The sequence below is a fragment of the Anoxynatronum buryatiense genome (assembly GCF_900182905.1).
In the GTDB taxonomy this organism is placed as follows: Bacteria; Bacillota; Clostridia; order Peptostreptococcales; family Tindalliaceae; genus Anoxynatronum; species Anoxynatronum buryatiense.
The window spans coordinates 1-57,671 of sequence record NZ_FXUF01000003.1; the positions used below are offsets into that span (position 1 = coordinate 1).

Consider the following 57,671-nt stretch of genomic DNA (forward strand, 5'->3'; position numbering starts at 1 on the left):
AAAAAGAATAAAAATTTGACAAAAAAAGTAGCCGCAAGGCTTACTTTCAAAGGATCTTATGGATTCAACTTTTCGGTTTTGCTGTCAAACTCACGAGTGGCTGTTTGCAGGTAAATTGAAGCGTATGTGCTTTTGTCGGGAAGCGAAAGTGTATCGATACGATGCATAGGAATTATCACTATAATCTTTACACTCAAGCATTTATGGTGGTAAACTAAAGGTGACAGAATACGATACACGATCGATACAATTGGAGGGGTTGGCAATGAACACGCAGACAAAAGATATCACCCTTACCGGTTTACTGATAGCGTTGGTGGCCGCTGCAACCATGCTGATCACTATCCCGGTCCCCGCGACCGAAGGTTTTATTCATGCAGGAGATGGCGTTATTTTCTTTGTAAGTGTCTATTTTGGCAGGCGAAAAGGAGCTTTGGCGGCAGGCATTGGCAGTGCCATGGCTGACTTGTTACTTGGATATACCATGTGGATTATTCCCACGTTATTGGTTAAATCGCTGATGGGGTACCTGGTGGGCGCCGTCGCAGAAAAAGGCACACGAAACCACTTGGGAATGGTTGATATGATTGGTGTATCCCTGGGTGCAGTCTGGATGGCATGCGGTTATTTAGTCGCTGGCATATTCATAAAGGGCAGCCTGCAAGTTGCATTGACAGGCTTGCCATGGGACCTGGTGCAAGGATTTGGCGGCGTGATCTTATTTGTCCCTGTCGCTCTGGCGATTAACAAAACCCGATTTTTTAATCAGCAACTTCATTAATCGGACAACTTGTTGAAATATGATTAGTGCCCGGCGATGCCGGGCACTTTTAGGCTGTGGTGTTACACTCACTATGGGACAGTTCAGTGATTGACATCGCCAAATGATTGGGATAAGATTGTGAGAGTTCGTTCCAATTTAACCAAGGCAGACACGATTAAGGTGTAGGCGTGATCACAGATAGTTGAAACAGTAAAGGGGTCATTTATGAAAACGGTTAATCAAGCATTCCAAGATGAAGTTCGACGACGTAGAACCTTCGCTATCATCTCCCACCCTGATGCAGGAAAAACAACTTTGACAGAAAAACTGCTTCTTTATGGAGGTGCTATTCGTCTCGCCGGTTCGGTGAAATCACGCCGGGCCCAACGACATGCGGTATCTGACTGGATGGAAATTGAAAAACAACGGGGCATTTCGGTGACATCAAGTGTCCTCCAATTTGAATATATGGGACATATGGTGAATCTGCTGGATACACCCGGACATCAGGATTTCAGCGAAGATACTTACAGAACACTTATGGCAGCAGATAATGCTGTAATGGTCATCGACTGTGCCAAAGGTGTTGAAGCGCAAACCAAGAAGCTATTCCAGGTATGCCGGTTGAGGGGTATACCCATTTTCACATTCATTAACAAAATGGACCGTGCAGGAAAAGACCCTTTTGAATTGCTGGAAGAAATTGAGCAGGTGCTGGGTATTGAATCGTACCCCATGAACTGGCCGGTGGGAACCGATGGCCAGTTCAAAGGGGTGTACAATCGTGTGAAAGCGCAAATGGAAATTTTTGAAGGTGGTCATCACGGACAATCGCAGGTTTCTGCCATCACCGGAGATATTGACAGTCCTGTGTTCCATGATTTACTCGGAGAAACACTTCACAAACAATTAATGGGCGAGATTGAACTGCTTGATGAAGCAGGTAATCAATTCGATCTGAAACGGGTGTTGAAGGGAGAATTAACACCGGTATTCTTTGGCAGTGCCATGACAAACTTTGGGGTGCAGACCTTTTTGGAATCTTTTCTTGAACTAACCTTACCCCCGGCACCGCGCTTCAGTCAGGGAGAAGAAGTGGATCCGGAAAGACCTGATTTTTCAGCCTTTATCTTTAAGATTCAGGCGAATATGAACCCGGCACATCGTGATCGTATTGCTTTTTTACGTATTTGCTCGGGCAGATTTTCCAAAGGTATGACCGCGACACTTTCTCGAAATAACAAAAAAATAAAACTGGCTCAACCACAGCAATTTTTTGCGCAAGACAGATCGTCGGTTGAAGAAGCTTACCCAGGCGATATCATTGGCATACACGATCCGGGCATATTCCGCATAGGCGATACGCTGTTTGAAAATGATGTTCTCATTCAATATGATGATATTCCTGTATTTGCACCGGAACATTTTGCGAAAATTCACGCCAAAGATTCCATGAAGCGAAAACAGTTCATTAAAGGAATACAGCAGTTGTCTGAAGAAGGCGCGATTCAGGTTTTCAGACCAATTAACAGCGGGATTGAAGAAATAATTGTGGGTGTCGTTGGAATATTGCAGTTTGAAGTGCTGGAGTATCGGCTTCTGAATGAGTATAATGTTGAAATACGCATGCAGCAGTTGCCTTATCGTCAAGTTAGGTGGATTGAATCGGAAGGATTTGATTCGGATGCCTTTAACTTGACAATGGATGCCATTATCGCACTTGATCAAGACGATCATCCCGTGTTGATGTATCAAAATGAATGGTCTGAAGAACGAATTGTGGAACGCAATAAAGGTGTTGTTCTGCAACCCATCGCACGAAGAACTTACCGTTAGTTCACTCAATTGATAAACTCATTGGTCTGCAAAGAATCCAGCACTGAAAAGATGCCTGATTCCCGATTTATTGCCTACTCATGCAAGCGGCAGTGATTTCATGTTATAATGGAAACGACATCAGATAGGGCCGCACTCTTGCAGATAAGGTGTGGATGATCGATAAAACGATGATTCGTATGAATCATAAAGTCAAAAGGATGATTCCCGTGAATAGCGAAAAAAATGTCATGGTATGTGTGACACAGCAAAAAACCTGTGAGCGTCTGATTCGAAAAGGTGCGGCAATCAGAGATGCTCAGGGAGGCAGGCTCCTGGTGGTGCATGTCACCCCAACTTCATTGAAAATTCTGGGGAATTACAGCCAACCGGAAGCGTTGGACTATCTTTACGAAATCTCTAAGTCGATGGATGCTGAAATGACAGTCATTCGTTCAACTGAAACAGTGAAAACACTGGTGGACTTCTGCCGTGACCATGAGGTTGTGACGGTGGTAATGGGAGAATCGCTTCGCCCATCCAGAGAAAATACCATTATTGACGAGTTAAGCCAAAAACTTGGTAAGCAAACAGCCATTAAAATAGTTCCGGTGTGATAACCATGAAAAATGAACTTCGTTATCGTAGCTATGCAGCCCATTTACGTGAACGTTATGGGAAAAAAGTGTATAAAATACCATTGAATCTGCCCGCCGGCTGTCCAAATCGTGATGGCAGCCTCGGGAGTGGCGGATGTGATTTCTGTGCCCCTGAAGGGGCGGGTTTTGAGCTGCTGCCCGAACGGTTATCCGTTGATGAACAGCTGAAAACGAATATGGACTATATCGGCAGCCGTTATGGTGTCGATACTTTTATTGCATATTTTCAGAATTACAGCAACACCTACCTTTCCATTGTCAGTTTTGAACAAGCCATTCGTGCCGCAGTTCATCCCAATGTGGTGGAAATGGCCATTTCAACACGGCCTGACTGTGTTGACGAACGCCATCTGACCTTATTAAAGGAAATACAACAAGAAACCGGTATACGCATAACATTTGAACTGGGTCTTCAGACAGCCAATTACAGAACCCTGTATCAGATCAACAGGGGCCATGGATTGGCTTCGTTTATTGACGCGGTTTTAAGAGTGCACCGCTATGAATTTGAAGTATGTGCCCACGTCATCCTAAATCTGCCTGGCGATGATAACCTTGATGCTGTCGAAACAGCCAGGATTTTATCGGCACTGAAAGTGGAACAGGTGAAAGTCCACGCTTTGTACCTGATGAAAAACACAAAAATGGGAGAAGCTTATGAACAGGGAGCTTTTCAAATGATCTCACTGGAGGATTATCAGGAGCGGGCTATTTTGTTTTTAGAACATGTGGCCCCCGAGATGGTGGTACAGCGCCTGATTGGCAGAGCACCGGAAAAAAACAGTATTTTTGTGAACTGGGGAACCAGTTGGTGGAAAATAAGAGATGAGATTCATCAAAAAATGGAAAGAGAAAATCGGCGCCAGGGCACAAAATATCAGCGCTTTGAAGGATTCTCTGAAAATGTGACAAAGTCAGAAAAAATATAAAATTATATAAAAGGCAGCAGGAGTTTGGCTGGAGGTGTCGAATATAATAAAATAGCAAGAGGTTTATCATCATGAAACCGTTTGCTATATCAGATTATGGGAATGTATGCAGTATAGAAGGATAACATATAATGGAGGGATGCCACATGATAAAGTTAATTGTCGGGAAAAAAGGCAGTGGTAAAACAAAAAAACTTGTGCACATGGCAAATGAATCTGTCAAAAGGGCCAAAGGACATGTTGTGTTTATTGACACAGATCACAGCAAAATGTTTCAAGTTGATTATCGCGCCCGGTTCATGCATCTCAGTGAATATCAACTGGCTGATGAAATGGAGTTTTTTGGATTTTTATGTGGTGTGATAGCCTCCAATTACGATATTGAGCACGTGTATGTGGACGGCCTCATGAAGCTGAGTCGTGATGGCCTTGAAAGTCTGGAACCTTTTTTTAATCGATTAAATCAGATAGAAATGAAGTATAACATTTCTTTTGTGTTTGGAATCAGCTGGGACCAGCAGGATGTTCCTGATTATTTTAAAAGCTTTCAGATTGAATATCTTACTTAATGTATCTAATGAATTAGAAAGCTCGCACGGTGCACTGTGATAAGTTCTTGAGACCATTATCTTTCACGGAAGGGTACGACGTTGACACCACAGAAAGATACACTTTTCGCGTCATTGGGACACGAAATGATTACGGGGGGATAAATTTTATCCCTTGAAACAGGATCATTTTAAAGGAGGGTTTTCATGAAAGCGAGAGTAGGGATTAACGGTTTCGGGCGAATTGGCAAAGTTGCATTGAGAGTGTGGCTTGAAAATGAGCGTGATATTGAAATTATCGCTATTAACAGCACCAGCGGCCCGGCGAAGCATGCTCACATATTGAAATACGACAGTATGTATGGCACTCTTCCCCAGGACGTATCAGCAACTGATGATGAACTTCACATTGGCGACAAAGTCATCAAGTTTACTGCTTATAAAGACCCCGCTGATATTCCATGGAAAGAAATGGGAGTCGATATTGTTCTTGAATGTTCTGGGAAGTTTAATACAGAAGAAAGTGCTATGAAACATGTTCAGGCGGGTGCCAAAAAAGTCATTCTTTCAGCACCTCCTAAAAGTGATCATATCCCACAGGTGGTCATGGGCGTCAACGAAGAGATATATGATTCAGCCAAGCACCATGTTCTCTCCAATGCCTCCTGCACCACCAATTGCATGGCTCCCTTTGCCAAAGTTATCAACGATGAGTTCGGTATTGAAAACGGCTTGATGACAACTGTTCATGCCTATACCAACGATCAGCAGCTCCTTGACAAGCCTCACTCAGATCCGCGTCGAGCCCGCGCGGCTGCGCAGTCCATTATTCCCACCACAACCGGTGCGGCAAAAGCTGTCACGAAAGTAATCCCCGAACTGAAAGGCAAATTGAATGGTTTTGCAATGCGCGTACCAACACCTGTTGTGTCAGTGGTTGATTTGGTGATGCAACTGAAGAAAGATACAACAGTTGAAGAAGTGAACCAAAAGCTGAAAGAAGCTTCAGAAGGCAAATTAAAAGGTATTATGGGTTTCAGTGAAGAACCGCTGGTTTCCATTGACTACAAAAAAGACAGCAGGTCCAGTATCATTGACGGTCTTTCAACCATGATGGTTGGTCCTCGTTTTTTAAAAGTGGTTGCCTGGTATGATAATGAATGGGGTTTTTCCGAACGTTTGGTTGATTTCCTGGCGTATGTGGCTTCAAAGGGATATTAACTGACATTTATGTGCACCTAGAAAGTTTACCACTGGGTTGGACCCATTAAGACCGTTGTCACAGATGATGACGGTCTTTTGCTGTTTGTGTACTTCAAGAGTGCTTATTTTTACTGGCATCAGTGGTTGAGGTTGTGTATAATGAAATGGGTTTGCATTGAAATTATCAAGGGAGTGGAGAAGATGGAGAATATTGAATGGAAAAAATTTCTCATCCCCTATGAACATGCTGTTGAAGAATTGAAGGTGAAATTTCGCAGCATCAGGAGTGAGCTTTTAATGGTGGGTGCCTACTCACCTATTGAATTTGTGGTGGGACGCGTCAAACGTGTGTCCAGCATACTTGAAAAAGCCAAACTTTTAAACCTTGAATTGGATGAAATTGAAGAAGGTATTGAAGATATAGCAGGTATTCGCATTATGTGTCAGTTTGTGGAAGATATTTATACAGTGGTTGATTTCATACGTGAACGAGAAGGAAAAGATATGGAAATTGTCAATATAAAAGACTATATTACCAACCAGAAAGACAGTGGCTATCGGAGTTATCATGTGGTGGTGAGATATCCAATTCAAACAGCTTTCGGGCACAAGAAGATCCTTGCAGAAATTCAAATTCGAACATTGGCAATGAATTTCTGGGCGACTATTGAACATTCCCTGAATTATAAATATAAGCAGCAAATTCCAGAGCATGTGACTGATCGATTAAAAAAAGCGGCAGATGCTGCCATGGTGCTGGATCAGGAAATGTCGGAAATTCGCTATGAAATCAGAGAAGCGCAGAAATTATTTGAAACCAAATCAAATGTGGTGTCTGCTATTCTTGGACATATACAGCAACTGCGGGTAAGAGGGTTTCATCAGGAAGCCGAACAATATCATCAAGAGTTTGAAAATATATGGATATTAAGTGATTTGCAGGAGCTAAAAAAACTGGCCAGAAAACTGCGCGAGCAAGTTGATGATTATGACACCTACGGAACCGATAAAAATCGATTTTCAACTGACTAAACAGGAGGTCAATATGATCTATACCATAGGGGATCTTCATCTGGGAAGCCAGGTTGAAAAGCCCATGTCTGTCTTTGGCAGTCACTGGAAAGACCACCATCTAAAAATAGGGGAAAGCTGGATAAAGCAAGTGAAAGCCCATGATGCAGTGCTTATTCCCGGCGATATCTCATGGGCCATGACCCTGGAGGAAGCGCTGCCCGATCTTCGGTGGATTGACAGCCTGCCGGGACGCAAGTACTTGATCAGAGGCAACCATGATTACTGGTGGCGAAGCATCCAACGACTCAATGAGATATCAGAAACCATGTTTTTTATTCAAAATCAATTTTTCGCTTATCAAAATGTTGCCATTTGCGGCACCAGAGGCTGGATGTGCCCAGGAACACCTGGGTATACACTGCAAGATGATAAAATTTATCAGCGGGAAGCGCAGCGGCTGAAGCTCTCGCTTGAAGCAGCAAAATCAGCGGGACATGACCATATTATCGGTATGATTCACTATCCGCCGGCAAATGAAAAAAAAGAACCTTCCCTGTTTACCCAACTGTTTGAACAGTACAACGTTGCTCGCGTTGTTTATGGGCATCTTCATGGGGAAGATTCTCATTCATTAGGATCACTGGGATGCATCAATCAAATAAACTACCAGCTGGCATCTTGTGATTACCTGGATTTTCAGGTGGTTGCGCTACACCAGGCCACTGGAACCTAACACATTTCGAATTTTATGCTTTACCATTTCGCGAATAGCGTCACGACCAGGGCCAAGATATTTTCGGGGATCAAAGTTGGTTGGATCCTCTGCAAATTCTTTACGAATAGCAGCAGTCATTGCCAGACGCAGGTCGGTATCGATGTTAACCTTGCATACACCATGGCGGGCGGCTTCTCGAATCATGGCTTCAGGTACACCCTGAGCTCCGGGAATCTGTCCGCCATATTGGTTGCAAATTTTAACAAACTCAGGCAACACAGTCGATGCACCATGAAGAACCATGGGAGTGCCGGGGATCTTTGCTGCGATGGCTTTGAGCCTCGCAAAATCAAGGTTAGGTTCACCCTTGAACTTATAGGCACCATGGCTTGTACCGATGGCAACAGCAAGGGCATCAACACCCGTTTTTTCTACAAATTCTTGTGCCTGGTCAGGATCTGTGTAGGTAGCATCGGCAGCACTGACGTTAACGGCGTCCTCCACACCAGCCAGCCGCCCAAGTTCAGCTTCCACCACGACGCCATGAGCATGAGCATACTCAACAACTTTTTTTGTGATGGCAATGTTTTCTTCAAAAGGATGATGAGAGGCATCGATCATAACAGAAGTGAAACCGTCATCCACACATTGCTTGCAAATCTCAAAGCTCTCTCCATGATCAAGGTGTAGGACGATGGGGAGTCCGGAGTCTTCTACGGCTGCTTCCACCAGTTTTTTCAAATAAATGGGATTGGCATATTTTCGGGCTCCGGCAGAAACCTGCAAAATTAAAGGGGAACGCTCCTCTTTTGCTGCATCCACGATCCCTTGTATGATCTCCATGTTGTTGACATTGAAGGCACCGATTGCATAGTCTTTTTCATAAGCCTTTTCAAACAGCGACTGACTTGTAATTAATGGCACGGGCACCACTCCTTTTTGTTTTATTTTACCATATCAAATGAGCGGATGCAATCGAAAACGTTGGAATTTTAAGGATTCAAGCGATTTGGGAAAAGGTTTTCCTGGTCTTTTTTTGTCCCGGGCTTTGTTTTTTAATGCAAATAGGGTAAAATAGTAATAGCCATAGAGCTGGTCCATCTCTTAATCAACGTTTTAAGAACGACCTGAATCCATAGCAGGTAAGTAGTGCAGAGATGACGGAAAACAGGCCGATGGACATGATAGAAAGAGGTGTGAAGAATGAGGGTAAAAGCGCAGCTTCCAAATATGCTCACATATTTGAACTTGACGCTTGGTTTGCTGGCAATCGTCTGTATTGTCAGTGAACAGTATGTAATTTCAGCATTATTGATTATCTTGGCAGCGCTGATGGATCGTCTTGATGGAAAACTGGCCAGAAAACTGGATGTTGAAAGCGAGTTTGGAAAAGAATTGGATTCACTTTGTGATTTGATTTCATTCGGAGTGGCACCGGCCATTCTTATGTGGAGCTTTCACATGGCTGATATTGGCGTGCTTGGTTTCTTTGTGGTGGCCTTATTTGCCATAAGCGGTGCCTATCGATTGGCTTTTTTCAATATCACAGATTTCGACGGATTCTACATGGGAATTCCCATCACCCTCTGTGGGGGGATTGTAGCGTTAATGGCAATTTATTCGGCAAATTATGCCACCAATATCTATGTACTGGGATTCATCATGCTTTTGCTGTCTTATGCCATGGTCAGTAAAAGGATCCGCCTTAAGAAGAGGTAGCTCCTGGTTAAAGAGCTGCAGAAGGATTCTGCCCAACATTTTTTACAATCACTGACAGAGTCCATCCAAAGAAGCATGCGAAGTGAAAACTGGAGGATGTGTGCAGATGCGGTACGTAGCCGGCAGAAACCTGTTTAAGGAATATGCCGATATACGCGAGAGTCTTATTTTTCAGTATAAAAAAGGTGATTTAAGCAAAAAAGAGTATATCCGGGAGAGTTATGACCTGTTGCTTCGCTACGAAGCCAGTCCCTTTCAGAATGTGGATAGTTTTGATAAGGCTGTTTTTAACTACCACTACTACAACACAATGGCAAAGTATATCAAAATGAAAGCCGATGAGCTTCGACAAAAGGAGAAGCACCAAGACCTTTATCGGCAAATGATTCAACGAAAAGACAGGTACTATCATCAAAAGGACCGTACAAGCTGGTGTGCTGTCAAGCTCTTGGATTTTTCCGGAATTGAAGCCTATCACATTAAGGTAACTTCCCGATTTCTGAAAGAGAGCCTTCTTGAAATTATTTTTTTTGATCATCCTGAAGTGGTTTTTCACTCCCGAGGCAAATGGTTGAAAGAGCAACTGGAGAAGGAAGGTCTATTTCTTGATGGAACCAGGCGTTCGGTCATTGAACATTACGTGAACGAACGATACTGATTAGCGTCATCTTGACAAAACAATTCAATGGACAAGGAGGGATTATATGTATCAAATCCATACCGCTGACCATTATTTGTGGGAGAATCTGAACCTTGACGGAAAACTGGTGTTGGAGGGTGGCACCAGCTGGGGAAATACCACCCAACGAATCGCCGAAAAAGTGGAGGAACAAGGCTGGAAGACTCGTCTGGTTTCTGTGGATATTGACGATGATCATTTTGACCAGATCCAAGAGTTATTGCATGGGAAATTTGAAGAATTACAGCTGCGTCAAGCCGATCTGAGCCGTCTGGATTTTATGGAAAGCAATGTGATTGATGTGGTGATTTGTAACTATACCCTGTCATCCGTTAACCAGTTTCCATTGCGTGCAACAAAAGCCCTCAGTGAATTTCACCGGGTATTGAAGCCTGGAGGGCAGCTGGTGATAATGGAAGAAATGCCGATATGGTCAGTGGAAAACAGGGATTACCCCTACTGGTCACAACGACTTCGCGTCATCAAAAGCATCAGCGTGCTGAAGGCCATGGCTCACTTTAACGAAATTCATCCCATCGATTTGGAGCAGACACTGGGGATCATTGGATTCAAACAGGTCAAATACCAGGAGTTCAAAGAAATCATTGATTCAGAAATGGCAACACGCTTTCTTGACAAACGAAAACAGACACTTCTAAAAGGTGTCAATGACATCGAAAATGAAAACCTCACCAAAGGTTTTGTTGAGATTACAGAGAAATTGGTGAAGGAGTTGGAACTGGCAAAAGAGTTTTCGGCACCTGCCTATATTCTAAAAGCCATTAAGTAATCAACCAACAGTGCAACATGTGCCCGGAAGAAATCTTCCGGGTGCTTCTATGTAAAGGAGTGATTCAATGGGACTAAAGGGAATGGAAGTTGAAATTGATATAAAAAAAATGATTTTCGGCGGCAAGGCGGTTGGTCAATATGAAGGTCAGCGAGTGGTCACCAGCTATGGCATTGTTGGTCAGCGGGTACGGGCAAAAATCAAGCGAGTGAGGCAAACACACCTTGAAGCCAATACCCTGCAGGTGATTGACAAATCACCAGTTGAAAAAGAGGAAGCTTGCCCCCACACAGGAACCTGCGGAGGATGCAGCCTGCAGGGAGTTCCGTACCAATGGCAGGTTGAAACGAAAAATGAACAAGTGAAGGCGCTTTTTTCTGAGCGAAAACTCATGCCGTCTGTCTGGCATAAACCAGTTAGTAGTCCTCGAATTGAGGGCTACAGGAATAAAATGGAGTTTTCTTTTGGAAACCAGGAACGGGGCGGGCAGTTGACATTAGGCATGCATCAGCGGGGCAGACGGTATGACGTAGTGGATACTGCGCATTGCAACTTAGTAGACGAAGATTTTCGCCGTATTCGTACCGCCACAGCGACATTTTTTAGAGAGCGGCAGGTGCAACCGTATCACAAAATTTCACACGATGGCATATTAAGGCACCTTGTGGTTCGTAAAGCTGCATTCACTGGTGAAATAATGGTAAACCTGGTGACGGCCAATGCGCCAGAGCTTTCGGTAAATGAATGGAAAGAGAGTTTGTTGTCACTTGAGTTGGCGGGAAATCTGGCGAGCATCTTGTGGACAGTGAATAATCAGGTGGCAGATACGGTTCAAAACGATTACATACAATGTCTTCATGGAAAAGAATCCATTCGAGAGAGTTTGCTGGGATTGAATTTTACCATCACACCCTTTTCATTTTTTCAAACCAACAGCTATGCGGCTGAGTGCCTTTACGAAATAGCGACTTCCTTTCTGTCGGAAACCGACCAAAATGTCTATGATCTTTACTGTGGCTTGGGAACCATTACCCAGCTGATGGCCCGTCGGGCCTCGAAAGTGACGGGTATTGAACTGGTGACAGAAGCAGTGGAACAGGCAAGAAAAGACGCGCAGCTCAATGGTTTTGAAAACTGCACTTTCATAGCTGGTGATGTGAAAGAAACATTGAATCAACTGCCGGGAAGGCCAGACACACTCATTCTTGACCCGCCCCGGGCAGGGGTGCATCCCAAAGCCATGACAGATCTGCTGGCCATGAAACCTGAAAAAATGATCTATATCTCATGTAACCCCCGCTCGTTGGTGGATAACCTGGAGCAGGCAACAGCAACTGGCTGGCATATTGAATCTGCACAGTGTGTTGACCTTTTTCCCAATACGCCTCATGTCGAGTGCGTAGTACTGATGTCAAAAAAAGAAGCAAATTAAATAAATCAATAAGTGTCGTTTTTAAATAAAGAGGGGACGCAACTTGACAAAAAGAAGCGGTGAGGTTATAATGAGCTCAGGAAGGTGATCACATGGCCCGGCAGGCAAGAAGTGCAACTACCTATGGTATTTATCATATTTTTCAGCAGGGGCATGGGAAGCGACCTCTTTTCTCCAATGAAGAAGATCGGATCATCTGGTTACAAATGGTTGCCCGTGCAAGGGAAAAGTTTCGGTTTAAGCTTTACGCCTACTGTGCGGCTGATCCTCAGGAATACCATTTGGTACTGAATCTGCAAGGTGGCGATATATCGAAAGTGATGAAAAGCATTAATATTGCTTATGCAATGTACGCCAAGTGTGATGGGCAGCTCTTTAAAGATCGTTATAAAAGCACCCTTGTTGATAGCCGGAATCAGTTGCTGGATATTATGGGCCAGATTCATCGCCGATCACGGGCGCGCAAAACCACACCAGATCTTTTTAACAGTTTTTGTTGTTATCGGGGTTTGGTAAAAGACCCGTTGGTATCATTGGATCTTGACGACTTTTCGGCACTGGAAGAAATCGTTCAAAGCAGCAAAGAAGACGGCAAACCTTGTAACAGGTGTATACAAACTGTCTCAGAGGCTGAGGCTCACCTGAAGACGATTCTGTCATTGAATCAAATAACAGCAGAAGAGATGTACCGGGACAAAACCTTCCGCAACCAGTTGATCCTCCGGTTTCGCCAGGAAACGACACTGAGTCAAAAGGAAATCGGTCAGATTTTTGGTGGATTATCTGAATCGGCTGTTAGCAAAATTATCTCTGGTAATGCTGGAGAGCATCGCTCAAAGGCAAACTGAAAGGCACGCATACACTCGAAAGTTCAAAAGCACTTGATTGACCGACCGTCGGCAAGGCTTGGAACAGGTAATTTATAAGCAGAAATTCAAGTACCGTCACCTGTAATGAAAGGAATGATACAATGGAACTACATTTAAATATGGGTATTGACAGTTCGAAAGAAAAAGTGGGCGCGATCCCGGTTGATGCCGATGTGGCCATCATTGGAGGTGGCCCTGCGGGTATCAGTGCCGCCATTTATGCAAAGCGCAAGGGATTGAGAACAGTGGTCATCACTGAAACCACCGGAGGGCAGATAAACGACACAACAACTGTGGAAAATTATCCTGGATTTCCGATGATATCAGGTGAAATGCTGGCGAGAAAGTTTTATGATCAGGCACGCGAACTAAATATTCCCTTTATGAAAAGTGTCGGAGTGAAGCAAATCATATCCGGGGCAAATAATCTTAAAACACTTGTGTTGTCCGACGGAAACTCATATAACGCTAAAGCGGTCATTATCGCCACCGGCAGTCGTCATCGGAAACTGGAAGTTCCGGGTGAAGAGACATTGGCTGGAAAAGGAGTGGCTTACTGTGCGATCTGTGACGGTCCTTTGTTCAGAGATCGGAATGTGGTGGTTGTTGGAGGAGGCAACGCGGCGGTCGAAGCTGCCATTGATCTGTCAAAACTGGCAACTAAAGTGATAATGGTTCACCGCAGTCAGTTCCGGGCAGATCAGGTTTTGTTGGATCGCATGCAACGGATCAACAATATTCAGGTTCACCTGGAGACTCAAATTACTGAAATACAGGGAATCGAAAAAGTTTCCGGTATAGCAGTTAGAAACTTGACCAACCGAAAAAGGGAGGTGATTCCTGCTGACGGTGTATTTGTGGAAGTTGGATATTTGGCGAATACAGAGTTCGTCAAGGGCTTGGTAGATTTGAATGAAAGAAACGAAATTATTGTAGACCATAAGATGCAAACCAGTCTTTCGGGAATTTTTGCTGCAGGTGATGTGGCGGAAGGACCCTTCAAACAAATCGTGATTGCTGTTGGAGAAGGTGCCAAAGCGGCATTGGCTGCCAACGAATATTTAAATACCCTAACCAATGAGGAGGAAACAAACCATGAAATTGCTTAATGACGAAGTACAAGCTCAGCTAAAAACCGTGTTTGAAAACATGCAGAAAGATGTGACCATTGCGCTGTTCATCAAAGAAGATCCCTGCGAGACATGCCAGGAAACAAGTGATTTTCTCAACGAGCTGGTTGCCACCAGCCCGCACCTTCACTTAAAAATGTATGATATTGAACGTGATCATGCCATTGCAGAGCAATATAATGTGAAAATGGTTCCATCCATCGTACTGCTTGACCAAGACCAACAGTATCAGCGCATCAAGTTCAATGGAATTCCTGCCGGCCACGAAATTAATTCCTTTGTAAAGGGAATTTTGGAAGTAGCCGGCGCTGGGGCTCCGCTTTCGGGTGAAGTGATGGACAGGCTGTCAGAGGTGAAGCATCCGGTGAACATTAAGGTTTTTGTTACTTTGGGGTGCCCCCACTGCTCGGGTGCTGTTGAAAAGGCCCATAAACTGGCTTTATCGAATGAATATATCGATGCGGAAATGATAGAAGCTCAGACATTCTATGATTTATCTGATCGGTTCAATGTATCCAGCGTGCCGAAAATTGTCATCAATGATGACTTCGAGTTCGTGGGAAATCAGCCACTGGAGACATTTTTGGAAGAAATCGAAAAAATTCAGGCGGTTAACTAGAACGGCCAGCTTACAATCAAAACTGAGAGATGGTATTAAATGAAGAAAGAGTGCCAGAGGATAGTGACAGAATCCTATAGGCACTCTTTTTTGCGCCCATCATGAAAAAGGATGACCTGACGAACATGATCATTTTGATTTGGTGCGGCTTTGAAGAATGTTCGATTGATTGCCTGTTTTTTGTGGTAAAATGGGTGGGTAAATCAATGAGTAGGGAGGCAGTGTGAATGAAAAAACGACTACGAAATCATGCTGTGGAGATTGGAACACTGCCCACGGGGCCGGGAAATCGGATTACAGATGTTGCCGGAGTGCTGGTAGGACATGCTACCTGTGATGAATCGCCCCATCAAACAGGTGTCACGGTGGTGATTCCAGGGGCAAGAAATCCTTTTACAGAAAAATACACGGCTGCTGTTTACGTAATAAACGGATTTGGCAAAAGTCAGGGCCTGGTTCAAATCGAAGAACTGGGAGCCCTGGAAACGCCCATAGCTTTAACCAATACATTGAATGTGGGCCGGGTGCACGATGCCTTGGTGACATATATGCTGCAGCGTTGCGATCAAGAGGGGATTTCTCCCGTGTCTATTAACCCGGTGGTGTGTGAGTGCAACGACAGCCGTCTGAATCGAATTCAAGACAGGGTCGTCAGCGAGGCGCATGTGCAAAAAGCTATTGAGACTGCTTCGATTGATTTTGATGAAGGTTCTGTGGGTGCCGGGCGTGGAACGACGGCTTTTGGTCTTAAAGGTGGCATGGGGTCGGCTTCCAGAGTGATTCGATTTGACGAAAAGCCATATACACTGGGGGTTCTGGTACAGAGCAATCATGGCTGTCGGGAAGATTTGATGATTAATGGACAGAAAATCCCCCTCTTGTCGTCGGAAAAGGCAACTGCGGAAGTGGACCAAGGCTCCATCATTATTATTGTGGCAACTGACCTGCCGGTTTCAGATCGACAGTTAAAGCGCATCATTAAACGGGTGGGGGTGGGGTTGGCGCGCACAGGTTCTTATCTGGGTCATGGCAGCGGCGAGATTGCCGTGGGCTTCTCTACGGCCAACCCTGTTCATCACCATTCATCGTCAGATTTCATGCAAGTCACCATGATCAATGAAAATCAGATTGACCGTGTTTTTCGGGCGGTTGTGGAAGCAACTGAAGAAGCAGTTCTGAATTCGATGATTACGGCAACGCCTGTTGCGGCTGGAAAAGAAAAGCCCTTGTGCCTGTCGGAAGTGCTGGGTGAACTGAACTGGCCGGATAGCTGAATAAATGACATCAGAGTTGAGGTGAGGGTGAAATGAGAGAAGAAGATGTGAGAAAAATGCTTGAGGAAGTTCAGGCTGGAATCCTGACAGTTGATCAGGCTGCGGAACAGTTAAAAGAACTTCCTTTTTCAGATTTGGGTTTTGCAACAGTTGATCATCACCGGGAAATTCGCACTGGGTACCCGGAAGTTATTTATGGTGAAGGGAAAACAGCCGAGCAGGTGACGGGTATTGTCAAAAGCATGCTGAAACGTGAGAGCAATGTACTGATCACAAGAACGAACAGGAATGTTCATGATTCAATCAGGTCGCTGGATGATCGGGCCCGGTTCAATCCGGTTGCCAAAACCATCGCATTGTGCCGGCGGAAAATAACTTTCAGTGATGGCTATGTTGCCATTGTGGCTGCCGGCACATCCGATTTACCTGTGGCAGAAGAAGCTTTTGAAACAGCTCGGATGATGGGAAGTCGGGTGGAAATGGTGATGGATGTCGGTGTAGCGGGAATTCACAGGCTTTTTGCCAAGATGGATGTGATCCGCAAGGCGAAGGTGGTTATTGTGGTCGCGGGTATGGAAGGTGCTCTTGCCAGTGTGGTGGGAGGACTTGTGGATAAACCTGTGATTGCGGTACCCACCAGTGTGGGTTACGGCACAGGGTTCGGCGGTGTTGCTGCACTGCTGACGATGTTGAACAGCTGTGCCAGCGGCGTAACAGTGGTGAATATTGATAATGGGTTTGGGGCTGCTTACAGTGCAAGTCTGATTAATCGGATCAGCAGTGAGAAGGCTCATGGTTAGAACAGAATGGTGCTGCATGACGTCGGCATTGAGAGGAGCAGCAATAAATGACGCAACAGGAAAAACTGATCCATTTGAAAAAACTGCTACAGGATATGGAACGGGTGGTAATTGCATTTTCGGGAGGGGTCGACAGCACCTTTTTGCTTAAAATTGCCTGGGATATACTTGGTGAAGGAGTTACAGCTGTCACAGCCACTTCATCCACATACCCGGAAAGGGAGCTGGAGGAGGCTGTTCAGTTTGCCCGACAGCTGGGATGCACACATGAAATTATTCCTTCGGAAGAGTTGGAAATAGAGGGATTTGCCCAAAACCCTGCCAATCGGTGCTATTATTGCAAGCATGAGTTGTTCTCAAAACTGGGGCAGGTGGCAGAACGAACAGGGGCAGCTTATGTATTGGACGGCTCAAATCTAGATGATTTGGGTGATTTCAGACCTGGAATGCATGCGGCTAAAGAATTGGGAGTGGTCAGTCCATTGAAAGAAGCGGCTCTGACAAAAGAAGATATTCGACAGTTGTCAAAACAGCTCGGCCTGCCAACGTGGAATAAGCCGGCATTCGCCTGCCTCTCTTCCCGGTTTCCTTATGGAGAAGTGATTACTGCTGAAAAGCTTAAAATGGTGGAGGAAGCGGAGCAATTTTTGCTTGATCTTGGATTTTGTCAACTGAGGGTCAGAATACATGAAAGCATGGCGCGGATCGAGGTGGCGCCTGAAGAGCGGGTACGATTTTTCGATATGGTTTTGATGGATCAAGTGGATGATAAACTTAAAAAAATTGGCTTCAGCTATGTAACACTTGACTTGAAAGGCTATCGAACCGGGAGTATGAACGAAGTATTGGATGAATCTGTTCGAAGGATTTCCGCTGAGAAGGCAATTGACACAAAAAAGTGAAGACTTAACCCAACAAACGAAGGAAAAAGTTTCGAAATAGTCTATGCGAATTCTACTGTTTTATGATATAATTTAAAGTCTGTGAAAACTGTTATTGGAAAAGCGCTGATTTAGAAAGAAGGAATATTTTTTGCAAAGACGAGATGCGTTACGAAATGTTGCTATTATTGCCCATGTTGACCATGGAAAAACCACGCTGGTAGACCAGCTGTTGAGACAAAGCGGTACTTTTAGAACCAATGAAGTGGTTGACGAACGAGTTATGGACTCCAATGCCATCGAAAGAGAACGGGGCATTACAATTCTTTCCAAAAACACTGCCATCATATATCAAGATGTTAAAATTAACATCATTGATACCCCGGGACATGCCGATTTTGGCGGAGAAGTAGAACGGATCATGCAAATGGTTGATGGCGTATTGCTCTTGGTTGATGCAGCGGAAGGCCCGATGCCTCAGACCAGATTTGTGCTTCAAAAAGCTCTCAAGCAGGGCCTGAAGCCTGTGGTGGTTATCAATAAGGTGGACCGGCCTGAAGCGAGAGTTGAAGCGGTGATTGATGAAGTACTCGACCTCTTTATTGAGTTGGAGGCAGATGATCATCAGCTGGAGTTCCCGGTGGTGTATGCTTCTGCCAAAAACGGGTATGCTTCCCTTGATCCTGGGAATGCCGGTGAAAATATGGCGCCCCTGTTTGAAGCTATTTTAAGAGAAATTCCATGCCCGGTGGGTGACACTGAAGCAGGTTTTCAGCTGCTGATTTCCAATATTGACTATGACCGGTATATTGGCCGTATTGGCATTGGAAAAATTGCCCGTGGAACAGTCGAAAAAAACCAGCCTGCTGTGCTTGCAACAACCAATGGGAAAGAGCTGTCTGTAAAAGTCAGTAACCTTTCCACCTTTCAGGGGCTGAAACGAGTGGAAACAGAAACGGCGATGGCAGGAGATATCATCGCGGTGTCTGGCATTGAAAACATTAACATTGGAGACACGCTTTGTGATGTGGACAAGGTGGAAGCACTGCCCTTCAACAAGATTGATGAGCCAACCATTTCCATGAACTTTATGGTGAATGACAGTCCTTTTGCAGGGAAAGATGGCCAGTATATAACCAGCCGGCACCTGAAAGAACGCTTGGAGCGGGAAATGCTATCCAATGTGGCCATGCGCATGGAAGAATTGTCGACAGAATGCTTTAAAATTATGGGACGTGGCGAACTGCATATTTCCATATTAATTGAAACAATGCGCAGAGAAGGCTATGAGTTTGCTGTTTCACGACCGGAAGTGATCATGAAAGAGACGTCTGAAGGCCGTATGGAACCGGTGGAAATCCTCTATGTTGAAGTTCCCGAGAGTCATATGAGCAGCGTGATTGAAAAAATTGGCCAGCGAAAAGGCGAAATGTTGAACATGAACCCCACTGGCACAGGAACCATGAAACTGGAGTTTCGGATACCTGCTCGTGGACTGATTGGATACCGCTCTGAATTTTTAACAGACACCAAAGGATACGGGACGTTTCATCACTTGTTTGATGGCTACGAAGCCTATCGGGGTGAGATAAAAAATCGTTTAAGAGGCTCGCTGGTTGCTCATGAAACTGGTGCAGCTGTTGCATATGGCATTTTTGGAGCTCAGGAACGCGGAAAAATATTTGTTGAACCAGGCATGGAAGTTTATGAAGGCATGGTGGTGGGTGAAAGTTCTCGCCTGGAAGATATTGTGGTGAATGTCTGCCGTAAAAAGCAGATGACCAATGTGCGGGCATCAGGTTCTGATGATGCGTTGCGCTTGGTGCCGGCCACTATTTTTTCGCTTGAACAGTCACTGGAGTTCATCGGCGACGATGAACTGGTGGAAGTAACCCCCAAGCAAATTCGTTTGCGCAAAAAGATTCTTAATAAAGTGCAGCGAGAGCGTGGTCAGCGAAAAACAAACGTATCATAATGAAAATGGAGCCTTTGCGGGCTCCTTTTTTTATTCCTCGGGAGGAAGTGTGGTAAAGTGCTGGACAAGTCTGGCGTAGATATCAACGCCATTAACCAGATCATCAATGGCGATATGTTCTTCTTCGGTATGGGCCAGCGATAAATCTCCAGGACCAAAAACCACTGTGGGAATATTGGCATAGGTCTTTAGCAGGGCGGCATCTGACCATCCGATTCCCCGGGTGATGGTGGGTTCCCGATGAATGACATCCCGAATGGATTCTCTGACTGCACTGACAATGGGTTCATTGACTGAGGTAATGAGAGGTGGATGGTAAAGCTCCAGAAGACTTTCTGGCGTTACGCGTATCTCGGCTTTAAAAGTGTTGTCTTCAGCCTGTAATCGGTCGATGATTTCCTGATACTCAGCCATAACAGAATCTTTCGTTTCGCCGGGAATGTAGCGCCGGTCCAGGCGGATGATACACCGATCGGCAACGGTACTTTGTTCGGTTCCACCAGTGATGGTGCCAAAGTTCATGACAGATTCGCCGGTATACTCGTCATACTTTTCTTTCAGAATGGGATAAAGATCCTGCTTAACCCGCTGAATGAATGTCATGGCATGCTCAATGGCATTCACTCCCTTATCGGGACGCCCGCTGTGAGATGCTTTTCCGCGAATAATGACATCAAACCATTCCAGCCCGCGATGACCCACTGCATATTCGTAATCAGAGGGTTCGCCGACGACGGCAGCATCAGCCCGAATATCTGATTTAACAACGTATTCAGTGCCTTCGCTTTTTCCTTCTTCACCAATCACACCGGTAAAAATGACATCACCGCCAGGAACAAAGCCGCTTCGTCGCATCATAATCAGCGTCATCATGAAGCAGGCCAGGGCACCTTTCATATCCACCGCCCCGCGGCCAAAAATGCAACCATTTTTAATTTCGGCCGCATAAGGATCAACGGTCATGTTGTATGGCAACACGGTATCTGTGTGACCGTTAAACATCAGGGAGCGACCGGTTCCGTTTCCCATAACACGGGCAATCACATTGCTGCGCTCATCAATTACTGGATGAAGAACTGACTCAATGTGGTGTTGCTGAAGAAAGTGGTGAATAAAATGAGCAATATCACGTTCCTGGCCAGGAGTATCTTTGTGGCTGGGAATGCGAATCAGTGATTGGGTTAAATCCACCAGTTCTTCAGTGGTAAAATAGTCGCGAGGAAGAAAAAAAGGTTGCTCCATTGGATTTCACATCCTATCTTGTAATCTATCAATAGACGGCGGACAACTTGTATCATATCAGAAAAAGTCAGTGAGGAACAGGTTGACGGCATGAAATGATAAGCGTATGATGAAAGTAGGAGATAAGTAACTGGTGCGCTGTTGTGAAGGAGGGGTTTTATGTCACTCTTCAAATCCGTTCACATCCCACGCAGACATCATTCGGACAAGGCAGAAAAGCCTGAAGAAAAGCGTTCGCGAAAATCCTGGCTGATGAAATCGGGAGAGCTGGCGCCGCATTGGCGTCTTGGATGCCGTCACGGGTATGCCCGCTTTCGGTTTAAAGACGACGGGAATCATTGAGAAAAGCATACTACTGTAGAGAGAGTCAAATACTTCCGGCATGATCGCTTCATCGGCGAGTATGCCGGTTTTCTTCGGTTGACGCATCTTCAGTACTGGCGTTATACTTATGGTTGAAATACAATCGACAGGATGTTACTTAAATAAACTGATCTGCGACTCGTCCATCGATGGAAAGGAATGACAACATGGCACCTGCTAAGTTCTGGCACGACCTCTTTAATGCAAAAAATATTAACGGGCTAGTTTATCCTGCCTGCTTTGATCCTGATTTCATCGATTTTGCCGGGCGTCATCTGGGAAGAAAAAGCACAGAGACCTACCTTCCGGGAAGTGACTTTAGTCGTGTTAAATCGCTGCGCTGGAAACACTTGAAAGATGCAGACAATATTGGTGGATTGATTTATCCAGAGACATTTGATGTGACGAATGCGGATTTTGGAAATAGAGATATATCGAAAAGTGATTTCAGCCGAGTGAACAGCCTTTGCTGGGAACACATCAGCTCTTCAGCTGAAATATGGGGAATTGTTTATCCTGAGTTCTTTGAACCGAAGAAAGATGCCTGGGAAGGTCGCTACATTGCAGGCAGTGATTTTAGCCGTGTGAAGGGATTGCGATGGTGTCACCTGGAGCGTGTATGGGGACTCAGTGACCTCATATACCCTTCTGATTTTGACGCGGATAATGTGGTGTTTAATGACAAGAATATCAGTGGCAGCGATTTTTCAAGGCTGGAAAAGCTTCGATGGCGTCAAATTAATCGGGCAGAATTTATTTTTGGTATGCGCTATCCGGGTTCATTTGATATTGAAAACGCAGATTTTAATGACCAGCCTTTTGGTAAACCCAGGGATTTGACCGGAAGCGATTTCAGCCGGTGTCAGGCGCTTTCATGGGAGCAAATTCAGTATGCAGGTGATGTTTCCGGGATGATATACCCAGAACATTTTGATGCTGACAAGGCAAGCTTTACAGGGAGGGATATCAGCCGCAGTGATTTTTCCAGGGTGAAAAATCTGAACTGGATGCATATTGCCCATGCCGAAGATGCCAGCGGACTAATCTACCCGGATACATTTTGTCCTGCGAAAATGGAAGCCGCGGGAAAAAATTTCAGTGGTAATGATTTCAGTTGCGTTCGCGGACTAAGGTGGGAACATATCTGTCAGGCGCGGTACTTGGCGGGTGTGGTTTACCCTGAGGATTTTGACATTGACAACGCTGATTTTTCAGGCCTGGATCTCCGATTTTCTGATTTCAGCCGGGTTAAAAAGCTCAAGTGGGAGCACTTGCAAATGGCGGGCAAAGATCTGACTGGGATAAAGTATCCCTGGGGGTTTGATTTTGCAGAGGCTGATTTGGCCGGCCGGGAAATTGCCGGCAGTGATTTTAGCGGAGTTATCAACCTCTCCTGGGATCAGATGACGGAACAAAGTGGTTGGAAAAAATGGCTTGGGGTAAAAAAATCACTGAAGGCAATTGTGTTTCCGTCGAATATTGATGAAACTGCAAAATCCTTTGAAGGATACGATGTGAGCTTTGGTGATTTCAGCGCGATGGATAAACGACTGTAAATCTGATTGTCTTTTGATAAAGGAAGCGAGTGTTTCGATAAGTGAAGGAGGGATAAAATGCCAGTATACGAATACCGATGTGAGGAATGTGGACACATCTTCGATCAATTACGTCGCATGGATGAAATGGATGAATCCATCAACTGTCCCCAATGTGGAAGCCAACATACGAAACGAAAGATGTCGGTTTTTGGCGTGGGATCATCCGGCGGCGAAAGCGAATGTCAGGTGACGGGTGGTTCGAAACCGCCTTCTTGCGGTGGCTGAGGTTTTTAGGTTTCCTGTATGGAAACAGATGAAGATTCGGGACTGTTGCGGATAACAGTCAGGAAGTACTGAAGCATTTTTGCGGTGAGTCCCCATATCACATAATGCTGATAGTAATAGAAAACGACTCTGTAATGACCAGCTTTCCATTCATATTTATCACCGTTTGGAATCCGATGATAAGGAAACAGGGGATCCATCTTCATGTCATATTCCAGTGAAAACTCTTCTGGCTCCTGGTTCAGAAGTGTTTCAAGGGGAATGGTGAAGATGGAATCCACCTCATCTTTTGAAAAGTCGATTTCTTCAAAAACAGTGTGTTGAACGACGCCGCAAAAAGGATAGATAGTGAAATGAAAAGGTGTTGTTAATGGGGGGAGTGAGCCGATGATTTTCAATTGGTGAGGCTGCAGATTGAGCTCTTCCATGGTTTCTCGACAAGCAGTCTGAGATGGTGTCTCGCCTTTCTCCATCTTGCCGCCGGGAAAACAAATTTCGCCAGGTTGGCTCTCCAGCTCGAAAGAACGGACCTCAAACAGAACGTGCGTTTCGCCGTTCACTTCGATTAGCGGAATCATTACTGCAAACAGCTTGTTTTTTTCGTAACCTTCATGGGGGTAGCTGGCCAAAGCCTGTGAGATCAGACGGTAATCCATGGTTCGATACACTCCTGTTCATGATGGGAAGAATCGCACGGATGCGTTGATATCATCATATCACGATCAAAATGAAATGCAAACGATGCTGCACGAGAAAATAATATCAGCCCGCGTCAATACTGAAATGGAGGGATAAGATGAAAATCTACACCAAAACGGGTGACAAAGGGGAAACCAGCTTATACGACGGAAAACGAGTCAAAAAAGACGAAATTCGAGTGGAAAGTTATGGAACGGTGGATGAACTGAACAGCTGCATGGGATTTGCCAGAAACTTTATTGAAGACGCTGAAGTGGTACAAATCCTTTTTAGAATTCAGCGGGAGCTTTTTGATGTGGCAGGAGAACTGGCAACAACCGACAGAAACCTTTTCCCTGAAAAAATTGATGAAACCCATGTTCGGTTTCTTGAAGCCACCATTGACCAATATCTTGAAAAAATTGATAAAATGGATGCTTTCATTATTCCGGGCAGCAATACGGCTGCAGCCAGCCTGCATGTTGCTAGAACTGTCTGTCGTCGGGCGGAAAGAAGAATCCTGAAATTGAGCAGGGAAGAAGATGTCAGCGAGTGGTTGCTAAAATATGTGAATCGATTGTCGGATACACTGTACGCCATGGCACGCTACCTGGAAACAGAGCTCCATTATGTGGTTTTTGACAAACAAGAGAAATGATGACTTAATAATATGCTGACAGAGGTGATTTGATGGATAAGCAATTGGACGGTGTCTTATTTACTAAAGAAGAAATTCATGAAAAAGTACGGGAGTTGGCCCAGAAGATTGAAACAGATTATAAAGATGCAAATGAACTTGTACTGATTGGTGTTTTGAAAGGTGCCAATATTTTCCTGGGTGATTTGATGCGGGAAATCAAAAGACCGCTGAAAATTGATTTCATGGCAGTGAGCAGCTACGGGCATTCTACAGAGAGTTCTGGAGTCGTGAGAATACTAAAAGACCTGGATATGGAAATTGAAGACAAACATGTCATTATTGTAGAGGATATTGTGGACACAGGCCTGACGCTGAAATATCTTACAGATAACCTTAAAAGAAGAAACGCGGCTTCTCTAAAAATATGTACATTACTGGACAAACCAAGCAGGCGGAAATGTGATTTGACCGTAGACTATGTTGGGTATGAAATTCCGGATCGATTTATTGTAGGATATGGAATCGATTACGCAGAAAACTTCAGAAATCTCCCCTATATTGCAACTGTGGCAGATTAAATTTAAGGAAAAATATGTTTAACCAATATACACTCTGTATACTCCTCTGGAAAGTTAATGGCATTTGTGATGCTATTTGCTGACAAGAGGAGTTTATTTTTGATAATCTTTTACGAATTTCAAATACAGGAAGTGCGGTTTTCGCAGCTGGAGATATTTTTGTGACGTTTTCATCTAGCATTCAATAGAATAGTGCGATAACACTCAATGCAGGCTGTTAAAATGTTAAATAAATAACAATAAGCTCACTGAGATCCGATCACGCTGAATCAAGGCTGAAAACTACAGTAGCAATAAGTGTGTCAATTTTGATAATTCCGAATCAAGCTTATCGGTTTGATTTCATGCACGCATTACTCTATAATATAAGAAGAACATGTTAACGCTTTAACCAATGCAAGAAAATTAAGGAGGCTGTCAAATGAGTCAAAATAGGATTCCGATCGCGTTATCGAACCGCCATCTTCACATAAGCAGAGAGCACCTGAACAAGCTTTTTGGAGAAAACTATGAGTTGACCAAGCTGAAAGATTTGAAACAACCCGGACAGTACGCGGCTGAAGAAAAAGTTGACCTGATCGGACCAAAGGGTACCATCAAAGGAGTGCGCGTACTGGGGCCGGTACGCAATAAGACACAGGTGGAGATTTCATTTGCAGATAGCTTTGTGTTGGGCGTGAAACCACCGGTTCGAGATTCGGGTGATTTAAAGGATAGCGCAGGTGTGACCATTGTTGGTCCTCAGGGAGAAGTAGTCCTGGATGAGGGGGTCATTGCCGCCGCTCGTCATATTCACATGACGCCAGATGAAGCGATGGTTTGGGGCTTGAAAGACAAAGATGTTGTCAATGTTCGTACTGGAGGCCAGCGCAGCGTTGTTTTTGAAAATGTGTTGGTGCGGGTGAATGCTGAATATGCGCTTGAAATGCACGTTGACCTTGATGAAGGAAATGGCGCAGGTGTTAAGAACAACGATGAAGTAGAACTGATTTTAGAACAACAATAAAATAACTTAACAGAATTGCTGGGAAAGCAATCTATCTTGAGGTGGATTGCTTTTTCTGTTGGCAAACTTGAGAAGCTGAATGAAAGCGGTGTTATCATGGAAACTGTGGTAGAATTATGATGAAACCTGATACTTAATCATACGAGGAGTGACAATACAATGGACAGGATTGCGTTTACCATTTTTGGAATAGAAGTTGCCTGGTACGGGATGTTGATTGCGACGGGGATGTTGCTTGGTGTTTTACTGGCGGTGAGAAGAACAAAGGCAATCGGTGTACAGGAAGATATCATGTATGATATTGCCCTTTGGGCGATACCGGCAGGTGTCATTGGTGCGAGAATCTATTACGTTATCTTTAACTGGGCATATTATTCTCAGGATTTGATACGGGTTCTACAGTTTCGTCAAGGCGGCTTGGCTATTCATGGCGGGATCATTGCAGGGTTTGTGACGGGATACTTTCTTTGTCTTAAGCATGGGGTAAGCTTTCTGGCCATGGCTGATGTTGCTGCTCCCAGCATGATTTTAGGTCAGGCAATTGGCCGCTGGGGCAATTATTTTAACCAGGAAGCGTATGGCAGACCGACAGAACTGCCCTGGGCAATCATCATTGATGGTGTGGGAGTGCATCCCACTTTTCTATATGAATCAATCTGGAATTTTTTGGTGATGGGCTGGCTGCTTTTCTACACAGATAAAAAGAAAGTGGATGGCGAGGTATTTTTGCATTATCTGATTTTATATTCTGTCGGACGATTCTTTATTGAAGGTTTGCGCACAGATAGCCTGATGATTGGTCCCCTGCGCACAGCACAGGTTGTTTCGCTGCTTATGATCGTTGTCGGTCTTGTGGGAGTCAAGTGGCTCCGACACCAAAAGAAAAACAAACACGGTAACTCGGAGAGTTTGAACGAAAACATGATGAGTGTCAATGACGAACATCAGCAACACAAAGACAAATAATGCTGAAAGAGTCGACAACTTGAATACCGGGTATAGGAATATATGATTGTGGATCGCGTATCAAAACGTTTTGTGCCGCTCTTTTGTGAGCGGTTTTTTTATTGCCATATAACAGCAAGTATTCACGCGGGAAACCATTGAAAACATGATATATTCTGGTTGAAATGGAAGAAATAAGAATATGTGTTCGTAGGAAAATGTTCCCGATGCGTTGAAAAAACGAACATTACCATGAAAAAATATGATTTTTGACTTAAAAAAAGTTGAATATTATCAAAAAGTGGTATAAAGTGGTATAAAGTGGAGAAGATGACCATAGAAGATAGGGATGGGTGGCGCGCATGTTCATTGGTGAGTATTCTCATACAATTGATACAAAGGGCAGGCTAAGTATGCCGGCGCGTTTCCGTGAAATTTTGGGAGAATCATTTATTGCAACCAAAGGACTGGATCAGTCTTTGTTTGTGTATCCAATGGAAGAATGGCGAATTCTGGAGGATAAACTGAAACAACTGCCATTGACCAATCAAAATGCGCGCGCTTTTGTCAGGTTTTTTTTCTCAGGAGCAACTGAATGTGAGCTTGATCCTCAGGGACGAATTCGAATTCCCGCCAACCTCAGAGAACATGCCGAGCTGGAGAAAGAAATAGTGATTATTGGTGCAGGAACACGCGTTGAAATTTGGAGTCAGCATGTATGGTCAAATTATATTGATGATGAGAATCTTAGTTATGATGAGATCGCAGGTAAAATGCAAGAATTGGGCATATAAAACGAGACTGAGGAGCTGACCCGGATGGAAACACAACATGTGTCTGTGATGCTTCAAGAATGCCTGGAATCCTTGGCCATTAAGCCAACTGGTGTCTATGTGGATGGCACATTGGGAGGAGCCGGACATTCAGGTGAAATAGGTCGGCGGTTATCTGCTTCTGGCAGACTGATAGGCATTGATCGCGATGAAGTGGCGATACAGCGTGCTCAAACGCATTTGAATAATATGAATCTTCAATGCGGAGTGACAATCGTGCGGGATCACTTTTCGAATTTACGGAACATTTTGCATAATCTGCAAATAGAACATATTGAAGGGCTTTTGCTAGATCTGGGTGTATCTTCATTCCAGTTGGATGAAGCCGAACGAGGGTTTAGTTATATGCAGGACGGACCTTTGGACATGCGAATGGATCAGCGAGAGACGTTGACAGCTAAAGAAATTGTTAACACCTATTCTGAAGAAGAGTTGGCATGGTTGATTCGTGAATACGGAGAAGAGAAATGGGCAAAACGAATTGCAGCCTTCATTGTGAAGGCAAGGCAATTGGAGCCTGTCGAATCCAGCAGTCGACTGGTGGAAATTATCAAGCAGGCAATTCCTGCCAAAGCAAGAAAAGAAGGTCCGCACCCAGCGAAAAGAACTTTTCAGGCAATACGCATGGAAGTGAATCAAGAATTGCAACAAGTTGACAGAACGCTTGAAATTGCTGCGAAGTCACTGAGTCCTGGTGGTCGAATTGCGGTTATTTCATTCCACTCTCTGGAAGATCGCCTGGTCAAAAATACATTTAAGCGTTTAAGCGTAACTTGTGTGTGCCCGCCGGAATTTCCAGAATGCCGATGTCAGCATGTGCCACTTTTAAAGCTTGTGACACGAAAACCCTTGTTGCCATCATCTGAGGAAGTGGAGCATAATCCCAGGTCAAGAAGTGCCAAATTGAGAGTGGCAGAACGAATATAACCGATTGGTTTTAGCGGGTTGATGTTATTGACTGTAGCAAAGGAGGTGTCACCTAATGTATGCTGCGGAAAGAATCAGGGAAATGGATTACGATGATTATAGGCAGATGCCCAAGCGTCAGCAGACGGCATCCAAAAAGGCAAAGCCTCAAAAAAGCTATATGCCTGAGACCTGTGCACTTTTACTATGCATCGTGGCTTTTCTTGGGCTGAATCTGTTTCTAATCAATCGTTTTGCAGAAATCACTGCCACAAAGCATCAGGTGACACAGTTGGAAAAGAGCTTGGAACAATTGCAAAACCAACGGGAACAGCTCATGGTTGAAATTGAGCAATCGTCTAAACTGGAATGGATTGAACAAGAAGCGGTGAACCGGCTGGGTATGCGGTATCCTGACAAAAGCCAGTTGATTTATATCAGTGTTGACCCGGCCAGTGTGGCCTTGTTAGCGGGAGAAATACAGGAGGACCCGCTGGCGGAAAACGAAGATGGTGGTCTGCTGCCTTATTCCATTGAAAAGATTTTTCATAAATTTGCCGGCATACTTCGGATCTAAAAATGGTATACTGAATCTGAAGGGGTGGTTTGATTGAACCGCAGAATGGAAAGCAGCCGTAAACGGTTACTTTTTTTACATATGCTGGTTTCGTTATTACTGTTTGTGCTGGTCTTGCGATTGGGTTGGCTTCAGATTGTGGAGGGAGAAAAATATCAGTCCATAGCAAATCGACAGCAGACAAGCGATATAGTGGTTCCCTCCAAGAGGGGTACTATTTATGACCGGAATGGTAAAGAGTTGGCGATTACAACCGTCAAAAATAGAATATGGGCAAATCCTTATTTGATTGATGAACCGGTTGAAACTGCCAGCCAACTCTCGGAAATCTTGCACATGGATGAAGAAGACCTGCTGGAACGTCTGACCAGAGAAAATACAACGCTGGTGAGTCTGGCCAGAAGAGTTGATGACAGTGTGGTTCAGCAAATGCGCGATTTGGGAGTGCGTGGAATTTGGTTTGTGGATGATAATGAACGGATGTATCCATATGGAAATTTCGCGTCGTTTGTGCTTGGACACACCAATGTTGACGGGCAGGGGATCGCGGGAATTGAACAAAGATATGAGAAAGAGCTGGCAGGTATTGCAGGTCGGTCGATTGTCAATATCGACGGAGCAAGACGGCAGCTCCCTTTTCATGTGGAAAAACACTTTCCGCCGGTGAATGGGGCCGATCTGGTGCTGACCATTGATGAAGTCATTCAGCACTATACCGAAAGAGCTGTCAATCAAGCATGGCAAGAACATAATGCAGAACGGGTCATTGCCATTGTGATGGAAGTTAAGACTGGGGAAATTCTGTCTTTGGGCATCAAGCCAGACTACGATCCAAATCAGCCCCGTGTTCATCTTCAAGAAGCCGAACAGGAGCAGCTTGTATCGATGACTCAGGAAGAACAGATGGAGCGCTGGTTTGAAATGTGGCGAAATCCGGCGTTTCAGGAAGTCTATGAGCCGGGTTCTGTTTTCAAAGTTGTTACTGCTGCAGCGGCCCTTGAGGAAAATCTGGCGACTCCGTCGACCAAGTTCTATTCTACAGGAACAATTGATGTTGCAGGAACAACTATTCGTTCTTGGCGGTGGTATAATCCTTTCGGTGAGCAGACGTTTAAGGAAGCTGTTCAAAATTCCGACAACCCGGTTTTTGTTCAGCTGGCCCAGCAAATGGGAAAAGAATCACTTTACAGACATTTGTTCGAAGCTGGAATCACTCGGCCGACAGGCGTTGATTATCCTGGTGAAGTTAGTTCATTCATGTATTCATTGCCACAAGTTGGCCCAGTGGAACTTGCGACAATATCTTTCGGACAGGGAATATCGATCACGCCGATCCAAATGATGGTTTCAGCAGTGGCAACCATCAATGATGGAAATGTGATGCGACCACGCTTGGTGCGTGAACTGCGTAACGAAAAAGGCGAATTAATTGAGCGATTTGAACCAGAAGTAATCCGACAGGCATTTTCTGCAGAAACATCCAAACAAATGAGGGATATCCTCGAATCAGTCGTGGCTGAAGGATCCGGCAATCGTGCCGCTGTTCAAGGTTACCGAATAGGTGGCAAGACGGGGACAGCTCAAAAGGTCATGCCGGGCGGATATCAAAAGGGCAAATACATTGCATCGTTTTTTGGTTTCTTTCCAGCAGATGACCCCGAACTGGCATTGCTGGTGATCATTGATGAACCTCGGGGTGCCGCCTACTATGGTGGTGAAATTGCAGCTCCTGTGGCCGGCGAAATTTTTCGTGAAGTGATTCGCTATAAAGAGTATAAACCGGCATATCAAGAGACTGAAATGGACGCTCCTCCGGTGGTGGAAGTGATTGTTCCTGAAGTGCGGGACATGACGGTGGCAGAAGGTGAACGTCTTCTGAGGGAAAATTTACTGGTGATGCAGGTCGAGACTCAATCTTCACTTGGTGATCAGGCGATTATTGCTGATTTGTTTCCAAAGCCTGGCACGACTGTACCCGCGTATTCAAATGTGATATTATATACGGGTTATGATTCCGGAACATCATCACTTGTGATGGTACCTGACTTAAGTGGGAAGACGATACGTGAAGTTAATACCATTCTAAGTGCAAGAGACTTAAAACTTAAAATTACCGGCAGTGGATTAGCTAAAGAACAGGTTCCGGAGGCAGGTACACTTTTAGAACCGGGTTCGCTGGTAAATGTTCACTTTGCACCATAAGCTGTGCGCTGGGAAAGACAGAACTCGAACCATAAGGAGATCACTCATGAAACTTGAAGAAATAGTTCAAAATCAGACTTTCAAGCTGCTACAGGGAACACTGTCATGTGAGATAGGGTCAATTGTGTATGATTCACGCCAGGCCAGACCTGGAAGCCTTTTTGTATGTATCAAGGGGTTTCAAACTGATGGCCATTTGTATGTTCATCAGGCTGTCGAGCTGGGAGCTGTTGCTGTTTTGCTGGAAGAGGAACTGGCATTGCCTGGTCATCTGACGGTTGTTCAGTCACCAGATACAAGAAAGGCTTTGTCGGCATCGGCTTCGATCTTTAATGGGATGCCATCTCAGCACCTTGACTTAGTGGGAGTAACTGGTACCAACGGCAAAACAACAGTGACCTATTTAGTGAAAGAGATTTTAAATCATGCGGGAAAAAAAACCGGCTTAATTGGCACCATCACCAACTGGATTGGAGATCGTCAAATTCAAACCATTCGCACCACACCTGAGTCCGTCGATTTCCAACGATTACTCAAGCAAATGGTTGATGAACAGGTGACAGCCTGTGTCATGGAGGTTTCTTCTCATTCTCTTGCGTTGGAGAGGGTCAATCATACTGAGTTTCACACAGGTGTTTTTACCAATCTTACAGAAGACCATCTTGACTTCCATGCTTCGATGGAAGCCTATTACCAGGAGAAGAAGCGTTTATTCACAATGACTAAGCATAACAATCTGCTCAATATAGATGATGAATATGGGCGACGAATGGCAGAAGAACTGCGTTCGGAGGGCTATCCGATTATTACTTATGGGATGAGTGATGACAGCGATCTTCAGGCTATGGATTCGATCTTGGCACTGAACTGTGTTTCCTTTTATGCAAAAGGGCTTGAAATAGATCGGAAAGTGACGCTGCCTATTCCGGGAAAATTTAGTGTGTATAATGCGTTGGCGGCTATTGGAGCAGCCAGGTCGCTGGGTATCGATCCCGATACAATCTGTGAAGCCCTGAAGGTGGTAAACGGGGTTCCCGGAAGGTTGGAGCAAATCTCTGAATATACCGATTTTGGTGTCGTGGTGGATTACGCACACACACCCGATGCCCTGGAAAATGTTCTTAAAACCATCAGACAATTTACTGAGAATCGAATTATTACTGTGTTCGGATGCGGTGGCGATCGGGACAAAAATAAACGACCACTAATGGGGAAAATTTCTGGAGAGCTAAGTGATATAAGCATTTTAACATCTGATAACCCCCGTTCAGAAGATCCAATGGAGATCTTAAGCATGATCGAAATGGGAATTCGGGAAACGAAGGGAACGTACCAATTAATTGAAAATCGGAAAGACGCCATTAAAGAAGCGCTTTTACTTGCCAAAAGAGGCGATGTGGTATTGATTGCTGGAAAAGGTCACGAAACCACGCAAACCATTGGTCATGTGACGACCCATTTTGATGATCGGGAAGTGGCCAGATTGTTAGCAAGGGAGGCTGGCATCCATGAAGGCTGTTAGCCTGTTGCAAATTAGCCAATGGACATCGGGCGTTATCAAGAAATCAGGTCAGCAGAAAGAAATCAGCCATGTGACCATTGATTCAAGGCAGGTAAAGAAGGGCAGTCTTTTTGTTCCACTTAAAGGAGAAAGAGTTGATGGACATGCATTTTTAACACAGGCGGCTGAAAACGGTGCGGCAGTGGCGTTTGTCGAAACGGGATATACCTGCCCTGCATCAACCGGGTTGTCGATGGCAGTCATTGAAGTGGACAACACCCTGCTGGCGCTGCAACAATTAGCTGCTGCTTACAGAGATCAATTTCAGCTTCCTGTAATTGGAATTACAGGAAGCAATGGAAAGACAACAACGAAAGATTTAATTGCATCCGTGCTTTCTGTAAAATATTGCGTGCACAAAAACAAGGGAAACTATAATAATCACATCGGTTTACCTTTGACACTGCTGGAACTTGAGCCGGCTCACCAATGCGCTGTACTGGAAATGGGAATGTCTGGAATGGGTGAAATCAGTGTGCTCAGTCGCTTAGCAAAGCCATCGCACGCATTGGTCACCAATGTGGGATGGGCTCATGTGCAAAACTTGGGAAATCGCGAGAATATTGCCGAGGCAAAAATGGAAATCCTTGAAGGCCTTCAGTCTGATGGAGTGCTCATCATCAATGGAGATGATGAGTATTTACTTCAACAGATTGAACGAAAGGTGCTGAATAATTCTGTTATTCGTGTTGGATTTTCTCCGGGACTGGAAATGCAGGTGCTGGGAGTGGAAGATTTGGCTGGAGAAGGGTTTGCTTTTCGAACTAACAGGACTGGCGGTAATATCTTCCGTGTCATGCATCCGGGAATGCATCATGTTATCGGGGGTCTTTTCGCCGTTCTTATAGGTCAACTTTTCCACATGACGCCAGAAGAAATTCAGGAAGGCTTGAATAGTTTTGAACCATCTGGCATGCGCATGGAAATTATCCGTACCAATCAATGTGAGTTGATTAATGATGCGTATAATGCAAATCCCGATTCAGTTAAAGCGGCATTGAAAGTATTGAAAAGCAGGACTGGTAACCGACGCGTTGCAGTGCTTGGCAACATGTTTGAACTGGGTGAAGAGACAGAGAGACTACATCGGGAATTGGCGCATGAGCTGATGGATGCTGCAGTCGATGTACTCATAACTGTGGGTGAGATGGCTAGGTGGATTGCGTTGGAAGCGGCCACGCTGGAGATGAATTCAAAAGAGTTGATTATTTTTGAAACTGCGACACCAGAAGAAGCTGCTTTGATTTTATCCAGAGAGACTCGGGAGAAAGATGTAATCCTTGTTAAAGGGTCACGGGCCATGGCCATGGAGAAAATTGTGGTGCAATTGATGGAAGGGGACATGTAAGGTGTTGCTGCAACGCTCGCTGGTATTGGCAATTCTTTTGGGTTTTCTTTTTGCTGCTGCACTGGGGCCGGTTTTGATACCAGTTTTAAAGAAAATTAAGGCAGGGCAGAGCATCCGACAGGATGGCCCACAGAGCCATCTGGCAAAACAGGGAACACCGACAATGGGTGGACTAATGTTTATTCTCGCCTCGGTAACGGCCACATTAATGATGACACAATTGGAAGAAACTCTGTTGTTAGCATTGATGGGTTTTCTCATTTTTGGAGCGATCGGGTTTGTTGATGACTATCTCAAAGTCGTGTTGAAACGCCCCATGGGCTTAAGGGCCTATCAAAAAATGATCATGCAATTAACTGCTGCTGGCGGGTTACTGCTGTTTGCTGAAAATAGAGGCTTGGTGCCTTCTCATTTATACATTCCATTTCTGCGGGATGAACTGACGCTTGGTTGGGTGATGATACCATTTCTTATATGGGTGATAGTGGGGACTGTCAATAGCGTTAATTTAACAGATGGTCTGGATGGTTTAGCTGCAGGCACAATGGTAATTGTCAGTGGGTTTTTCAGCCTTGTGTGCTGGCATCTTTCTTTTACTGAGTTGGCATGGTTTGCTGGTACGCTTTCAGGAGCGTGTCTGGGATTTTTGATTTTTAATATTTACCCCGCGCGGGTTTTTATGGGCGACACTGGCTCTCTGGCTCTTGGAGGCGCACTGTCAGTCATTGCCCTCATGACTAATCTAACCCTGCTTTTGCCTGTGGTAGGTGGAATCTTTTTTGCCGAAACACTCTCGGTTATTTTGCAGGTAGCAAGCTTTAAGCTGACAGGAAATCGACTTTTTAAAATGAGTCCACTACATCATCATTTTGAGTTGTCGGGCTGGTCTGAAAGTCGCGTTGTGACAACTTTCTGGGGCGTCACGATCGTTTTGTGTCTAGTGGGCATTCTCGGTATTCCCTGAACAGCGAGAGACGCAAGTAAGCAGTGGTTGGTGTAATTAGCATAATAGGGAGGGTTTGACATGCATCTGAATGGACTTAAAGTACTGGTAGTAGGGATTGGCATAACAGGTGTCCCGCTGATTCAATTTTTGCATACCCAAGGCGCGCGGGTTTTTCTTAATGACATGAGAGATGCAAGTTCGTTGGCGGATACGTTGCAACCTCTGGAAAATATGATTGAGAAAGTCATTCTGGGTGGACATCCTCAGGATCTGTCACTTTATCAAGACCCTGAACTGATTATCCTATCACCAGGCGTCCCGGTGGACCTTCCCTTTTTAAGAGCATTCAAAAAACTGAACATTCCCATTATAGGGGAAATTGAACTGGCTTATCAGCACATGAGGGCTCCTGTGATAGCCATCACAGGAACCAATGGCAAAACAACAACAACAGCTCTTACAGGAGACATGTTCCGTCTGGCCGGGAAAGAGACTGAAGTTGTGGGCAACATTGGTATTCCTGGTATTTCGCGAGTTGACACACTCGACGAAAATGGCTATTATGTGATGGAAGTCAGCAGTTTTCAGCTGGAAACCATTCAACAGTTCAAGCCAAAAGCTGCTGCGTTATTGAATATTACACCGGATCACCTCAATCGCCACGGCTCGATGGATGCTTATGCAGCGCTGAAATATCGCATTTTTGAAAATCAGACAAAAGATGATGTGGCTGTTATCAATGCAGATGATGCAGCCTCCATGGCTTATAATAGCGGGTTGCGCTCGATTCCTCTCTATTTTAGCAGACAAAAGAGACTATCCAGCGGCATCTTTGTTGACAAAGATGAAATTGTTTTCCGTTGGAACGACACTGAGAAGAAAATCATTGCAGTTGATATGATCCAGATTCCCGGGACTCATAACCTTGAAAATGCGCTGGCTGCATCTGGTTTAGCTTTGGCCTGTGGTTTGCCTCCAGAAGCCGTTGCTGAGGCGCTGGTCAAGTTTCCGGGGGTAGAGCATCGCATTGAATTTGTTGCAGAAAAAAATGGGGTAATATACATTAATGATTCGAAGGCAACTAATCCTGATGCAGCGATTAAAGCAGTGGAAGCCGTCGCAGCTCCTTTGATTTTGCTTGCAGGCGGAATGGATAAGAAGAGTGACTTTACCAGTCTGCTTAACGCATTCCGTGGGAAAGTAAAGTATTTATTGGTATATGGTGAAACAGCACCTCTTTTGATGGAAGCATCAAACCGTTTGAACTTTTACGAGGTGAAACAGGTCAAAAACTTGGATGAAGCTGTAAGGGTAGCAGCAGCATTGGCTGAGTCTGGGGATTCGGTACTCTTGTCTCCAGCCTGTGCCAGTTGGGATATGTATGCAAACTTTGAAGAACGAGGGGCTCACTTTAAAGCACTGGTTGGCGAACTGGACGGCTAAACGCGTTTATTGAGACTGACGATCTGCAGGTTTTAAGCTGGCTTGCAGAGACATTGGAGTGGTACCATGGACAAGGAAAACAGGCAACGGATGGATTTGACCCTCTTACTGACAGCAATTCTATTGGTGGCAATTGGCATTATCATGGTTTTTAGTGCCAGTTATTCTTATGCGATGTCAAATATGGGAGACGGATTGTTTTTTTTGATACGCGTATTGCAGTGGGCGGCTATTGGATTAGTGCTGATGATTGTATTCAGTCAGATCAATTATCAGTTGTGGAAAAAACTGGCTAACCTATTGCTGCTGGCTTCATTGGTGTTGTTGGTACTGGTGTTAACGCCTGTTGGAACAGAGATCAATTTTGCCCAACGGTGGATCCATATTGCCGGTCTTTCATTGATGCCGACTGAAGTGGCGAAATTCAGTTTGATTATTTTTATGGCGGCCAGTCTTGAACGTAAGAAGAACCAGATGCAGACATTTGACCAAGGAGTCATTCCCTATTTGCTGCTGAGTGGCGCTGTTTTTTTTCTGGTATATAAACAGCCGGATTTCAGCACTGGGTTGGTACTGGTTTTTTTGATGATCATCATGATGTTTATTGGTGGAATACGCATTAGTCATTTTGCATTTCTTTCATTGGCAGGACTGGGTGCAGTGGGGAGCTTTCTGGCATATGTCTTTTTGTCCGGGCAAGGTTACAAAACGCGCCGTCTGGTAGCCTATCTTGATCCTTGGGCAGATCCGTCCGATGCAGGCCTTCAAACAATCCAATCACTTCTGGCAATAGGTTCGGGCGGGCTTTCAGGCAAAGGCATTGGGAGAAGCATTCAGAAGCACCTGCATTTGCCGGAGCCTCATAATGATTTTATTTTTTCGATTATTGCCGAAGAACTGGGATTTATAGGCAGTGCTTTTGTGATTGTGCTTTTTGCGTTGTTCATTTGGCGTTGCACGCGGATTGCCATGAATGCACCAGATGTTTTTGGATGCCTTATTGCCTCGGGTGTTGCCACTTTGGTAGGAATACAGGTCATTATTAACATTGGTGTGGCGACATCATTGCTGCCTGTAACAGGAATTCCACTTCCCTTTATCAGTTTTGGAGGAAATGCACTTGTTGTGTTGATGGCATTAACAGGCATACTTTTAAACATATCCAAGAGATCAGTTGGTGCAGGAGGTTAAACATGCGTTATTTAATAAGCGGAGGTGGCACAGGAGGGCACATATATCCAGCCATTGCCATTGCTGATCGAATAATGGAAGCTGAACCGGATGCTTCAATTTTATTCGTCGGAACACAAAAAGGACTTGAGGTGGAACTGGTAACGGCTGCTGGTTATGATATTAAACCTATCACCGTTTCATACCTTAAGCGAAAACTTTCATTTCATAATGTCAAAAGTTTGGGCATGCTTTTGAAAGGTTTGACTGAGGCGGGTAAAATAATCCGACAATTCAAACCCGACTGGGTGATCGGGACAGGTGGATACGTTTCAGGTCCTGTCGTCTACCTCGCCGCACAAAAAGGAATTAAGACCTTAATTCATGAACAGAATGCTTTTCCAGGGCTGACCAACCGTATTCTCTCAAGGCATGTTGATGTTGTGGCTCTCAGCTTCGAAGAAGCAGCATGCCATTTTAAAAAAAAAGATCGGCTGGTGGTGACGGGAAACCCGATTCGCAAAGAATACTATCAGCTGACGGTAGATGAGGCCCGAAAGAGTTTTCCAGAGTATGATGAGAAAAAAATGGTGTTGATCGCCGGCGGAAGTGGCGGCTCATCAAGTATTAATGCAGCTGTTCATGAAATGATTCAACACTCTGATGAGCTACCATTTAAACTATTATGGGCTACTGGAAAGAATCATTACGCACAGATGAAAAACATCATTGATGAGCAATCGTTTAAGGAATCCGGACACCAAATAGTCCCTTATATTCATCGAATGCCATATGCCCTGAAAGCTTGTGATCTTGTTGTGTGCAGTGCTGGGGCAATTACCATAGCTGAAATACAGGCTTCGGAAAAATACGCAATTCTGATACCAAAAGCGTATACAGCAGATAATCATCAGGAAAAAAATGCGCGCATGATGGAATCCTGCGGATATGCCACGGTCATTCGTGAAGAGGAGCTGAGTGGTGCGCTTTTGTATCAGCAGATACTGAATGGTCTGTTGGAAGATCATCAGGTGGTGGAACTTACAAAAGTCAGACCTGCCGTCGATCGCATCTGGGCACAATTACGGCAGGATTAACCGGTTTAACCGGAATTGTTTCGAGAAGAGAGAAGTGGTACTGTTGACCCAAAAAAAATACCGGAAAAAGAAAAAGGGAAACCCTTGGATACGTATGATTTTGACACTGGTTGTGATAGGGTTGATGGGAGGAACTGGCTATTATTTCGTTTTCAACTCACCGCTGTTCACGGTGAAGACCATTCAAATTGAAGGATTAAGCCGGCTTGATCAGGATGCGGTGGCAGCATTATCTGAAATCACGCTGGGAGATCAGTTTTATGGTGCAAGTCTGAAACAAGCAGCAGAAAAAATTGAGAGTCATCCATATATTCGCAATGCAATCCTGACCAGGAAAGGTTTCAGTACCATAAATATAGTTGTTCGAGAACGGGAAGAATATGCTATAATACCATATATGGGTTCCTATATTTACCTTGACCAGGAGCGCGTGGTTCTGAATGTGACCGATGGAATTCTTGACAGTAATCTCTGCCTGGTGACAGGCATTAAGTTCATCAGCTTTCAAACCGGAGATACGGCTCTGGTGCAGAATGAAGAATCCCTCGAGACTGCTTATCAGATTCTGGGTGCTGCACGGGAAGCTGAAATTCTTGACATGATCTCAGAAATTAATATTGATGAGACTGGTCAGGTAAAAGTTGTGACATTTAATGGAATTGAAGCTTTGTTCGGTTATATGGATAATCCGGCGTATTCTGTACTGGCGCTGAAAGAAGCTTTGATTACACTGCATACCAGAAACATGAACAGTGTCATCATTGATATGCGCTATGAAGGTCACATCACCGTGCAGGACAGAGCCCGTCAGGAGGATGAGGATGACAAGCCGTAAAGGTAAAATAGCCATTGCAGTTATCTGCGGTGTGCTTGGATTAATAATTGCTATGCAGATAAAATCAGTTCGCGAAGTGTCAGAAGGTGGGTTTTTGTCAACCCAGAAGGCACAGACGCTGGCCGCTGAACTAAGACAGCTGCGATTGGAGAAGGAGCAGTTGTATGAAGAACTGACTGACCTGGAAAACCGGCTTCGTGAATACGAACTTTCTGAAGCAGATGAGAATCTCATGATCAAGAATCTAAAAAACGATCTCGAGCGTTATCAACTGCTTGCGGGGTATCTCCCTGGTACTGGACCGGGGGTTGTCATTAGCCTTGAAGATCCGCCAAGGGCCTTCAACCAATCTGAAAGCGAAAGTTTAATTGTATATAATTATGAAATTTTACTGGAACTTATCAACACATTGAATGCGGCAGGTGCAGAAGCAATCTCAATTAATGAACAGCGCTATGTCGCAACGACAGAAATCCATTTTTCATCAAACGCACTTCATATCAATGACACGCCAGTGTCGCCTCCCTTTGAAATTAAGGCTGTGGGTAATCCGGAGACATTGGAAGCAGCACTAAATATGCGATATGGGATTGTCTGGCAGATGCGTCAGTACTATAATCTTCAGGTGACTGTTCGAAAAGAAAACGAATTGCAGGTTCCCAGGTATCAGCGAGTATTTCAGTTTGAGTATGCTGCACCAATGGAACCAGTTCAACAATGAGGCGATTAATGTGAAAAAAAATGCCCAAAAGTGGTTTCTGATTGCAGCTTTTATGCTGGTTGGTTTTTTAATCACACTTCAGTTTAAGAGTGTTGGATCAGATTACAGCTTTATCACCATTAAAACCATGAGCGATTTGCAAAATGCCGTTAAACGTGAGCAGGATGAGATAAATCAAATGATTTCGCTTATTGAAGCTCAGGAGGAGAAACTGCGAAACTATGAAGCGGCCATTGCATCAGACGGCAGCATTCAGGAAATACTGGTTCAAGACATCGAAAACATGAAAATACACAGTGGATTTTATGACTTGGAAGGCCCCGGGGTTATGGTGCTTTTGAGTGACAGTGACCGCGACTTGTACGAAGGAGAGGATCCCAACAATGTTATTGTACATGATGCTGATGTGCTGAGAATCATCAACGATCTGAAAATTGCAGGGGCAGAAGCACTCTCCATCAATGGACAACGGGTGTTGAGCACATCAGAAATTCAATGTGCCGGGGCGACAATTACCATAAATCAATTTACGTATGCACAACCTTTTGTGATCAAAGCCATTGGAAACTCTGATTTGCTCAATGCAGCGATTAAAGCACCCAACACATATGCCTGGGAACTAAAAGAAGTTTTTGGCTTGAGGGTTGAGTCTCATGTTAGTGAGCGAGTGCGTATTCCGCGTTATCATGGCCAGCGTCAGCTACAATACGTTTCAGTTAAGGAAGGTGAATGATTTAGATGATTTATGCCTTTGTTGGACTACTTTTGGGAATACTGCTTGGCGTTATCTTGCCAGTAACCTATCCTGCTGCATTTACTCTTTACATATCTGTGGCAATTTTAGCCTCCCTCGACTCGGTTTTCGGCGGCTTGAGAGCGAGCCTGGAAAATAAATTCAACACTGAAATCTTTGTGACCGGATTTTTTAGCAACGCAATTCTGGCTGCATTTCTGGCGTATATCGGCGATCGATTGGGGGTCCCCCTTTATTATGCTGCCATTTTTGCCTTTGGGAGTCGCTTGTTCCAGAATTTTGCGATTATCAGGCGCCACCTCATCAATCGCTTACATACCCATTAGTGATTAGGATATATGTTGCTCTATGAAAAATAGGGTGGTTGATGTGACAATTTACCCAAAATAAAAAAAACAAAGGAATCAGAAGATTTATGTGGAATAAATAACCATGTAAACATGAGATAAACAGGTTTTGTTCAAGATAAATTCGAAGATCGAGGAGGGGACTTCGTGTTAGAATTTGACATGGATATGGAGAATGTAGCGCAGATTAAAGTAATAGGTGTTGGTGGCGGAGGAAACAATGCAGTCAACCGAATGATTGAAACCGGAATGAAAGGTGTCGAATTTATTGCTGTCAACACTGACAAGCAAGCTCTCATGAATTCCCGTGCTGAACAGAAATTGCAGATTGGTGAAAAGCTAACAAAAGGTTTAGGTGCGGGAGCTAACCCTGAAATAGGCAAAAAGGCAGCCGAAGAAAGCAGAGACGACCTGTGTAAATTGCTTCAGGGCGCTGATATGGTATTTGTGACTTCTGGCATGGGCGGCGGCACGGGTACCGGAGCAGCGCCGGTTGTTGCCGAAATTGCCAGGGAAATGGGCATTCTCACTGTTGGTGTTGTGACAAAACCCTTCTCTTTTGAAGGAAAAAGAAGATGGCGTCATGCGGACCAAGGAATTAACCAATTGAGAGATTGCGTTGATACACTTGTTACCATACCCAACGACCGTCTTTTAGAAGTTGTTGAGAAAAAAACTTCGATTATTGAAGCATTTCGTCTGGCCGACGATATACTGCGTCAGGGGGTTCAGGGGATCTCTGACCTGATCGACGACGCAGGTCTTGTGAATTGTGATTTTGCCGATGTGAAAACAATCATGTTTGATCAAGGGTTGGCACATATGGGTATCGGACGGTCAGCCGGAGAGCATCGCGCGCAGGAGGCAGCAAAACAAGCCATCAACAGTCCGTTACTGGAAACTTCCATCAATGGTGCGCGGGGCGTGTTGATAAATATTACCGGCAGTTCGAATCTGAGCCTCTTCGAGGTGCATGAGGCAGCTCAAATGATTCAGGAAGAAGCAGATGAAGATGCCAATATTATTTTCGGAGCGGTGATCAACGAAGAGTTGAAAGACGAGATTCAGATCACAGTAATTGCAACCGGTTTTGATGGTCAACCACAACGTGTTTCTCAGAAGAAACAGTCTGAGTCAAAAGTCGCCAAAGCTCCCGAAGATAAACAGAAGGATCTTCTGGATGAACTAGCTGAAGAACCCACAAAATCTGATGAGTTGGATATTCCGGTTTTTCTTAGACGCAAAAAATAATGTCGGCATTTAATGAAAGAAAAGACGTGAGAGCAGGGGGCAGGTCTTTTCTTTTTGATTCATAGGAGATTAGTGGAAGAAAGCGGGTGAAACGGATGAATTGCCCATTTTGTGGCCAGTTCGACTCAAAAGTGATTGATTCCCGTCCAACGGATGAAGGGCAGGCGATCCGAAGAAGAAGAGAGTGTAATGCCTGTCAAAAAAGATTCACCACATATGAAAAAGTGGAAGAAATTCCGTTGATTGTCATCAAAAAATCAGGCAACCGTGAACCTTTCAACCGGAACAAAATTCTGAATGGTATGATTCGAGCCTGTGAAAAAAGACCTGTTCCATTAAAAGAAATAGAGACTTTAGTCAACCAAATCGAAAAGCATTTGCAAAACGAAATGGAAAAAGAAGTGGCGACGGATCAGATTGGCGAGATGGTTATGGATGCCCTTAAAAAGCTGGATGAAGTGGCTTATGTTCGATTTGCATCTGTTTATCGGGAATTTAAAGATCTGAACACCTTCATGGATGAACTGACAAAAATACTGCACGAAAAAAAAAGACCTGCCAATCGATGATTGTTTGAGGCGTTATGGAGTGTGTAAAATTGAAAGATATGCGGACGGATAATATCATCTCCCGGGTGGTGCCTGAGAGTATTGCTTCTGAGTTGGGCGTCAGGGCAGGCGACTGTTTGATAGCCATTAATGGATGCCCGGTGGAAGATGTGATAGATTATCGATTTTTGACAGCAGACGAAAATATTGAACTGACACTGCAAAGAGCGGATGGCAGTGAATGGGTACTTGAAATTGTCAAAGACTATGATGATGAACTGGGAATTGAATTTGAAAATCCTGTGATGGCAGAAACCCGCCAATGCCGTAATAAGTGCCTTTTTTGCTTTATTGATCAGATGCCTCCGGGGATGCGCTCAGCGCTATATGTGAAAGATGATGATTCCAGACTTTCTTTTTTGCAAGGTAACTACATTACCCTTACAAATATGAAACCAGATGAAATCGACAAAATCATACGTTACCGGATCAGTCCGCTAAACATATCCGTTCACACAACAAACCCAGAGCTAAGGGTTCAAATGCTCAACAATCGATCTGCCGGCAATCTGATGACAATACTCAAACGGTTTCATGAAAAACACATCTACATGAATCTTCAAATCGTCTTATGTCCCGGATTTAATGACAGTTCTGAACTGGATCGAACCTTAACAGACATGGAACCTCTGGCAGATAGTATCATTAGCATTGCAGTTGTTCCGGTAGGTATTACCAAATATCAGAAAAATGCAGCGCTAAAACCTGTTACAGGTTCAAAAGCGAGGCAAGTGCTGAAGCAAATACATCAGTGGCAGAATCGATGGGAGAACAAGTTGGGCAGAAAGCTGGTATATCCTGCGGATGAATTTTATCTTAAAGCAGAAGAACCATGGCCGGATGCCTCAGCATATGAGGCTTTTTATCAGCTTGAAAACGGTGTCGGAATGCTGGCGTCTTTTGAGTTGGACGCAACAGCTTTTCTGCAGAAAATGCCATTAATTCGCAAAAGACACCCATTTCATATGACCATTGCGACAGGAGAAGCTGCAGCACCTTTTATGATGTTGCTGGCTGAAAAGCTTATGCAAAAGGTTGAAGGTCTTGTTGTGAAAGTGATACCTGTGGTGAATACCTTTTTTGGTCCGTCAATCACCGTCAGTGGATTGGTTACAGGACAAGACTTGGTTACGTGCCTAAAAGGTGAGTTTTTGGGTGATTTCGTGATGATTCCAGAAAACATGCTGAAACATGGAGAACTGGTTTTTTTAGATGACCTGACTGTTTCTGATGTTTCTCAACAGCTTGGCATCAAAGTGCTTTCATGCCAGGTGGATGGAAGCCAGTGGATAAAAACAATGTTGCGTCAATCGACAAGGAATACAAAGAGCAGGAGTGAATTATAAGATGTCAAAATCAATTGTGGCCGTCATTGGAAGGCCAAATGTTGGGAAATCGACTTTTTTTAACCGGTTGGCAGGCCGCCGCATTTCCATTGTTGAAGACACCCCAGGAGTAACCCGCGACAGGATATATGCTGAGGTGGAATGGTTGAATCATACATTTTCATTGATTGATACAGGTGGCCTTGAACCTTCCTCAAGTGAGATCATTCCTTCACAAATGCGAAAGCAGGCACAGTTGGCCATGGAAATGGCCCATGTAATACTTTTTATGGTGGATGGAAGAGCAGGCATTACTGCTCAGGACCAGGAAATTGCTGAACTGTTGCGTAAAAATAATCGCCCTGTGATTTTAGTTGTAAACAAAGTGGATTCACACCAGCATTCTGAGTATTATTATGATTTTTATGAACTGGGTCTGGGAGATCCTATTGAAATCTCGGCTGAGATGGCTTACGGTATAGGGGACCTGCTGGATTTGGTAATCAGTCATTTTCCTGAATCAACTCATAGCCATGAAGATCAAGATCAAATTAAAGTATCTGTGATTGGAAAGCCAAATGTAGGCAAATCTTCACTTATTAATAAATTTCTTGGTGAAGAACGTGTTATTGTCAGTGATATAGCGGGGACGACCCGAGACGCCATTGACACGCCGTTTTCCATGGATGGGCAGGAGTATCTTTTGATAGATACAGCGGGCTTGCGTAAGAAAAGCCGCATTAATGATGATGTTGAACATTACAGTGTCCTTCGAGCGATTGCTGCTATTGAACGTTCGGATGTATGCGTGTTGATGATTGATGGCCGTGAAGGAGTGACAGAACAAGATAAGAAAGTGGCCGGCCTCAGCCATGAAAACGGTAAAGCGATGGTCATACTTGTTAACAAATGGGATTTGGTGGAAAAAGACAATAAAACAGTGAATCAGATGACGAAAGATATCAGGCGCGAACTCGGATTTTGTCAATATGCGCCGATTTTATTCGTATCTGTCTTGACAGGACAGCGGATAGATCGCATCATCCCAGCAGTTCAACATGTTTCCAATCAACATGCCATGCGCATACAAACAGGTGTTTTAAACGAAGTAATAGCAGAATCAACTCTTATGAAACAGCCTCCTTCAGATAAAGGTAAACGCCTGAAAATATTCTATGGCACACAGGTTTCTGTGAAACCGCCGACGTTTATTCTCTTCATTAACGACAAGGAATTAATGCATTTTTCTTATCAGCGATATCTCGAAAATCGGATTCGGGAAAACTTCGGATTTGAAGGTACACCCGTACGCTTTATGTTGCGAGAAAAATCGGGAGGAACCGGGGCATGAAAATTGCAGTTTTATTGATGGCAGCTTATTTTCTCGGGAATTTTTCGCCAGCTTTTTTTCTGGGAAAATTAACCGCCAATATTGATATTCGCGAACATGGCAGTGGAAACGCCGGCACAACAAATGTGATGCGCGTTCTGGGTGTGAAGCTGGCCATATTGGTTCTTATCTGTGATCTCCTGAAGGGTGTCCTGGCTGTTTGGATGGGCCGGTATTTTTCAGGTGAAACCATGGCAGGGGTATGTGGTCTGTTGGCGGTTATTGGACACAATTGGCCAGTGCTTCTGCGGTTTAAAGGCGGCAAAGGTGTGGCAACAACGATGGGAGTGGGTTTTATGATCCACCCACAGCTGGCCTGGATTTGCCTGGTTGTGGCCATTGTTATCATTATAATTACCCGCTATGTCTCATTAGCCTCTATGTCAGGTGTGTTATTATGGACAGTGCTTCTTTGGAAAACCAATGGTGAATCTGCACATATTTGGCTGGGCATCGCTTTATCGCTGCTGGTTTTTTACCGTCATCGGAGCAACATCAAACGCATTTTCAATGGAACTGAAAACCGGTTTGATGTCAAAAAAAGTTGAACAGGAGTTAATGAAATGGAACCAAAAACCATTACAGTTTTGGGAGCGGGTAGTTGGGGAACTGCTCTTGGAACAGTGTTGCACTCCAATGGACATCGTACCCGTTTGTGGATGCGCAGTGAACAACAAGCACAAGAAATGATAGAGCAGCGAACGAACCAGCGGTATCTTCCAGATGTTCAGCTGGCCCGGGAAATAGAGATGATGACTGACCCGGAACGCGCTCTTTGGAAAACAGATGCAGTTGTGTTGGCAATCCCGACTCAGCAGGTTCGTGTTGCACTGCAAACGGTGAATCCGTATCTATCACCGACCATGCTGATCATCAATGTGGCGAAAGGAATTGAAAAGAAAAGCTACTGCCGCATCTCGCAAATTGTGGAGGAAGAAGTGAAAGGAGCCTCTTTTGCGGTGCTTTCAGGGCCGTCACACGCAGAAGAAGTGGCTAGGTGTATGCCTACAACACTTGTGGCAGCAGCTCGGAGCAAGCAAATTGCCGAATACACGCAGGATTTATTCATGAATCCATATTTGCGTGTTTACACCAATCCGGATGTGGTAGGGGTTGAACTGGCGGGAGCATTGAAAAATGTCATCGCTTTTGGGGCTGGCATAGCCGATGGGATCGGCTATGGTGATAACTCGCGAGCAGCTCTGATTACAAGAGGGATAGCAGAAATCGCACGACTTGGGAAGCAGATGGGTGCCTCGCTGAACACTTTTGCCGGCTTGGCTGGTATCGGTGATTTGATTGTAACTTGTACCAGTATGCATAGCCGTAATCGGAGAGCGGGTATTCTGATTGGTCAGGGGAATAGTCTTGAAGAAACATTGGCGGCCATCGGCATGGTAGTGGAAGGTGTGTTTACAGCCGATGCAGCCTACGAGCTGGCGCTTCATCACCATGTGGAAATGCCAATTACCACAGCGATTCATAATTTACTTCATTGCCATCAACCAGTGGAGCAGGTGGTGCGTGAGCTCATGACACGTCAACGCAAGCATGAAATGGAAGAAGTGGCAGCCGGGCATATGATAGAGTGGTTAGAGAAGTAATATGGAAGCGTGTCAGATAATTCGGTTATCACCGGAAGATGAAAATAATACTTGCATGTTCCAATGGTTTCCTTTATAATATCTTTGTGTCCAAAAACACCTTTTTTCAACTGGCTGTGGCGCAGTTTGGTAGCGCGCTAGAATGGGGTTCTAGAGGTCGCAGGTTCAATTCCTGTCAGCCAGACCAGTCAGGCCTGTATTCTTCGGAATACAGGCCTTTTAGTTGCGGTGATACTGTCCAGGAGACACAAAGCAACAGAATAACGTTTTTCGTAAAAAAAACTTTTCGAAGAGCACGGTTTCTGATAAAATGGAATGAAATCAACGAAATAGCATGTAGAATTCAGGGGGTGCGATGTGGAGAAAAGAAGGTTTGGAGCAGGATGGGTAGTAACGTTTGCTGGTTTAGGGGTTAATTTAATGCTGGGTGTTCTATACGCTTGGGGTGTCATTTCTGCCGCTCTGATCGATCAATTGGGATGGAGCGCCACAATGACACAAATTCCCTACATGGTGGCTTGTGCTGTGTTTGCATTATCAATGGTACCTGGGGGCAGGCTTCAGGACAGGCTTGGACCACGGCCAATCATTATGGGAGCAGCAGTTTTGGCAGGTATTGGATTCCTGATGTCAGGTCTCTATCTGACGATCATTGGACTGACACTTTTTTTTGGAGTTGTTTTTGGAATGGGTATGGGGATGGGATATGCTGCCCCAACGCCAGCGGCTGTGAAGTGGTTCAGCCCTCAAAAAAGGGGTTTGATATCAGGGATCGTGGTAAGTGGATTTGGTCTGGCGCCACTTTACATTGCGCCAGTCACTAATTATTTATTAACCACCTACGGCTTACAGCGTACATTTTTTATTCTGGGTGGCGTATTTTTTACTTTGATCATGATTTTAGCCCAGTTTATTAAAAATCCGCCCGTAGGATATGTGCCGGCAGGCGTTGACCCTGAAGCTGCCTCAAGAAAACAGCTATTGACGCATCAGGCACCTGAAAAGGTGGATTATGAATGGAATGAGGTTTTAAAAACCAAGCAATTTTACAAACTCTGGACGATGTTTTGTTTTGGAACATTTGCAGGACTTCTAATCATAGGGCAGCTTTCTAAAATTGGCCTTGAACAGGCTGGTATGGCAAATGCCTACATGCTTGTTGGGATATATGCCATCTTCAATTGTGCCGGCCGTGTTGGGTGCGGTGTGATTTCTGATAAATTTGGCCGCATGCGCACCTTGTTTGCAATGTTTGTGCTTCAGGTAGCTGTTTATGTGTTCTTTCCCAGCTTAAACAGTCCACTGTTGCTGATTGCAGGTGTTTCAGTTGTCGGATTCACATTTGGAGGCATGCTCACCCTCTTCCCGGCAACAACAGTAGATTATTTCGGAGTGAAAAACTTTGGTATTAACTATGGCATGGTTATTACTGCCTGGGGAATTGGCGGCGTATTTGGACCACTATTGGGAGGTATCGTCAGAGACTTGACCGGTACCTACGCATTGAGCTATGTAGTATCTGGGGTTTTAAGCGCCGCTGGTGCTGTGATGACTCTGTTTACCAAGGCACCGGCTGCTCAGGGTGTTGATCAGGTTGTCTCATCCTTATCATCAGATCCTGAGCCGAAAACCGACTAATATATGGCATAAAATAATCTACCATGATCCACTCATCAGGAGCTTCTGGCATTTGCCAGAAGCTCCATATACTTTCTGTGATTTATCACATTCATTTTTGAGAAACTTGTATGCTTTCATACCAGACAAACTTGACGAAGGATATCATTCGCGTGACAATGAATGAAGAATAAGGAATGGGCAAGCCTGGGACAAGTCCAGATGATAATAAGGAAGTGAACAGATGGAGAAGCTTAGGCAGATGGGTAGGAGAAAGTGGCACGTTATATTGCTGTTAATGGTTTTGATGGTTAGCACAGCTCCGTGGTATTATTTGCTTCGAAGTGTGGTGGTCATGTGGCCTTACAGTTTACATCATCAGAAAATGAGTTTGATCAATAAAAACGAGTATTATTTGGATATTCCTACAAACCAAATTCAAAAGGATGATCGTTGGCATCCACTGGTGTTGGTTTTCCATGATGAAGTCGGATTTGAAAGATGGAAGGGAGAACCATGGGCACTGACGGTGTTGTATCGCTTTGGGGGCTTTTCACCGTGGCAACACAACTCATCTTATTATGACCATACATCCCCGCGGTTCTCCAGTTTTTATGGTGCTTATCTGGTTCAACATAAAGAAACCCCAGAGCTTGCTTTTGGATTTGACAAAGCTGGCAATATTGACCCTGATCAATGGACAAGTGTTACCGAATATGATCAGCGATTTCTTGTGATGCCATCGATGGGACTGAATCCGAAAGATGTGACATTCGATATCGAAATTGAAAAGATTGAAAGTGATGTAACGTATGTTGGTCGGAAAGGGTGGACGCAAATTGATGCGTCGATCATTACCAACAGCCCGCAACATGTTTATCAAAAGCACCAGAGAGGTTATCTGCAATATGGAAATCCTCTGCCTCCACAAGAAGGGCATGCCGATTTTGAGATAATCCGGCTTTATGGGCGATTCTACGCTATTTTTGAAAACGAATATGAACTAAGTCTGGGACTCTATCTATTGGCACCTGATCGGGAAACATTGGAGCAAATTGACCAGGAAGAGTTGTCACGTATGATTCTTCCGGAATGGTAACCGAGAGAACAATTTGGCAGGTACTAACAAGTTGAGCGAACAACAAATCCTTTCAGAGAAGCATCGACGGTGGCTGTTTCAAATAAGACATGTGCAACTAATGCCGATGGCGGTCCCTGATGACACCAGGCTGCAATTGCGTCAACGGCAGATGATTCGCCCTGAAAGAATGCCTCAACAGAACCATTCAACCGATTGCGCACCCAACCGCTGATTCCAAGAGATAAAGCTTTGTTTTTGGCATGAAACCGAAAGGCAACTCCCTGGACATCACCAGTAATGATCACGTGGATTGCTTTCATTAAAGCACCTTCTTTTTCCGAAATTTATTAAGGTGAGTTTAATCAGATGATCCGCCCACTAGTGCATCAATACCCAACAAATGAATAAATACCCGGCAAGTGTGATTTTTCTTCAGAATGCCACATTTACTGGGCTCGGTATCATCAACCCAGACGGATCAGATGAAGGATCAATAGTTATGAAATGAGTTCAATTTCATAAAAGAGCACTGGATGGATAGAGATAAAATACCAACGCAGGCGGTTTTGTTCCAAGGGAGTTATGTGATAAAATAGAGATGTTGTATTAGTCTGAAGATAAGCAGGTGGAGGACCATGAAACGGTCTTGGAGTTGGAAACATACAGGCGGCCTGGTGATTGCCTTGCCTGTATGTGTCATTATATTTTTATATCTGTTTTACAAAATGAGCCCTTTGATCAGTCAACTCAAAATTGATGTTGTTTTGGCGGAGTACGGTATACTGGAAGAAGTGGTTTCGGCTGAGGGCGTAGCCGTACGTCAGGAAACTGTTTATCCGGTGACAGCCGACCATGGACTGCGATGGGTGATTGCTGAAGGACAGAAGGTGGCACGTCAGCAGAAACTTGCCGAGATTTTAATTTCTGATCAGGATCATGCCTTGTTATTGCAAAATCAACTGATTGATATGAGACTAAAGACCTTGCAGTCTGGGGGAGATTCGTCTGTATATTCTCAGGAAGCAGTGCGGGAGATTGATCAGCAGATGAATTTTTTGATGTCTGATATACGTCTTAATCTGAAGAATGGTCAGTATGAACTGGCATTTCAAAATCAGCAAATGATGGAAGAGTTGGCAGATCAACATCAATTAATTGCAGTACATCGTCAGTTGCCTGAAATGACGCTGGAAGAGTTGGAAGCAGAAAAGGAAAAAATCGAGCAGCGATTGAAGCATACCAGTCATGAAATCAAAGCGGAGAGTCCGGGGATTTTTGCCATCGGCGATGACGGGTGGGGGGAGAAGCTGAGGCTTCCGTCAGATGATGAAGGGGCTACAACGCTGGTTGATAGCTTTTTTCACTTGATCAAAGAACCTGCTGTTGTAGAAGTCGGTTATTACAGGATTATTCACGACCAGCGCTGGCAGCTCTTGCTGGGGGTCAATGAGGAACTGGCAAAGCAGTATGAAACTGGAATCAGGCTGCTGATACGCGACCCGATAACTCAGAAAGAAGTCAGAGGAACTCTGCGGGAAATTTTGACAAGCACCAGTCAGCTGGAGGTCATACTGGTCATTGACATGCAGGATGGGATTGGCACATGGCATCAAAACAGAGTGGTGCCTTTAGAATTGATCCATCAGCGACATGAGGGATTAAAACTACCGGTATCAGCTATAATGAGTGATGACAGCGGAAAAAGTGTTTATCGGATAGACGTCAACGGCTATGCAGTTAAAACGCCTGTCAAAGAACTGGGACGGGATGATCAGACCGTGGTGGTGGGTGAAGGTGCTGTGACGGTGCCGGCCTCTGATCCTGAAGGGCAAGAGGTTCGAATCACTACTATTCGTCAGTATGATGAGATTATTGCTAATCCGGCGAGCGTGGCGGAGGGGCAAAAGGTGAGATAGCCTGATACGGTGAATGGTGAAGTGGCAAAGTAGTAGCATCCTTGATGATGAGATGGAGTGAATGATGATGAACATAGGTGAAAACTTGCGTATGATTGAAGAACGTGTACAGGAATCATTGATTAAATCAGACTCGCCAAAAAGGCAGATTGATATCATAGCTGTGACAAAAACAATTGCTGTGGATCAGATTCAACAGGCAGTCAACCTGGGTGTCAGAAATGTGGGAGAAAATAAAGTTCAGGAAATGGTGGAAAAATATCATCAGATAGATGGCCTGGTTAATTGGCATATGATTGGACATTTACAGCGAAATAAGGTAAAATATATAGTTGATAAAGTTTCATTAATTCATTCTGTTGACTCACTTCCGCTGATGGAGGAAATTAGCTTGCGGGCACTGAAAGTCGGGCGGCAGATTGACTGTCTGATCCAAGTCAATGTTTCAGGAGAAGTCAGTAAGTTTGGAATCGAACCGATTGAACTGGAAGATTTGATCAAAAGGTCAGAACAGTTATCCGGGATAAGGGTGAAGGGTCTGATGACCATGGCACCCTATGACGATAACCCGGAAAAAGCAAGACCATATTTTAAGCGGTTGAGCGAGCTTTTTCAGCTAACAAAAGAAAAGAGGCTCAGTTCCGTTGAAATGGAAGTGCTTTCCATGGGAATGTCCAATGATTTTGAAGTAGCCGTACAAGAGGGGGCCACAATGGTTCGCATCGGCAGTGCTCTTTTTGGCAGTCGCAATTATGCATAGGGAGGAATGTTCATGGCTGAAAAATTTGTTGATAAAGTAAAACATTTCATGGGATTGGATGTTTTTGAGGATGAAGAGGAAGAGTTATACCCAGAACCCCTTTATGATCAGCCCATGTTTGACCAGGACGATAGAGTCAGTCAGTCAGGTTCCCGAAAAAACAAGGTGGTTAACATTCACACAACGACACAGATGAAGGTCGTGATTTTTGAACCGAATGCCTATGATGAGGTTCAGAACATTGTTGACAACCTGAAAAATCGAAAACCTGTGATTGTCAACCTTGAAACGCTAGAGGCAGATGTTGCCAGAAAGATTTTCGAATTTTTGAACGGCGCCATTTATGCTTTGGATGGCAGCATTCAAAAAGTGTCTTCCGACATCTTCATATTGGCTCCCAACAATGTTGAAATTGCCGGCAACATTAAGGAAGAATTGCGGAACAAAGGTGTATTTCCCTGGCAGAATCGATAAAGGAGTGTGAAGATGCTTGTTTGAAACGACAAATGTGGCGATGGCAGTTCATTATTTTGCACGCCTTCTTAACTTTTTTATTTTGGTTCGTGTCATTTTTTCATGGCTCCGCATTAACCCCTACAGCATGATGGGGCAACTCATTTATGGCGTTACGGAGCCAATTCTCGGTCCAATCAGAACGATGATACATCAGGTATTCCGATATCAGGGAATGATAGACTTTTCTCCAATCGTTGGCATCATTTTCATTAATGCTATTGCAAATTTTGCAATTAGTCTATTACGGTGATTATCGGATGGGTATTGAAGCAGCTTTAAGCCGTGTTTCTCAGTCCGAAACCAGACAACGGTGGGAGATGTTGATTAATCAGGCGAGGCAAGTGACCGACAGACATATTACCAAAATTTCTTTTTTTTTAACTCCGGGAGAATGGTTGCTTACTGAATCCTTACTGGTACATATCGGGGGACTTAAGTGGCTGCTGGATGGTGGTTTTGACAATGCTGAACGACGGCGTTTGGTGATGGTCCCTGATTATTTGGAACCCTCGGATCTCCAACCGGTTGTGTCTTTCATTGAAATATCACGTTCTCACAAATCAAGCTCTCTCACACATCGGGATTATCTGGGAGCATTGCTATCCATGGGAATTCAACGGGATGTTGTTGGCGACATTGTCATTTTGGAAGAAAATGCATGGGTTGCACTGGTGCCGGAAATGGCCGATTATGTAATGTGGAATCTGGAGAATGTGGGACGTGTAAAAGTTAAAAACAGACTGGTTGATACGATTCCTCTCAAGCCGGCAACAGCCGACATGCACCTTGTGGATGGGACTGTGGCTTCATTGAGACTGGATGCGGTGTTGTCGTTGGCGCTGAAAACTTCAAGGAGTAAAGCCCAGGTATTGGTTGCCGGGCAAAAAGTGAGTGTTAACTGGCAGGCAGCTACGAAACAAAATATTGAGCTGCATGAGGGAGATGTTCTTTCGGTGAAAGGATATGGAAGGATTCAGTTGCTTAAAATTGGTTCTCTCAGCCGTTCGCAGCGCTGGCATGTTCAGATTGGTATAATGAAGTAGTTGACTGGAGGGGACAGAATGATAACACCACTGGATATTCAGAACAAAGAGTTTAAAAAGAGTGTTCGAGGCTATAATGAGTCGGAAGTAGATGCTTTCTTGGATCAGGTAATGGCCGATTACGAACAGCTTTTCAAAGAAAACATGGAATTGAAAGAGCAATTGGAGCGGGATTCCAAGCAGGTTGAAAAATACAAGCAAATGGAAGAAACGCTGAAAGAAACGTTGGTGGTGGCCCAGTCTTCGGCAGAAGAGTTGAGAAGTAATGCGTTGAAAAAGGCAGACTTGCTGGTTGAAGAAGCAGAGATGCGAGCGAAGGAAATAGTAGCAAGTGCGCGGCGTGAGTTGGAACGGATTCACGCTCATCAGGATGAAGTGCTTCAGCAGATTCAGATATTCAAAACCAGGTTTAAGACATTGCTTCAGGCGCAACTTGAAACAATTGTCAGTGATACCGACGAAATTGCGAATGACCTAAAAAAATACACTCATCGCAATCATACAGTTACCAGACCTGAAGACCATATATTAGAGCGATTCAATACCGACCCCGCTGCCAATCGGTCTGAAGAAGAATAATATTATTCGGCAAATGCGCCTGTCTTGATACAGTTGACAGGCTTTTTTATGCGGAAGGAGTAAAAAAATGAAATGGTGGGTTATCGTTGTCACGGTAGTTCTTGATCAAGTGAGCAAATGGCTCGTGGTGGCATACCTGAAAGATATTGGCACATTTCCGGTAATTGAAGGGGTTTTTCATCTTCACTATTTGGAAAACCGGGGAGCAGCCTTTGGATTACTTCAGAATCAACGATTGTTTTTTATTATCACCACGGTACTGATTGTTGGTGGAATTCTTTGGTACTTAATTTTCAATCCCCAGGTGAATCGGTTGTTGACATTGTCGTTAAGCCTGGTGGTTGGTGGTGCCATCGGCAATTTTATTGATAGAATGATGTTTGGGTATGTGGTGGATTTTTTTGACTTTCAGTTCTGGCCGGTCTTTAATATTGCAGATTCGGCTATTGTCATCGGCCAGGCTTTACTGATTTACTATATTTTCAAAGGACAGCCAGAGCAGCAGGCAGGTGAGGCTTCATGACGCAGATAACGCTGGTGGTAGATGAAGAACTGGATGGACTCAGATTGGATCAATACCTGGCAGAATCTGTTGAAAACAAAAGTCGAAGCTATCTGCAAAAATTAATTCAGGACAAACGAGTTTCCTTGAATGGAAAATACTGTAAAAACAGGCATTTGGTTAAAATGGGTGATGTTGTTGAAGTATCGTTGCCGGAGCCGCGACTTTTATCTGGAAAAGCGGAAGCCATCCCACTGGAGATTATATATGAAGATGAAGATTTACTGGTCGTCAATAAGCCACAAAACATGGTGGTTCACCCGGCGGCCGGCAATGAAACAGGGACACTGGTCAATGCCCTGATGTATCATTGTAAAGGACAACTGTCGACGATCAACGGCGTGATACGCCCGGGAATTGTCCACAGAATTGATAAAGATACATCGGGTCTGCTGGTGGTGGCAAGGAATGATGTGGCTCATCAGGGACTGGCTGCACAATTAGCTGATCACACCATGATTAGATGTTATGAGGCAGTAGCATTGGGAACCATCAGAGAAGAAAAGATTACCGTGAATGCACCCATCGGTCGGCACCCGAACCAGAGGCTTAAAATGGCTGTTCTGCATGAGGGAAGGCCGGCAGTGACACATATTACCGTCAAGGAGCGTTTCCGGGATCACACCTATATTACAGCGCGTCTTGAGACTGGCAGAACCCACCAGATACGAGTGCATATGGCTTACTTAAACCATCCATTGCTTGGAGATGAACGTTATGGCGGGACTCAAAAGAAGTTCAATTTAATTGGACAGGTGTTGCACGCCAAAAGTCTTGGCTTCAGGCACCCTGTTACGGGCGAGGAAATGATATTTGAATCAAAGCTGCCAGATTCTTTTCAAAAAGTACTGATAACGCTTCGGGCACAAATGGGGAAAGAATAAAAAACAGCCACATCAGCGGCTGTTTTTTAAATTATTCTCAAGCAAATTGTTGATACCGGACTCACTGGGGGTAACATAGATTGTCTGATGCTGTTCATAGATCACCATTCCAGGCTGAGCACCACGCTGTTTTTTAACATGCCGGCACCAGGTATAATCGACAGGCAGCTTCCCGCTTTGCCGGCCCTTGCTGTAATAAGCGGCCAGCAGAGCTGCCTCTCGAATTTCGTCATCTGAGGGTTGCTGTTGCTCCAATATGAGTACCACATGCGAACCGGGAAGGTCTTTCACATGGAACCAAAGATCATTTTTCTTTCCGATTCGAAAAGTGACCATTTCATTTTGGAGATTGTTCTTGCCTACCAGAATGGTGTGACCTTGACTGGATGTATACTTTAGGGGTTGACTTTCCGCCGGTGGTTTGGGCTTCTTGCCCCGGGATAAGCGTTTCTTCAAGTAACCCGCATCAACCAGCTCCTGGCGAATCACCTCTAAATCAGCCAATGAGTCCGCCTGGTCGAGAGAATGAAATAATTGATCCAGGTACTGAATTTCCTGTTGGGTTTTTTCGCGTTGTCGTTTGATTTCCACCAAAGCTGTTTTGGCTTTGTGATAGCGCTTATAGAGTCGTTGAGCATTTTGAGCCGGAGTTTTTCGGGAATCCAGCTGAATATCTATTGTAGGTTGGGCGTCGTCATAGTAATTG

At 44.5% G+C, this 57,671-nt stretch carries 61 protein-coding genes and 1 tRNA gene (1 of these 62 running past the window's edge); 57 read left to right on the forward strand and 5 right to left on the reverse strand.

Translation table 11 applies throughout. The annotated features are described in order from the left end of the window. The first annotated feature begins 265 nt into the window (after nt 1-265). From QOL74_RS04655 to QOL74_RS04690, 8 genes are all read left to right on the forward strand, one after another. Nucleotides 266-781 (forward strand): ECF transporter S component, encoded by a 516-nt coding sequence (locus QOL74_RS04655; protein WP_283408287.1) that lies wholly within the window; start codon nt 266-268, stop codon nt 779-781. Between the two features lie 207 nt (nt 782-988). After that, complete coding sequence (locus QOL74_RS04660) at nt 989-2,599, forward strand: peptide chain release factor 3 (protein WP_283408288.1); 1,611 nt, start codon at nt 989-991, stop codon at nt 2,597-2,599. Nucleotides 2,600-2,808: 209 nt separating this feature from the next. After that, nucleotides 2,809-3,195, forward strand: coding sequence for a universal stress protein (locus tag QOL74_RS04665; protein WP_283408289.1), 387 nt, complete (start codon nt 2,809-2,811; stop codon nt 3,193-3,195). 5 nt (nt 3,196-3,200) lie between these two features. Then, nucleotides 3,201-4,166, forward strand: a complete 966-nt coding sequence (gene mnmL, locus QOL74_RS04670; protein ID WP_283408290.1) for a tRNA modification radical SAM protein MnmL/YtqA — start codon at nt 3,201-3,203, stop codon at nt 4,164-4,166. Nucleotides 4,167-4,312: 146 nt separating this feature from the next. Continuing rightward, nucleotides 4,313-4,735, forward strand: coding sequence for a hypothetical protein (locus QOL74_RS04675; RefSeq protein ID WP_283408291.1), 423 nt, complete (start codon nt 4,313-4,315; stop codon nt 4,733-4,735). A gap of 186 nt (nt 4,736-4,921) precedes the next feature. Next, entirely contained in the window at nt 4,922-5,935 is a 1,014-nt protein-coding gene (gene gap, locus QOL74_RS04680; protein ID WP_283408292.1) for a type I glyceraldehyde-3-phosphate dehydrogenase, read from the forward strand. A gap of 183 nt (nt 5,936-6,118) precedes the next feature. After that, nucleotides 6,119-6,949 carry a GTP diphosphokinase gene (gene yjbM / locus QOL74_RS04685; RefSeq protein WP_283408293.1) on the forward strand — a complete coding sequence of 277 codons (831 nt, stop codon included), beginning with the start codon at nt 6,119-6,121 and terminating at the stop codon, nt 6,947-6,949. A 13-nt stretch (nt 6,950-6,962) separates the two neighbouring features. After that, nucleotides 6,963-7,664 carry a metallophosphoesterase gene (locus QOL74_RS04690; protein WP_283408294.1) on the forward strand — a complete coding sequence of 234 codons (702 nt, stop codon included), beginning with the start codon at nt 6,963-6,965 and terminating at the stop codon, nt 7,662-7,664. On the opposite strand, the gene fba is transcribed toward QOL74_RS04690, so the two are convergent. Next, nucleotides 7,641-8,570: a class II fructose-1,6-bisphosphate aldolase gene (fba, locus tag QOL74_RS04695; protein ID WP_283408295.1), complete on the reverse strand. Its 930-nt coding sequence runs from the start codon at nt 8,568-8,570 to the stop codon at nt 7,641-7,643. The genes QOL74_RS04690 and fba overlap by 24 nt on opposite strands. A 279-nt stretch (nt 8,571-8,849) precedes the next feature. Here fba and pssA point away from each other — a divergent pair, with 279 nt between their 5' ends. The 11 genes from pssA (at nt 8,850) to typA (ending at nt 19,814) form a co-directional block, all read left to right on the forward strand. Next, the gene (pssA, locus tag QOL74_RS04700) at nt 8,850-9,365 is read left to right on the forward strand and encodes a CDP-diacylglycerol--serine O-phosphatidyltransferase (RefSeq protein WP_283408296.1); all 516 of its coding nucleotides are present in this window, start codon (nt 8,850-8,852) and stop codon (nt 9,363-9,365) included. Nucleotides 9,366-9,471: 106 nt separating this feature from the next. Beyond that, nucleotides 9,472-10,023, forward strand: a complete 552-nt coding sequence (locus tag QOL74_RS04705; RefSeq protein WP_283408297.1) for a DUF6648 family protein — start codon at nt 9,472-9,474, stop codon at nt 10,021-10,023. Nucleotides 10,024-10,069: 46 nt separating this feature from the next. Beyond that, the gene (locus tag QOL74_RS04710) at nt 10,070-10,834 is read left to right on the forward strand and encodes a class I SAM-dependent methyltransferase (protein ID WP_283408298.1); all 765 of its coding nucleotides are present in this window, start codon (nt 10,070-10,072) and stop codon (nt 10,832-10,834) included. Between the two features lie 67 nt (nt 10,835-10,901). Beyond that, complete coding sequence (gene rlmD, locus QOL74_RS04715; RefSeq protein ID WP_283408299.1) at nt 10,902-12,266, forward strand: 23S rRNA (uracil(1939)-C(5))-methyltransferase RlmD; 1,365 nt, start codon at nt 10,902-10,904, stop codon at nt 12,264-12,266. Nucleotides 12,267-12,358: 92 nt separating this feature from the next. Next, nucleotides 12,359-13,114 carry a hypothetical protein gene (locus QOL74_RS04720; protein ID WP_283408300.1) on the forward strand — a complete coding sequence of 252 codons (756 nt, stop codon included), beginning with the start codon at nt 12,359-12,361 and terminating at the stop codon, nt 13,112-13,114. 122 nt (nt 13,115-13,236) lie between these two features. Next, on the forward strand, nt 13,237-14,244 hold the full coding sequence (locus tag QOL74_RS04725) for an NAD(P)/FAD-dependent oxidoreductase (protein WP_283408301.1): 1,008 nt from the start codon (nt 13,237-13,239) through the stop codon (nt 14,242-14,244). Beyond that, nucleotides 14,231-14,884, forward strand: coding sequence for a protein disulfide oxidoreductase (pdo, locus tag QOL74_RS04730; RefSeq protein WP_283408302.1), 654 nt, complete (start codon nt 14,231-14,233; stop codon nt 14,882-14,884). The genes QOL74_RS04725 and pdo overlap by 14 nt, the downstream gene beginning before the upstream one ends. A 227-nt stretch (nt 14,885-15,111) precedes the next feature. Beyond that, on the forward strand, nt 15,112-16,158 hold the full coding sequence (locus tag QOL74_RS04735; protein ID WP_283408303.1) for a P1 family peptidase: 1,047 nt from the start codon (nt 15,112-15,114) through the stop codon (nt 16,156-16,158). A 56-nt stretch (nt 16,159-16,214) separates the two neighbouring features. After that, nucleotides 16,215-16,958: a nickel pincer cofactor biosynthesis protein LarB gene (larB, locus tag QOL74_RS04740; RefSeq protein ID WP_430383860.1), complete on the forward strand. Its 744-nt coding sequence runs from the start codon at nt 16,215-16,217 to the stop codon at nt 16,956-16,958. 47 nt (nt 16,959-17,005) lie between these two features. Continuing rightward, nucleotides 17,006-17,860, forward strand: coding sequence for an ATP-dependent sacrificial sulfur transferase LarE (gene larE, locus QOL74_RS04745; protein ID WP_283408305.1), 855 nt, complete (start codon nt 17,006-17,008; stop codon nt 17,858-17,860). A gap of 130 nt (nt 17,861-17,990) precedes the next feature. Then, entirely contained in the window at nt 17,991-19,814 is a 1,824-nt protein-coding gene (gene typA / locus QOL74_RS04750; RefSeq protein WP_283408306.1) for a translational GTPase TypA, read from the forward strand. 30 nt (nt 19,815-19,844) lie between these two features. Here the strand turns inward: typA and QOL74_RS04755 are convergent, their stop codons facing one another. Next, nucleotides 19,845-21,056: a M20 family metallopeptidase gene (locus QOL74_RS04755; RefSeq protein ID WP_283408307.1), complete on the reverse strand. Its 1,212-nt coding sequence runs from the start codon at nt 21,054-21,056 to the stop codon at nt 19,845-19,847. Between the two features lie 159 nt (nt 21,057-21,215). Between QOL74_RS04755 and QOL74_RS04760 the strand changes: the two genes are divergently transcribed. The 3 genes from QOL74_RS04760 to QOL74_RS04770 all read left to right on the forward strand — a co-directional run bounded on the left by QOL74_RS04760 (nt 21,216) and on the right by QOL74_RS04770 (nt 23,242). Continuing rightward, nucleotides 21,216-21,398, forward strand: a complete 183-nt coding sequence (locus QOL74_RS04760; RefSeq protein WP_283408308.1) for a hypothetical protein — start codon at nt 21,216-21,218, stop codon at nt 21,396-21,398. Between the two features lie 188 nt (nt 21,399-21,586). Beyond that, complete coding sequence (locus QOL74_RS04765; RefSeq protein WP_283408309.1) at nt 21,587-22,975, forward strand: pentapeptide repeat-containing protein; 1,389 nt, start codon at nt 21,587-21,589, stop codon at nt 22,973-22,975. Between the two features lie 57 nt (nt 22,976-23,032). Then, complete coding sequence (locus QOL74_RS04770) at nt 23,033-23,242, forward strand: FmdB family zinc ribbon protein (RefSeq protein WP_283408310.1); 210 nt, start codon at nt 23,033-23,035, stop codon at nt 23,240-23,242. A 5-nt stretch (nt 23,243-23,247) separates the two neighbouring features. On the opposite strand, the gene QOL74_RS04775 is transcribed toward QOL74_RS04770, so the two are convergent. Then, entirely contained in the window at nt 23,248-23,898 is a 651-nt protein-coding gene (locus tag QOL74_RS04775) for an NUDIX hydrolase (RefSeq protein WP_283408311.1), read from the reverse strand. 140 nt (nt 23,899-24,038) lie between these two features. On the opposite strand from QOL74_RS04775, the gene QOL74_RS04780 reads away from it, so the two are divergent. The 27 genes from QOL74_RS04780 (at nt 24,039) to QOL74_RS04910 (ending at nt 50,723) form a co-directional block, all read left to right on the forward strand. Continuing rightward, nucleotides 24,039-24,578 carry a cob(I)yrinic acid a,c-diamide adenosyltransferase gene (locus QOL74_RS04780; protein ID WP_283408312.1) on the forward strand — a complete coding sequence of 180 codons (540 nt, stop codon included), beginning with the start codon at nt 24,039-24,041 and terminating at the stop codon, nt 24,576-24,578. A 32-nt stretch (nt 24,579-24,610) separates the two neighbouring features. Then, on the forward strand, nt 24,611-25,138 hold the full coding sequence (gene hpt / locus QOL74_RS04785; RefSeq protein WP_283408313.1) for a hypoxanthine phosphoribosyltransferase: 528 nt from the start codon (nt 24,611-24,613) through the stop codon (nt 25,136-25,138). 421 nt (nt 25,139-25,559) lie between these two features. Further along, entirely contained in the window at nt 25,560-26,144 is a 585-nt protein-coding gene (gene pduL / locus QOL74_RS04790; RefSeq protein ID WP_283408314.1) for a phosphate propanoyltransferase, read from the forward strand. Nucleotides 26,145-26,303: 159 nt separating this feature from the next. Continuing rightward, nucleotides 26,304-27,110, forward strand: a complete 807-nt coding sequence (gene lgt, locus QOL74_RS04795) for a prolipoprotein diacylglyceryl transferase (protein WP_283408315.1) — start codon at nt 26,304-26,306, stop codon at nt 27,108-27,110. A gap of 341 nt (nt 27,111-27,451) precedes the next feature. Further along, nucleotides 27,452-27,883 (forward strand): division/cell wall cluster transcriptional repressor MraZ, encoded by a 432-nt coding sequence (gene mraZ / locus QOL74_RS04800; protein ID WP_283408316.1) that lies wholly within the window; start codon nt 27,452-27,454, stop codon nt 27,881-27,883. Between the two features lie 24 nt (nt 27,884-27,907). Then, nucleotides 27,908-28,849, forward strand: coding sequence for a 16S rRNA (cytosine(1402)-N(4))-methyltransferase RsmH (gene rsmH / locus QOL74_RS04805; protein WP_283408317.1), 942 nt, complete (start codon nt 27,908-27,910; stop codon nt 28,847-28,849). Between the two features lie 55 nt (nt 28,850-28,904). Continuing rightward, on the forward strand, nt 28,905-29,405 hold the full coding sequence (locus QOL74_RS04810) for a septum formation initiator family protein (protein ID WP_283408318.1): 501 nt from the start codon (nt 28,905-28,907) through the stop codon (nt 29,403-29,405). Nucleotides 29,406-29,486: 81 nt separating this feature from the next. Then, complete coding sequence (locus QOL74_RS04815; RefSeq protein ID WP_283408654.1) at nt 29,487-31,607, forward strand: penicillin-binding transpeptidase domain-containing protein; 2,121 nt, start codon at nt 29,487-29,489, stop codon at nt 31,605-31,607. A gap of 46 nt (nt 31,608-31,653) precedes the next feature. Continuing rightward, nucleotides 31,654-33,129 (forward strand): UDP-N-acetylmuramoyl-L-alanyl-D-glutamate--2,6-diaminopimelate ligase, encoded by a 1,476-nt coding sequence (locus tag QOL74_RS04820; protein ID WP_283408319.1) that lies wholly within the window; start codon nt 31,654-31,656, stop codon nt 33,127-33,129. Then, nucleotides 33,116-34,516, forward strand: a complete 1,401-nt coding sequence (locus tag QOL74_RS04825) for a UDP-N-acetylmuramoyl-tripeptide--D-alanyl-D-alanine ligase (protein WP_283408320.1) — start codon at nt 33,116-33,118, stop codon at nt 34,514-34,516. The genes QOL74_RS04820 and QOL74_RS04825 overlap by 14 nt, the downstream gene beginning before the upstream one ends. A 19-nt stretch (nt 34,517-34,535) precedes the next feature. Further along, the gene (gene mraY / locus QOL74_RS04830; RefSeq protein ID WP_283408655.1) at nt 34,536-35,480 is read left to right on the forward strand and encodes a phospho-N-acetylmuramoyl-pentapeptide-transferase; all 945 of its coding nucleotides are present in this window, start codon (nt 34,536-34,538) and stop codon (nt 35,478-35,480) included. A 60-nt stretch (nt 35,481-35,540) separates the two neighbouring features. Further along, nucleotides 35,541-36,905, forward strand: a complete 1,365-nt coding sequence (murD, locus tag QOL74_RS04835) for a UDP-N-acetylmuramoyl-L-alanine--D-glutamate ligase (RefSeq protein ID WP_283408321.1) — start codon at nt 35,541-35,543, stop codon at nt 36,903-36,905. A gap of 66 nt (nt 36,906-36,971) precedes the next feature. Then, nucleotides 36,972-38,096, forward strand: coding sequence for a putative lipid II flippase FtsW (gene ftsW, locus QOL74_RS04840; protein ID WP_283408322.1), 1,125 nt, complete (start codon nt 36,972-36,974; stop codon nt 38,094-38,096). 2 nt (nt 38,097-38,098) lie between these two features. Beyond that, the gene (murG, locus tag QOL74_RS04845) at nt 38,099-39,172 is read left to right on the forward strand and encodes an undecaprenyldiphospho-muramoylpentapeptide beta-N-acetylglucosaminyltransferase (RefSeq protein ID WP_283408323.1); all 1,074 of its coding nucleotides are present in this window, start codon (nt 38,099-38,101) and stop codon (nt 39,170-39,172) included. Nucleotides 39,173-39,215: 43 nt separating this feature from the next. Beyond that, nucleotides 39,216-40,007, forward strand: a complete 792-nt coding sequence (locus QOL74_RS04850) for a cell division protein FtsQ/DivIB (RefSeq protein WP_283408324.1) — start codon at nt 39,216-39,218, stop codon at nt 40,005-40,007. Next, nucleotides 39,994-40,728, forward strand: coding sequence for a DUF881 domain-containing protein (locus tag QOL74_RS04855; protein ID WP_283408325.1), 735 nt, complete (start codon nt 39,994-39,996; stop codon nt 40,726-40,728). The genes QOL74_RS04850 and QOL74_RS04855 overlap by 14 nt, the downstream gene beginning before the upstream one ends. A gap of 10 nt (nt 40,729-40,738) precedes the next feature. Further along, on the forward strand, nt 40,739-41,461 hold the full coding sequence (locus tag QOL74_RS04860; RefSeq protein ID WP_283408326.1) for a DUF881 domain-containing protein: 723 nt from the start codon (nt 40,739-40,741) through the stop codon (nt 41,459-41,461). Between the two features lie 5 nt (nt 41,462-41,466). Beyond that, nucleotides 41,467-41,808, forward strand: a complete 342-nt coding sequence (locus QOL74_RS04865; RefSeq protein ID WP_283408327.1) for a small basic family protein — start codon at nt 41,467-41,469, stop codon at nt 41,806-41,808. Between the two features lie 168 nt (nt 41,809-41,976). After that, nucleotides 41,977-43,080, forward strand: coding sequence for a cell division protein FtsZ (gene ftsZ / locus QOL74_RS04870; protein WP_283408328.1), 1,104 nt, complete (start codon nt 41,977-41,979; stop codon nt 43,078-43,080). 95 nt (nt 43,081-43,175) lie between these two features. Then, complete coding sequence (gene nrdR / locus QOL74_RS04875; protein WP_283408656.1) at nt 43,176-43,649, forward strand: transcriptional regulator NrdR; 474 nt, start codon at nt 43,176-43,178, stop codon at nt 43,647-43,649. A 38-nt stretch (nt 43,650-43,687) separates the two neighbouring features. Next, a complete protein-coding gene (locus QOL74_RS04880) occupies nt 43,688-45,034 on the forward strand; it encodes a DUF512 domain-containing protein (RefSeq protein WP_283408657.1) in 1,347 nt (448 codons plus the stop codon). A 1-nt stretch (nt 45,035) separates the two neighbouring features. After that, nucleotides 45,036-46,364 (forward strand): ribosome biogenesis GTPase Der, encoded by a 1,329-nt coding sequence (gene der, locus QOL74_RS04885; RefSeq protein ID WP_283408329.1) that lies wholly within the window; start codon nt 45,036-45,038, stop codon nt 46,362-46,364. Continuing rightward, entirely contained in the window at nt 46,361-46,951 is a 591-nt protein-coding gene (gene plsY, locus QOL74_RS04890) for a glycerol-3-phosphate 1-O-acyltransferase PlsY (protein WP_283408330.1), read from the forward strand. Before der ends, plsY begins: the two co-directional genes overlap by 4 nt. Nucleotides 46,952-46,966: 15 nt before the next feature. Continuing rightward, a complete protein-coding gene (locus tag QOL74_RS04895; RefSeq protein ID WP_283408331.1) occupies nt 46,967-48,007 on the forward strand; it encodes an NAD(P)H-dependent glycerol-3-phosphate dehydrogenase in 1,041 nt (346 codons plus the stop codon). A 110-nt stretch (nt 48,008-48,117) separates the two neighbouring features. Then, nucleotides 48,118-48,194: transfer RNA gene (locus QOL74_RS04900), tRNA-Pro, on the forward strand. Nucleotides 48,195-48,364: 170 nt separating this feature from the next. Beyond that, on the forward strand, nt 48,365-49,645 hold the full coding sequence (locus QOL74_RS04905; RefSeq protein ID WP_283408332.1) for an L-lactate MFS transporter: 1,281 nt from the start codon (nt 48,365-48,367) through the stop codon (nt 49,643-49,645). A gap of 223 nt (nt 49,646-49,868) precedes the next feature. Beyond that, nucleotides 49,869-50,723, forward strand: coding sequence for a hypothetical protein (locus QOL74_RS04910; protein ID WP_283408333.1), 855 nt, complete (start codon nt 49,869-49,871; stop codon nt 50,721-50,723). Between the two features lie 23 nt (nt 50,724-50,746). On the opposite strand, the gene QOL74_RS04915 is transcribed toward QOL74_RS04910, so the two are convergent. Next, nucleotides 50,747-51,025: an acylphosphatase gene (locus QOL74_RS04915; protein WP_283408334.1), complete on the reverse strand. Its 279-nt coding sequence runs from the start codon at nt 51,023-51,025 to the stop codon at nt 50,747-50,749. A gap of 315 nt (nt 51,026-51,340) precedes the next feature. Here QOL74_RS04915 and QOL74_RS04920 point away from each other — a divergent pair, with 315 nt between their 5' ends. The 8 genes from QOL74_RS04920 (at nt 51,341) to QOL74_RS04955 (ending at nt 56,965) form a co-directional block, all read left to right on the forward strand. Then, entirely contained in the window at nt 51,341-52,621 is a 1,281-nt protein-coding gene (locus QOL74_RS04920) for a biotin/lipoyl attachment domain-containing protein (protein WP_283408335.1), read from the forward strand. Between the two features lie 67 nt (nt 52,622-52,688). After that, a complete protein-coding gene (locus QOL74_RS04925; protein WP_346771716.1) occupies nt 52,689-53,381 on the forward strand; it encodes a YggS family pyridoxal phosphate-dependent enzyme in 693 nt (230 codons plus the stop codon). 12 nt (nt 53,382-53,393) lie between these two features. Next, nucleotides 53,394-53,855 carry a cell division protein SepF gene (locus QOL74_RS04930; protein ID WP_283408336.1) on the forward strand — a complete coding sequence of 154 codons (462 nt, stop codon included), beginning with the start codon at nt 53,394-53,396 and terminating at the stop codon, nt 53,853-53,855. Nucleotides 53,856-53,871: 16 nt separating this feature from the next. Further along, complete coding sequence (locus QOL74_RS04935) at nt 53,872-54,147, forward strand: YggT family protein (protein WP_283408337.1); 276 nt, start codon at nt 53,872-53,874, stop codon at nt 54,145-54,147. Nucleotides 54,148-54,154: 7 nt separating this feature from the next. Further along, nucleotides 54,155-54,940 (forward strand): YlmH family RNA-binding protein, encoded by a 786-nt coding sequence (locus QOL74_RS04940; protein ID WP_283408338.1) that lies wholly within the window; start codon nt 54,155-54,157, stop codon nt 54,938-54,940. Nucleotides 54,941-54,958: 18 nt separating this feature from the next. Then, nucleotides 54,959-55,519, forward strand: coding sequence for a DivIVA domain-containing protein (locus QOL74_RS04945; RefSeq protein ID WP_283408339.1), 561 nt, complete (start codon nt 54,959-54,961; stop codon nt 55,517-55,519). Nucleotides 55,520-55,586: 67 nt separating this feature from the next. Continuing rightward, nucleotides 55,587-56,042, forward strand: a complete 456-nt coding sequence (gene lspA / locus QOL74_RS04950; protein ID WP_283408340.1) for a signal peptidase II — start codon at nt 55,587-55,589, stop codon at nt 56,040-56,042. Continuing rightward, nucleotides 56,039-56,965, forward strand: coding sequence for an RluA family pseudouridine synthase (locus QOL74_RS04955; RefSeq protein WP_283408341.1), 927 nt, complete (start codon nt 56,039-56,041; stop codon nt 56,963-56,965). The genes lspA and QOL74_RS04955 overlap by 4 nt, the downstream gene beginning before the upstream one ends. Before the next feature lie 12 nt (nt 56,966-56,977). Here the strand turns inward: QOL74_RS04955 and QOL74_RS04960 are convergent, their stop codons facing one another. After that, a protein-coding gene (locus tag QOL74_RS04960) for an Rqc2 family fibronectin-binding protein (RefSeq protein ID WP_283408342.1) crosses the window boundary here: on the reverse strand, nt 56,978-57,671 show its 3' portion. It continues 1,094 nt past the right edge of the window; 694 of the gene's 1,788 nt are visible here — the last part of the coding sequence; the start codon falls outside the window, past its right edge; it ends in the stop codon at nt 56,978-56,980.

What these genes read in the sequence shown, in the direction of transcription:
- QOL74_RS04655 (WP_283408287.1), top strand. Translation starts at nt 266, where the DNA reads ATGAACACGCAGACAAAAGATATCACCCTTACCGGTTTACTGATAGCG.
- QOL74_RS04660 (WP_283408288.1), top strand. Translation starts at nt 989, where the DNA reads ATGAAAACGGTTAATCAAGCATTCCAAGATGAAGTTCGACGACGTAGA.
- mnmL (WP_283408290.1), top strand. Translation starts at nt 3,201, where the DNA reads ATGAAAAATGAACTTCGTTATCGTAGCTATGCAGCCCATTTACGTGAA.
- QOL74_RS04675 (WP_283408291.1), top strand. Translation starts at nt 4,313, where the DNA reads ATGATAAAGTTAATTGTCGGGAAAAAAGGCAGTGGTAAAACAAAAAAA.
- gap (WP_283408292.1), top strand. Translation starts at nt 4,922, where the DNA reads ATGAAAGCGAGAGTAGGGATTAACGGTTTCGGGCGAATTGGCAAAGTT.
- yjbM (WP_283408293.1), top strand. Translation starts at nt 6,119, where the DNA reads ATGGAGAATATTGAATGGAAAAAATTTCTCATCCCCTATGAACATGCT.
- QOL74_RS04690 (WP_283408294.1), top strand. Translation starts at nt 6,963, where the DNA reads ATGATCTATACCATAGGGGATCTTCATCTGGGAAGCCAGGTTGAAAAG.
- pssA (WP_283408296.1), top strand. Translation starts at nt 8,850, where the DNA reads ATGAGGGTAAAAGCGCAGCTTCCAAATATGCTCACATATTTGAACTTG.
- QOL74_RS04705 (WP_283408297.1), top strand. Translation starts at nt 9,472, where the DNA reads ATGCGGTACGTAGCCGGCAGAAACCTGTTTAAGGAATATGCCGATATA.
- QOL74_RS04710 (WP_283408298.1), top strand. Translation starts at nt 10,070, where the DNA reads ATGTATCAAATCCATACCGCTGACCATTATTTGTGGGAGAATCTGAAC.
- rlmD (WP_283408299.1), top strand. Translation starts at nt 10,902, where the DNA reads ATGGGACTAAAGGGAATGGAAGTTGAAATTGATATAAAAAAAATGATT.
- QOL74_RS04720 (WP_283408300.1), top strand. Translation starts at nt 12,359, where the DNA reads ATGGCCCGGCAGGCAAGAAGTGCAACTACCTATGGTATTTATCATATT.
- QOL74_RS04725 (WP_283408301.1), top strand. Translation starts at nt 13,237, where the DNA reads ATGGAACTACATTTAAATATGGGTATTGACAGTTCGAAAGAAAAAGTG.
- pdo (WP_283408302.1), top strand. Translation starts at nt 14,231, where the DNA reads ATGAAATTGCTTAATGACGAAGTACAAGCTCAGCTAAAAACCGTGTTT.
- QOL74_RS04735 (WP_283408303.1), top strand. Translation starts at nt 15,112, where the DNA reads ATGAAAAAACGACTACGAAATCATGCTGTGGAGATTGGAACACTGCCC.
- larB (WP_430383860.1), top strand. Translation starts at nt 16,215, where the DNA reads ATGCTTGAGGAAGTTCAGGCTGGAATCCTGACAGTTGATCAGGCTGCG.
- larE (WP_283408305.1), top strand. Translation starts at nt 17,006, where the DNA reads ATGACGCAACAGGAAAAACTGATCCATTTGAAAAAACTGCTACAGGAT.
- QOL74_RS04755 (WP_283408307.1), bottom strand. Translation starts at nt 21,056, where the DNA reads ATGGAGCAACCTTTTTTTCTTCCTCGCGACTATTTTACCACTGAAGAA.
- QOL74_RS04760 (WP_283408308.1), top strand. Translation starts at nt 21,216, where the DNA reads ATGTCACTCTTCAAATCCGTTCACATCCCACGCAGACATCATTCGGAC.
- QOL74_RS04765 (WP_283408309.1), top strand. Translation starts at nt 21,587, where the DNA reads ATGGCACCTGCTAAGTTCTGGCACGACCTCTTTAATGCAAAAAATATT.
- QOL74_RS04770 (WP_283408310.1), top strand. Translation starts at nt 23,033, where the DNA reads ATGCCAGTATACGAATACCGATGTGAGGAATGTGGACACATCTTCGAT.
- QOL74_RS04775 (WP_283408311.1), bottom strand. Translation starts at nt 23,898, where the DNA reads ATGGATTACCGTCTGATCTCACAGGCTTTGGCCAGCTACCCCCATGAA.
- QOL74_RS04780 (WP_283408312.1), top strand. Translation starts at nt 24,039, where the DNA reads ATGAAAATCTACACCAAAACGGGTGACAAAGGGGAAACCAGCTTATAC.
- hpt (WP_283408313.1), top strand. Translation starts at nt 24,611, where the DNA reads ATGGATAAGCAATTGGACGGTGTCTTATTTACTAAAGAAGAAATTCAT.
- pduL (WP_283408314.1), top strand. Translation starts at nt 25,560, where the DNA reads ATGAGTCAAAATAGGATTCCGATCGCGTTATCGAACCGCCATCTTCAC.
- lgt (WP_283408315.1), top strand. Translation starts at nt 26,304, where the DNA reads ATGGACAGGATTGCGTTTACCATTTTTGGAATAGAAGTTGCCTGGTAC.
- mraZ (WP_283408316.1), top strand. Translation starts at nt 27,452, where the DNA reads ATGTTCATTGGTGAGTATTCTCATACAATTGATACAAAGGGCAGGCTA.
- rsmH (WP_283408317.1), top strand. Translation starts at nt 27,908, where the DNA reads ATGGAAACACAACATGTGTCTGTGATGCTTCAAGAATGCCTGGAATCC.
- QOL74_RS04810 (WP_283408318.1), top strand. Translation starts at nt 28,905, where the DNA reads ATGTATGCTGCGGAAAGAATCAGGGAAATGGATTACGATGATTATAGG.
- QOL74_RS04815 (WP_283408654.1), top strand. Translation starts at nt 29,487, where the DNA reads ATGCTGGTTTCGTTATTACTGTTTGTGCTGGTCTTGCGATTGGGTTGG.
- QOL74_RS04820 (WP_283408319.1), top strand. Translation starts at nt 31,654, where the DNA reads ATGAAACTTGAAGAAATAGTTCAAAATCAGACTTTCAAGCTGCTACAG.
- QOL74_RS04825 (WP_283408320.1), top strand. Translation starts at nt 33,116, where the DNA reads ATGAAGGCTGTTAGCCTGTTGCAAATTAGCCAATGGACATCGGGCGTT.
- murD (WP_283408321.1), top strand. Translation starts at nt 35,541, where the DNA reads ATGCATCTGAATGGACTTAAAGTACTGGTAGTAGGGATTGGCATAACA.
- ftsW (WP_283408322.1), top strand. Translation starts at nt 36,972, where the DNA reads ATGGACAAGGAAAACAGGCAACGGATGGATTTGACCCTCTTACTGACA.
- murG (WP_283408323.1), top strand. Translation starts at nt 38,099, where the DNA reads ATGCGTTATTTAATAAGCGGAGGTGGCACAGGAGGGCACATATATCCA.
- QOL74_RS04855 (WP_283408325.1), top strand. Translation starts at nt 39,994, where the DNA reads ATGACAAGCCGTAAAGGTAAAATAGCCATTGCAGTTATCTGCGGTGTG.
- QOL74_RS04865 (WP_283408327.1), top strand. Translation starts at nt 41,467, where the DNA reads ATGATTTATGCCTTTGTTGGACTACTTTTGGGAATACTGCTTGGCGTT.
- nrdR (WP_283408656.1), top strand. Translation starts at nt 43,176, where the DNA reads ATGAATTGCCCATTTTGTGGCCAGTTCGACTCAAAAGTGATTGATTCC.
- QOL74_RS04880 (WP_283408657.1), top strand. Translation starts at nt 43,688, where the DNA reads ATGCGGACGGATAATATCATCTCCCGGGTGGTGCCTGAGAGTATTGCT.
- der (WP_283408329.1), top strand. Translation starts at nt 45,036, where the DNA reads ATGTCAAAATCAATTGTGGCCGTCATTGGAAGGCCAAATGTTGGGAAA.
- plsY (WP_283408330.1), top strand. Translation starts at nt 46,361, where the DNA reads ATGAAAATTGCAGTTTTATTGATGGCAGCTTATTTTCTCGGGAATTTT.
- QOL74_RS04895 (WP_283408331.1), top strand. Translation starts at nt 46,967, where the DNA reads ATGGAACCAAAAACCATTACAGTTTTGGGAGCGGGTAGTTGGGGAACT.
- QOL74_RS04910 (WP_283408333.1), top strand. Translation starts at nt 49,869, where the DNA reads ATGGAGAAGCTTAGGCAGATGGGTAGGAGAAAGTGGCACGTTATATTG.
- QOL74_RS04915 (WP_283408334.1), bottom strand. Translation starts at nt 51,025, where the DNA reads ATGAAAGCAATCCACGTGATCATTACTGGTGATGTCCAGGGAGTTGCC.
- QOL74_RS04920 (WP_283408335.1), top strand. Translation starts at nt 51,341, where the DNA reads ATGAAACGGTCTTGGAGTTGGAAACATACAGGCGGCCTGGTGATTGCC.
- QOL74_RS04925 (WP_346771716.1), top strand. Translation starts at nt 52,689, where the DNA reads ATGAACATAGGTGAAAACTTGCGTATGATTGAAGAACGTGTACAGGAA.
- QOL74_RS04930 (WP_283408336.1), top strand. Translation starts at nt 53,394, where the DNA reads ATGGCTGAAAAATTTGTTGATAAAGTAAAACATTTCATGGGATTGGAT.
- QOL74_RS04940 (WP_283408338.1), top strand. Translation starts at nt 54,155, where the DNA reads ATGGGTATTGAAGCAGCTTTAAGCCGTGTTTCTCAGTCCGAAACCAGA.
- QOL74_RS04945 (WP_283408339.1), top strand. Translation starts at nt 54,959, where the DNA reads ATGATAACACCACTGGATATTCAGAACAAAGAGTTTAAAAAGAGTGTT.
- lspA (WP_283408340.1), top strand. Translation starts at nt 55,587, where the DNA reads ATGAAATGGTGGGTTATCGTTGTCACGGTAGTTCTTGATCAAGTGAGC.
- QOL74_RS04955 (WP_283408341.1), top strand. Translation starts at nt 56,039, where the DNA reads ATGACGCAGATAACGCTGGTGGTAGATGAAGAACTGGATGGACTCAGA.